We start from the raw sequence: 55,841 nt of genomic DNA, 5'->3' as shown, positions 1-55,841 counted from the left end.
CATTGCTCTGGAGCTGCTGGCGATAGTCGGCGGGCAGCACGGCTTCTATCTTGGCCAGCGCACTGCTGGCCGATGCACTCAAGGCTTCGTCACCGTGGGCGACGACCCAACGCGACCCCAGCACCAGTGCATCCAGCTCCTCTTCACTGAACATCAATGGCGGCAGCATGAAGCCGGGACGCAGCACATAGCCGATCCCTGGTTCACCCTCGATATGGGCACCTTGCGCCTGCAGGGTGGCGATATCCCGATAGAGGGTGCGCAGGCTGATACCAAGCTGGCTGGCCAGTTCTGTGCCAGTGATGGCGTAAAGGTGGCCGCGCAGCAGCTGGAGCAGGGCCAGCAGGCGTTCGGAACGGGACATGGGATGACTCCTCGGGATTTCTGGTTAGCCTGCCATAGCGGAGTGAGCGGGTATAGAGGATGTCATCAGACATTGTTGCCACGAAAAGAGCGTCGCCACTCGCTAGGGGAGATGGCAAAGCGGGCGCGGAAGTGATTGCGCAGGGAGGTGGCACTCTTGAAGCCGACCAGCTCGGCGATGCGATCGATGGAATGACCGCTCACTTCCAGTAACTCCTGACTGCGCCTGAGCCGCTCCGCCAGCAGCCATCCACCCACTGAAAGGCCGGTTGCCTGATGAAAACGGCGGGTAAAGGTGCGTCGGCTCATCAGGGTATGGGCCGCCAGAGAGTCCAGGGTATGAGGCTCGGCCAGATGGGCACGCAGGTGATCGAGCAACTGGTTCATCCGGACATCGCGGGTGGAGGCGGGCACCGGCTGTTCGATAAACTGGGCTTGGCCCCCTTCCCGGTGAGGCGGGATCACCAGCCGCCGCGCCACCTTGTTGGCGATGGCCGAGCCGTGGTACTGGCGCACCAGATAGAGGCAGCAGTCCAGCCCGGCGGCAGTGCCTGCCGAGGTGACCAGCCCATCGTCATCCACATAGAGGGCGTTGGTATCGAGCTGCACGCAGGGAAAGCGGTGGCAGAAATCCTGCTCATACTCCCAGTGGGTCGATGCCTTGTGACCATTGAGTAACCCGGCGTATGCGAGCACATAGGTGCCAAGACAGAGCCCGACCAGTCGGGCGCCTCTGGCTCTGGCGGCAATCAGGGCATCGAGCAACGCAGCGGGTGGCCGTGCTGCCGGGTCGTGCCAGAAGGGGATAACGATGATCTCCGCCTTGGCCAGCACCTCCAGCCCATGGGGCGCCTGAATGGTGAAGCCTTGCGCCGAGTGTGCGTGGCGGTTGCCATCACCGCAGCAGATCTTGAGCTCGAACAGCGGCTGGCCCGGCAGGATATCGCCGAAGATGAGGCAGGGAACGGCGCAGTGAAAAGGGCTGAAGTGATCGAAGGTCACCACGGCAACGATCGGGGTGGGCATTATGTTGGCTCCTCTCTGCGCGCAGACCTCTCATCATAAGCGTTCGGCAGTGAAAGCCGAAGGGCCATGCGCGCTGTTCGGCATGGCCCAGTTAGTTACAGCGAGAGAGCCTCGCCATCTTCTGGCACCCGTACCCGATCCGTCATGCCCCGTACCGCCAGATAGTCGCGCAGCTCCTGGCGTGACAGCACGGCGTGGTTGACCGCCTCCATATGGCTGGCGATCAGCGTGGCTTGCGGTGCGGCCTGATAAACGGCGGCGACATCCTCCTTGCCCATGATGATGGAACCGAGCCCGGGCACCTGTGCATCGCCGCAGTTGAGGATAATGACCTCGGGTTGATGCTGTTGCAGGGCTTGCTTGACCCGGGGATGCCAGATGGTATCACCGGCCAGATAGAGGCACTGTTCATCGGGGTGGGAGAAGACCACGCCGCACACTTCTCCCATGCGCTCGCCCAGTACCGCCATCAACTGGTCGCTGCCGTGCTGGCCACCGGTCTGTTGCAGGCGAATGCCGGCAAACTCGGGCTGGTCGTTCAGCAGCCGCACATCCTCAAAGCCACTGGCACGAATGGCATCGGCATCTTTCTGATGTTGCACCAAGAGCGGCAGATGTTTGGGGAGCAGGGCTCTGGCGGCGTCATCCCAGTGGTCGGGGTGGTCGTGAGTGACGATCACGGCGTCCACATCGACCAGCTCATCGAGCGGTAGCGGCAGCTCGACCAGCGGATTGCGCAGCTGGCTGTTGGCGGTGCCCTCAAAGCCGGGGAAGGCTCCCTTGGCCGAGAGCATGGGGTCGATCAGAAAGCGGGTGCCGGCATAGTCGAGCAGCAAGGTGGCGTTGCGAACCTGGGTAATCTTCATGGGATGGCTCCATGTTGGCTGGTGGATATGCAACCAATTATGGGGGGCGGAGCGAGTTGCCATCAGTGGCCCATGGGTCGATTATCATCACTATCGGGCCAACTGGTTGATGTTCTACAGGTCGGCGCGGCCATTTAAAAAATTTGAAAAAATCCCCTTGAAAGGAAAAAGTGAGCCCCTATATAGGTAACAAGGCCGGAACGCTCGACAGAGGTTTCGACCAGGCGCCCGTCCATTAGGAGGGCAAATAATACGTTATCGCTCACAAGAGGGTAATATTATGCGTTCTATCGACTTTTCTCCGCTCTATCGTTCTGCCATCGGTTTCGATCGTCTGGCCAATCTCATCGAATCTGCAGCCAGCAATGGCAATGCCGGTTATCCCCCCTACAACATCGAGCAGCTGGGTGACAACGACTACCGCATCAGCATGGCGGTGGCGGGCTTTACCCAGGAAGAGCTGGAGCTGAGCTTCCAGGAAAATCTGTTGACGGTGAAGGGCAACAAGCAGGCCGACACCGGGCGCAACTATCTCTATCAGGGGATCGCCGAACGTGGTTTCGAGCGCCGCTTCCAGCTGGCCGACTATGTGCGGGTGAAAGGGGCCGACCTGAAAAACGGCTTGCTGCACATCGAGCTGGTGCGTGAGGTGCCCGAGGCGATGAAGCCGCGCAAGATCGAGATCAACGGCTGATAGCCTGAATTCACTGAAATTTTAAAATTTCCCGGGTGCCGATAACGGGCCTGTGGAGAGTTGAACCTGTTGCTTATTAGAAGGATAGGATTATGCGTAACCTCGATTTTTCTCATCTCTATTCCAACGCCGTCGGCTTCGAGCGGATGGCCCGTGAGCTGGAAGGTCTGTTCGAGCAGAAGACCGCAGCTTACCCCCCGTACAACATTGAAAAGCGCGATCAGGATGGCTATCGCATCACGGTCGCCGTAGCTGGCTTCGAGCGCGAAGAGCTGGAGCTGGAGACCGAAAACGGCACCCTCAAGGTGAAGGGGCGCAAAGGAGCTGCTGCCGGTGAGCGTCAGTTCCTCCATCAGGGGATTGCCGAGCGCGACTTCGAGCTCGCCTTCAAGCTGAGCCAACACGTGGAAGTGCAGGGTGCCAAGCTGGAGCATGGTCTGCTAACCATCGATCTGGCTCGCGAGCTGCCGGAGGCGCTCAAGCCCCGTGCCATCCCCATCGGCAAACCCGAGCAGCTGGCGTTGCCCGGTTAAGCAAACCGGATCGCGATAAACAACAAAGGCCTGCATCTGCAGGCCTTTGTTGTTTTTGTATCGCTGGGTTGGATTAACCAGCGTAGAGGGTGTTGATCTCGTCCGCCAGAATGGCGATGCCGCGGCGAACCAGCTCCTCGCTTTGGGAGTAGTTGAGGCGGATGCACTCCTGGCTGTGGCGCCACTCTGGGTCGTCGATGCCGGGGAAGAAGTAGTGACCCGGCACGATCAGCAGGTTTTTCGCCTTCAGTCGCTCATAGAGCTCCTGACAGTGGATCGGCAAGCCTTCAAACCAGAGCCAGAGGAAGAGGGCCCCTTCCGGTTTATGAATGTGGAAGCGCGGGTCGGGGATCGCTTCGCGCAGCAGCTGCACCGCCAGCTCCGCCTTTTGCTGATAGAAGGGCTTCACCACCTGTTCGCTGAGGGCGATGATATCGCCGCTCTCGATCATCGGGATGGTGATGGCGGGCCCCAGACTGCCCGGCGCCAGATTGATGATGCCGCTCAGGTTGGTGATGGCCTGGATGATCTTCTCGTCGGCGATGACGATGCCGCAGCGGGTGCCTGGCAGGCCGAGCTTGGAGAGGCTCATGCAGAGGATGGTGTTGGCGTTCCAGAATGGCTTGGCTTCGCTGAAGATGATGCCCGGGAAGGGGACGCCGTAGGCGTTGTCGATCAGCAGCGGAATCCCCTTGTCGCGGGCAATCTGATCGAGGTGTTCGATCTCTTCGTCGGTCAGCACATTGCCGGTGGGGTTGGTTGGGCGGGAGACGCAGATCACCCCGATGTCGTCACCTACCTGCAGGCTCTCGAAATCCACGTGGTATTTGAACTGGCCATCGGGCAGCTTCTCGATGGTGGGCTTGTAGGCCACGAAGTAGTCGTCGGCCAGCGCCGAGTCGGCATAGCCGATGTATTCGGGGGCAAGCGGGAACAGCACCTTCTTCTTGCGGCCATCGGCAAATTCGCCGGCCAGCAGGTTAAACAGGTAGAAGAAGGCATTCTGGCTGCCGTTGGTCAGGGCGATATTGCGGGCCGAGATATCCCATCCCAGCTCCTTGCTGAGCAGGGCGGCCAGCGCTTTGGTGAACCTGTCTTTGCCTTGCGGGCCGTCGTAGTTGGCCATCGCTTTGACCAGCTCGCCGTTGTCGAGCAGGCTCTTGGCCTCGGCCTGAAAGCGTTCCAGCATGGCGGGGATCGGGGCCGGATTGCCGCCACCCAGCATGATGGCGTCCGGATTGGTCAGCCCCTGATTGAGGTCATCCATGAGTTGGGTAATACCGGCGTGGCGAGTGAACTTCTCGCCGAACAAGGAAAATTCCATTCAGTGACAGATCCAGATTTGAGTTACGGGGATGTAGCACCATAGCTCAGTTTAAAAGCGGGTGTCGATCAAAAAGATGGGACCGTTCCACGTGGAACATGGTGCAAAAATCAAGCGTGGTTAAAAGCACCAACTGTTGGTTTAAAAATGACCGTGCGGGATGCATTTTGCGACTCAATTTGGTATCGATATATAGTTAATTTAAACAAAATCATAATGTTATGAATTGCGTGAGGATTGGCACAACTATTGGAATAGCTATCTGGTCATCTCAACCATACCGGAGCAAGCCAGATGAAAAGCCTGATCGCTACCCTGATTGTGAGTGTCCTGAGCCTGAACGTGATGGCCAACGAAAACCCGCGGCCCGAGCTGGAGAGTGCCCAGCTGGAGCAAGATGTGCAGAGCGAGTTGCAACAGGCATCTCATGCCGTGGTGCAGGATGCGTTGCACAATCTCAAACCGCTGGCGCTGGATACCCTGGTGGTGGAGGCGAGTCAGGCTGTGGCGACTCACCCCGAGAGCTGAGATAGCGCAGGGGGGTCTGTCCCGTATGTTGTTTGAAGAAGCTGATGAAGGCACTGTCGCTGGAGAACTCCAGCGCAGCAGCAATCCGGCTGATGGGCTCGCTTTCTGCCAGCAGCTCCATTGCGCGCAACAGCCGCCACTGCTGACGCCACGCCTGATAGCTCATGCCGGTCTCCCGCATGAAGATGCGGCTAATGGTCTTGTCACTGGCACCCACCCGTTCGGCCAGCCGGTTGAGCCGATCGGGCAGGACATCCTCCCGCTTCAACTGCTGTAGCCAGTCGCCCAGTCTGGGATCCGTCGGCAGCGGCAACTGCCACGACTCCCGTGGCGCCAGCCTCAATTCTTCCATAAACAGAGCCACCGTCCGTTGTTGCTGCTCTTGCGGTTTGTCCCACGGCCAGAGCGCCATCCGTTCGATCAGTTCGTGCAGCAGCGGATTGACCGCCAGCACTTCGACCGTGCCGGGCAACTCGGGGTGCGGCTGGAAGTAGAGGGATCGGTAGGCGACGACACCGCGCATCAGTACCCGGTGGGCGGTGCCCGCTGGCAGCCAGGCGGCGCGGGTGGGTGGCAGCAGGCAGACCCGACCTTCCAGCTCCATGGTCATGCAGCCGGATTGAGCGAACAGCAGCTGATGGCGCTGATGCTGATGCCGGCCCGAGTCGTGCCAGCCGAGGGCGGAGGCGATGCCGATCACGCTGCCCGTCAGCTGGTCGGGGTTAAAAGGGTGATCGGGAAGAATAAAGGCCATATGTCCGATTTTTGATGTTTATAGTCTTGCTTATTGTAATCAGACAAATGGCATCTCTCTAGAATGGCGACCTCTTGTGAAGGAGGTTTGTCATGAACAACAAGTTGCCACCGCTCTGGCTGGTGGTGGGATTGATGATGTTTCCCCAAATTGTGGAGACCATCTACAGCCCGGTCCTGACCCACATCGCTACCGAGTTTCAGGTGAGCGAAGGGCAGGCATCCCAGACCCTGTCGGTCTATTTTCTGGCGTTTGCGGTGGGCGTGGTCTGCTGGGGGCGGCTCTGCGATCTGATCGGGCGCCGTCCCGCCATGTTGGCCGGGTTGCTCACCTATGGCGTAGGCACCCTGCTGGCGCTGCTGGCTAATCAGTTTGAGACCCTGCTGCAGGCCCGGATCATCTCGGCCTTTGGCGCTGCAGTGGGTTCCGTGGTGACCCAGACCATGCTGCGTGACAGCTATCAGGGCAGCGATCTGGCGCGGGTCTTCTCGGTGATGGGCATTGCGCTCTCACTCAGTCCGGTGCTGGGGCTGCTCAGTGGCGGTCAGCTGGCGAGCGGGTTCGGCTATCTCGGGGTGTTCAGCGGTCTGCTGGTACTGGCAGTAGGTTTGCTTCTGGTTACCTGTTGGCAACTGCCGGAAACCCGTCCGGCCACCATCCGGCAAATCGCACTCTGGCCGCTGGCGTGCCGGATGATGAAGGATGGCGGGCTCTGGCGCAGTGCCATGCTGGTCGCCTTGTTCAACACCATGCTGTTTGGTTACTACAGTCTGGCGCCGTTCCTGTTTGCCGGATTGGGATTGAGCACTGGCGAGTTTGGTTATTCGGGGATCTTGCTGGCGCTGGCGACCCTGCTTGGCAGCCTGCTCAACAAGCATCTGCTGGGGAGGGGGTGGCTGCCGTCCTCTCTGGTCAGACTGGCTTGTGCTCTGGCGCTGGTCGCCGGGCTGCTGGTCTGGGCGAGTCAGTCCAGCCTCTGGTTCCTGTTGCCCATGATGGGTGTGGTGGTGGCCTTCGGGCTGGCTATCCCCAATGTGCTGAGTCAGGCGCTGCTGGCCTATCGCGAAGTAGCGGGCAGCGCTGGCGCCCTGTTCGGGCTTGGCTACTACCTGCTGCTCAGTCTGGGGTTGGCGGTGGCGGCCGGATTGCAGGATCTCGGCCTGTTGCTGAGTGGCTGCGGTCTGCTGGCGCTGATTTGCAGCGGGCGTCGTTCCACGTGAAACGTCAGTTGCCGATAAAGCGGTAGCCGATACCGGATTCGGTCTCGATAAGCGTCGGTTGCTGGGGGTTATCCCCCAGCTTTTTGCGCAGGCTGGCGATGACGATGCGCAGGTAGTGGGTGTCCTCCTTGTGGCTCGGCCCCCAGATGTCGTTGAGTAGCTGGGTCTGCATCACCAGCTTGCCGGGGTGGCACACCAGCGCCTGCAACAGGGCGAACTCCTTGCGGGAGAGAGGGATCTCCTCGTCTTTCATGGTTACCTTGTGGCTGCTGATATCGAGCGTCAGGCCGCATTGGGGGAAGTGGCGCCGTTCGCCACTGCTGACACCAGCCCGCTGGCGCAAGAGCACGCGAATGCGGGCCATCATCTCGCCGATGCCGAACGGCTTGCTCATGTAGTCGTTGGCTCCGGCATCCAGCAAGCGCACCTTCTCCTGCTCCGAATCGCGGGCCGACAGCACCAGCACCGGATTGGGGTGGTGTTCGCGAATGGCCTGCAACACCTGAATGCCATCGCCATCCGGCAGACCGAGATCGAGGATCACCAGATCGGGGTTGAGGTGGCGATACTGCTCCAGCCCTTCATTGACCCCCACCGCCTCACTCACCTGATGCCCCTCGGCAATCAGGCTGATCCGCAGAAAGCGACGGATCGCCGCTTCATCATCTATGACCAGAATGTGCGCCATCAAACCTCCGGTGAATTGAGCTCGAGCGGCAGGGAGATGCGCATGCAGGTTCCGTTGCCATTGGGGCCGGAGAAGGCCCAAATCTTGCCGCCGTGGGCCTCTATCATAGCGCGGGAAATGGCGAGGCCAAGCCCGGTGCCACGGCTGCCGCAATCGCCCACCGGCTGGGTGTAGAAGAGGTTGAAGATCTTCTCCCGATCCGACTCGGCGATACCGACCCCGATATCTATGATATCGATGATGAGATCGGGCTCGGCCACCATCACCTTGAACTCGATGGGGGTGCCAGCCGGCGAGTAGCGGGAGGCGTTGTCGAGGATGTTGACCAGCACCTGTTCGATCAGGGCGCCATGGACATAGAGCTGGGGCACATGCTGATCGAAATGGACCAGCAGCTTGTGCTGGCGCCAGGAGGAGTCGAGCCGCTTGCGGGCGCTCTCCACCAGATCTGCCAGATCGACCCAGTCTCGTTTCAGCTGGAAGTCGGGGGAGCCGATGCGGGTCATATCCAGCAGATTCTGCACATAGCTGTGGAGGCGGCGCGCCTCCTCCTGCACCGAGTGGAGCAGTTCGTCACGGTCTTCGGCGGGGATCCGGTCACCATATTCCAGCAGGGTGCTGCCGGCACCCATGATGGTGGCCAGCGGCGTTTTCAAATCGTGGGAGACCGAGGAGAGCAGGGCCGCGCGCATCCGGTCGGTCTCCGCCTGTAGCTGGCTGTCGGCCAGCCGCTCGTTGAGGTCGATCCGCGCCAGCGCGGCGCGAATGTCGGTGAGCAGCGCCTGCAGCTGGTGTTCGGCAGAGGAGGAGAGCGGATTGGCCAGCGTTATGCCGATCACCAGATCGTCGCTGAGGTGGTGATACTGGGCCTCGGCAGCATTGAGGGTGGCGGTGTGGGCTCCGGCGCTCTGCTTCTGGGCCAGACACCAGTCGATGGCCGCCTTGTCGGTCTGGCCGGGCCTGTGCTTCTCGTTGCCGAGCCTGTCGTTGAACTCCTTGTCGATCACCACGGTCGGCTGGCCGAGCGCCAGCGAAATGGCCTGGGCACCTTGTCTCAAAACCTCCTCCGGGCTGCTGGCGGTGGCCAGCCCCTGACTGAGGGAGAGCAGGGCATTGCCCAACTGCTGGGTCTCGCGCAGACCGATCAGCTGTTGCCGCTGGCGGGAGGCGAGCCGTCCCGCCGTCATGCCGACGATAAGCAGCACAAACAGGGTGAGCAGGTCGCTGTGGTTGGCGACGCTCAGGGAGAAGTAGGGGGCGGTGAAGAGCAGATTGTGGGCGATAAAGCCCAGCACCGCCGCCAGCGTAGCGGGCACCAGACTGGTGGTGAGGGCGGTCGCCAGCACCCCCAGCACGAAGATGAGCGGCAACGCTGCGGGCGGCAGCCAGTAGGAGAGCCCCCATGCGGCGGCCGAGGTGATCCCCATGATCACCACTGCCAGCAGACTGTGGTGAATATCCTTCGGGGTCGGGACGCGCATTCCCACTTCGGGCTTCTGCTTCTCGGTATCGACCAGCGTGATTTCGAGCCCCTGCGCCTGCTTGAGCAGGTGTTGCACCAGCGAGCGGCGCCACGGCGCCTTGTGGGGTTTGCCGAGCAGCAACTGGGAGACCTGCTGCTGTTCGGCGGTCTCCAGCAGGGTGTTGGCGACCGCCGGACTGGAGAGGGTCAGCACCTTGGCACCGAGGTGGGAGGCGAGCGCCAGCGCCTGCTCCACATCGGCCGAGCGGCGGCCATTGCTGTCGACATGCACCACCAGCCACGGGAGCTGACGGCGCTGGGCAAAGCGGTGGCCGTAGCGCACCAGCGCCGAGCCGTGCAGGTCACCGAGGCAAACCATCAGCTTGCCCCGCAGCGGCAAGGTGCTCTTGCCTGCAGCCTGCCACTGCAGTTGCAGATCGCCCTCCACATGGCTGGCGGCGGTCTGCATCGCCAGCTCCCGCAATGCGGTGAGGTTGTTGAGGGAGAAGAAGGATTGCAGCGCCGCCTTGGCCTGATGGGGCACATAGACCTTGCCCTCCTTGAGGCGGCCGAGCAGCTCCTTGGGGGGCAGGTCGATCAGCACCAGACTGTCGGCTTCCAGCAGCACCTGATCGGGCAGGGTCTCTTTCACCCTGACCCCGGTCAGCTGCCACACCAGATCGTTGAGGCTCTCCAGATGCTGCACGTTGAGGGTGGTGTAGACGTCGATCCCGGCGTTGAGTAGCTCCTCCACATCCTGCCAGCGCTTCTCGTGGCGGCTGCCGGGGGCGTTGCTGTGGGCCAGCTCGTCCACCACGGCGATGGCCGGTTTGCGGGCGAGCAGGCCATCGAGATCCATCTCCTCCAGTCGCTGCTGGCGGTGCATGTGGATCTTGCGCGGCATGATGGCGAGCTTGTCGAGCAGAGCCAGGGTCTCCTGACGGCCATGGGTCTCCACCACGCCGATCAGAATGTCGACCCCCTCTTTGGCCTGCTCCCGCACCGCCTGCAGCATGGCGTAGGTCTTGCCCACGCCGGGAGCTGCCCCGAGAAACACCTTCAGCTTGCCCTTGTGCTCCTGTTCCAGGCTCGCCAGCAGGGCGTCGGCCCTTACCTCATCACGCATCACCATGCTCCTGCATCAGACTCGTCAGCAGGGCATCAGCGCTTGCTACATCAGCCATTGTTATCCCTATCGAGCCAACTGCCCGTTGCGAAAATCGAGGTCATCACCAAACCGGAATGGGCACCATCAGGCGCCCTTTTGATGATCCAGTTGTAGATTCAGCTGGAGAATGTTGACCACCTGCGGGCCAAGGATACCAGCTTGTGTGGCCGACTTGACCTGCTCCGTCAGTTGGGCGGGATCCAGTCCACGTTCTTTGGCGACGCGGTCGACCTGAGCCAGCACCGCATCCAGCGGCAGGTGGGGATCGAGGCCGGAGGCGGAGCGGGTCAGCATGGCGGGGGAGCGGGTTCCAGGCTGTGCCTTGGCGGCCTGTTCGGCAAACTCTGCCCGCAGCGGTGAGCTCATCCCCAGATTGCTGGCGCTGCCGCCTATGGTGTTGAAATCGCTGGCGGAGGGACGGGGATGGAAGTAGTCAGCCCGCTCGAATCTCTGCCCCAGCAGGGCGCTACCGATGAGTTGCTGTTTGCTGTCGGTCAGCTGGCTGCCGTTGGCCTGCCAGGGGAACAGCAGTTGGGCCAGCCCGGTCACCGCCAGCGGATAACCCACTCCCAGCAGCAGGGTCAGGGTCAACAGGGTTCTGATTGCTATCATGATTCTCTTGCTCCAAAAGGATGGCTGGGGATGCGGGTCTGACCCGCATCCCGGTTATGTCGTTACACCAGACCCAGGCCGGTAATGACCAGATCGATCAGCTTGATGCCGATAAACGGCACCAGCAGGCCGCCGACACCGTAGATCAGCAGGTTGCGGCGCAGCAGGCTGGCGGCCGAGCCTTTCAGGTCGACACCACGCAGTGCCAGCGGCACCAGCGCCACAATGATCAGGGCGTTGAAGATGATGGCCGACAGGATGGCGCTCTGCGGGCTGCCCAGCTGCATCAGGTTCAGTGCCCCCAGTTGCGGGTAGGCGGCGATGAACAGGGCTGGCAGGATGGCAAAGTACTTGGCGACGTCGTTGGCGATGGAGAAGGTGGTCAGGGCGCCACGGGTCACCAGCAGCTGTTTGCCGACCAGCACCACGTCCAGCAGCTTGGTTGGGTTGGAGTCGAGATCCACCAGATTGCCCGCCTCCTTGGCGGCCTGGGTACCCTCGTTCATGGCCAGCCCCACATCAGCCTGTGCCAGTGCCGGTGCATCGTTGGCACCGTCGCCGCACATGGCAACCAGACGACCATCAGCCTGCTCCTGCCGGATATAGGCCAGCTTCTTCTCCGGTGTCGCTTCGGCGATGAAGTCATCCACCCCGGCTTCGGCGGCGATGGCGGCGGCGGTTTTCGGGTTGTCGCCGGTGATCATCACGGTGCGGATCCCCATGTGGCGCAGGATCTGGAAGCGAGCCTTGATACCGGGCTTGATGATGTCCTTGAGGTAGACCACCCCCAGCAGTTTCTCCTGCGTGCAGACCAGCAGCGGAGTCCCACCCTGACGGGCGATGCTATCGACTGACTTGAGCACCAGCTCCGGCACCACCTTGCGGTCGAGGCTGAGGTAGTTCAACACGGCATCCACCGCACCCTTGCGATATTGATGACCGTTGCGATCCAGTCCGCTCAGGCGGGTTTCGGCGCTGAAGGGGATCACCTTGTCGCTCTCCAGCTGGCTCGGCTTGGCCATGCTCTTGCTGGCCAGAGTCAGGATGGATTTGCCCTCCGGGGTGTTGTCACCCAGCGAGGCCAGCATGGCCGCTTGTGCCAGCAGGGCCGGGTCGACACCCGGTGCCGGGATCAACTCGTCGGCCATCCGGTTACCGAAGGTGATGGTGCCGGTCTTGTCCAACAACAGGGTGCGCACGTCACCGGCCGCTTCCACGGCACGGCCAGACTTGGCGATGACGTTCAGCTTCACCAGTCGATCCATACCGGCAATGCCGATGGCGGAGAGCAGGCCGCCAATGGTGGTCGGGATCAGGGTAATGAAGAGAGCGATCAGGTAGAGACGCGGGACCTGGGTGCCGTTGTAGTCGAGGAACCAGGGCAGGGTGGCGACCACCAACAGGAAGATCAGAGTCAGGCCCACCAGCAGGGCGTCCAGCGCCATCTCGTTGGGGGTCTTCTGGCGCTTGGCCCCTTCCACCAGTGCGATCATCCGATCCAGCGTGCTCTCGCCCGGATTGTTGCTGACGCGCACCCAGATCTCGTCGGAGACGACCGTCGTGTTGCCGGTCACGCCGCTGCGGTCGGTGCCCGACTCGCGGATGACGGGGGCGGATTCGCCGGTGATGGCGGCCTCGTTGACCGAGGCGATACCGGCGATCACTTCACCGTCGGCCGGGATCATCTCGCCGCTGCGTACCAGCACCAGGTCCCCCTTCATCAGGCTGGTGGCGGGTACCCACTCGCCCTGACCATCTTTGGCATTCGCCACCCGACGGGCCTTGAGCTGGCTCATGCCCGCTTTCAGGCTGTCGGCGCGGGCCTTGCCGCGCCCCTCGGCCAGGGTTTCCGCGAAGTTGGCAAACCAGAGGGTCAGCCAGAGCCAGGCGGTCAGCTGCCAGGCCAGTGAGGGAGCAACGCCGGAGAAAGGCTGCCCCAGCAGGGACTCCATGGTCGCCATGACTGCGGCCAGCCAGAGGGTGAACAGGATGGGGCTGCCAAACAGCGCCTTGGGATTGAAGCGATAGAGGGCCTCAACCATTGCCTGGATGATCTGTGATTTCTGTTTTTTGCCCTTCACCAACATGGTGTCGGTGCTCATTGCAGTGGACTTGCTCATTGGAAAGCTCCCAGCATCAGATAGTTGGCGATTGGCATCCGGATGGTGATCGACAGGGTCAGGTTCATCAGAGTGCTCCTCCGATCAGACTCAGATGTTCGGCCACCGGGCCCAGTGCCAGCACCGGCAGGAAGGAGAGGCCACCTATCAGCAGGACGGTGATGATCAGCAGGGTAACGAACAGCGGGCCGCTGATGGGGAAGTCCCCTTCGCTCGTCTCCTGACGGGGCGCACGGGCCAGCTGACCGGCGATGGCCAGTACCGGAATGATGTAGCCGAAGCGACCGAGCAGCATGGCCAGACCGATGGCGATGCACTGCCAGTTGTCACCGGCGGCAAAACCGGCGAAGGCGGAGCCGTTGTTGCCGGCAGCCGAGGCGTAGGCATAGATGAGGCGTGACAGACCGTGCGGGCCATCATGGCCGATGATGGTGCTGGCATCCGGCATCAGCAGGGTGACACCACCGATCACCAAAACACCCACCGGCATGACCAGCATGCTGGCAACCACCCACTTCATCTCGGTGATACCGAGCCGTTTGCCCAGATAGGTCGGGGTGCGACCCACCATCAGACCGCACAGGAACACGGTCAGCAGAACGAACAGCATCATGCCGTAGATACCGGAGCCGACCCCGCCGAAGATGACCTCACCCAGCAGCATGTTGATCATGCCCACCATGCCGCCGAGCGGAGTAAAGCTGTCGTGCATGGCGTTGACGGCACCGTTGGAGGCGGCAGTAGTCGCCACTTCCCAGATGCTGGAGAGCACAGGGCCGAAGCGGCTCTCCTTGCCTTCCCAGTTGCCAGTCATGTTGCTGGCGTCAGTAGTGAGCTGGGCGAGGGCGGGATCCGGTTTCAGCTCCTGGGAGAGGGAGACGAAGAGCCCCAGCACCAGCATGAGGGTCATGGCACCGAGAATGGCGCGACTGTGGGCCATGTCCTTCACATAGCGGCCCAGAGTAAAGACCATGGCTGCGGCGATGGTGAGCAGGGCGACCATCTCCAGCCAGTTGGAGAGGGCGGTCGGGTTCTCGAACGGGTGGGCGGAGTTGATGCCGAAGAAGCCACCGCCGTTGGAGCCGAGCTGCTTGATGGCAATTTGCGAAGCAGCCGGGCCGAGGGGCAGCAGCTGCTCCTGACCTTCCACACCGTGGAACGGCAGATAGGCGGAGAGGCTTTGCGGCACCCCTTGCCATACCAGCACCAGCGCCATGATCAGCGCGATGGGCAGCAGCACATAGAGGCAGAAACGCACCAGATCCTGCCAGAAGTTGCCAAGGTTGATGGTCTGCTGACGAGCGATACCGCGGAACAGGGCAATGGCGACGGCGGCGCCCGTCCCTGCGGAGACGAAGTTCTGGGTGGTCAGGCCTACCATCTGGCTGAAGTAGGAGAGGCTGGCCTCACCGGAATAGGCTTGCCAGTTGGTGTTGGTCATAAAGCTGACCGCGGTGTTGAATGCCAGTTGCCAGCTCAGACCAGGCAGTTGTTGCGGGTTGAGGGGCAGCAACCCCTGCGCCATCAGGATCAGGAACAGCAGACCGAAACCGGCGCCGTTGAAGGCCAGCAGGCTGAGGGCGTAGGACTTCCAGTCCTGCTCCCGTCCATCGGTGCCACAGCAAGCCAGTGTGGCGCGCTCGACCGGTGCCAGCCAGCGGATTTTGCCTTCAAATACCCGGTAGATGTAGTTGCCCAGCAGCGGTGCCGGTAGCAGAACCAGCAGCACGAAGGCCACCGGATAGATTATTTCTTGCCACATGTTCTAGTTCCTCACTCGTGGTCACGGTGCGTCAGGGCACGCATTGGATTGCTCACGAGGCTCGGCAGTTTGCTGGCCACCGGGTAGATAATTTCTTGCTGCATATAGGTAGTCCCTCACTCGTGACTGCGCGTTAGTGCGCGCATCAGATAGGCCATCAAGGCGAGGACGAGCAGCAGATATAGCCAATTCATATCGACTCCATTGAGATAATTAGCTGCGAGAGCCGATGTAAGACCATATCGACTCTGTTGGTGTCATTGACGCTGAAAAGGGTATGTAAAACAGGCGTAAAGGCGCCATAAAGCGCCATGTGGCAGGCGTAAAATCGGCGTAAAGAACGACGGATTTGCGAGAGAAATGGCGAGGAGGGATCAAAAAACCCGGCCTGAGCCGGGTTTGGATGAAGGGATTACATGGCTGTAGAAGCCGGCTGCTCGTGACAGGCCAACTTCAAACGTACCTATCGCATTGTCACGAACTCTTCTGCACTGGTCGGATGGATCGCCACGCAGTTGTCGAAGTCCGCCTTGGTGGCTCCCATCTTCATGGCGACGCCGAAACCTTGCAGGATCTCGTCCATCGCAAAGCCGATGCCATGCAGACCGACCACCTTCTCTTCCGGGCCGACGCAGACCAGCTTCATCCGGGTGGGCTGGCGATGCTGGGTCAGTGCCGAGTACATGGCGGTGAACTGGCTGCGGTAGACCTTCACCTGGTCCTCGCCATATTGGGCGATGGCTTCAGGTTCGGTCAGGCCTATGGTGCCGATGGGCGGGTGGCTGAACACCACGGTCGGCACCAGATCGTAGTTGAGGTGCTCGTTCGGCTTGTTGTTGAACAGCCGTTCGGAGAGGCGACGGCCCGCAGCGACGGCCACCGGGGTGAGCTGGATGCGACCCGTGTTGTCACCCACTGCATAGATGTTGGCGACGGAAGTGTTCTGGAACTTGTCGGTCGGGATAAAGCCCTTCTCGTCCAGCGTGATGCCAGCGGCAGCCAGATTGAGGTTGTCGGTAGCCGGTACCCGGCCGATGGCCCAGATCAGGCAGTCGACGGTGAGATGGCGGCCATCTTCCAGTTGCAGGGTCAGGCTGTTGTCAGCGTTCTTGAGCACGGCTTTGGGAATGGCGTGGGTGTGCAGCTTGGGCCCTTCCTGCGCCATGATTTCGACCAGTGTCTCGTGGATCATGGGGTCGAAGTTGCGCAGCGGCGCGTGCTTGCGCACCACCAGATGGGTCTCTGAGCCGAGCGCTTGCATCACCCCTGCGATCTCGACCGCGATGTAGCCCGCACCCACCACAGCAACCCGCTTGGGTTGGCTTTGCAGGTCAAAGAAACCGTCGGAGTCGATACCCAGCTCGGCACCCGGGATCGCCGGAATTTCCGGGCGGCCACCGGTAGCGATCAGGATATGATCGGCGGTGTAGTGCTCGCCATTGACCTCGATGGTGTTGCTGCTGACGAAGCGGGCGAAGCCCTTGATGACGGTGATCTGGTTCTTGCCCAGCACGTTCTGATAGGACTGGTGAATGCGGCCGATGTAGGCCTGGCGGGACTCGACCAGCTTGGCCCAGTTGAAGTGGTTGAGGGTGGTGTCAAAGCCGTAGTCGGCGCCATATTTCAGGGCATCGGCGATCTGGCCGGCATACCACATGGCCTTCTTCGGTACGCAGCCTACGTTGACGCAGGTTCCACCCAACTCTTTGGCTTCAATCAGGGCAACTTTCTTACCGTACATGGCAGCCCGGTTGGCAGAAGCAATACCGCCGCTGCCGCCGCCGATGGCGATATAGTCAAAATGCTGTGCCATTGCGAGGTTCTCCGCTCATTAAGAATGCAATCACAGCATGATGGGGATAAAGCGGCTGGCTCACAAGAGCCAGCGCTCAGTTATGTTGGATCGGCAGGCGAATATGGAACTGGGCGCCCTGGCCCGGTTCGCTGGCACAGCTGATACGGCCTTTCAGCAGTTGCACCACCAGGTTGTAGATGATGTGTGTGCCCAGACCGCTGCCGCCCTGACCCCGCTTGGAGGTGACGAAGGGATCGAAGATGCGCGGCAAGATTTCTGGCGGGATGCCGCGGCCGTTGTCCGAATAGTCGATAAACAGCTCTTCTCCCTGCTGTTCCACCTTGATGGTGATCTTCTTCGGTTTGTCCCAGCTGTCGAACCCGTGGTTGATGGAGTTGAGGATCAGGTTCGAGTAGATCTGGGTAAAACTGCCCGGGAAGGAGAAGATCGACAGCTTGGGATCGCACTGAATATCCACTTCGCACTGGCTCTTCTTCAGTTTGTGGCCAAGCGAGACCACCACCTGATGGAGGTTGTCGGCGAGGCTGAAGTTGTAGCGTGCTTCCGATGACTGGTCGACAGCCACCTGTTTGAAGCTGGCGATCAGCTCGGAGGCGCGCCGCAGGTTGCTCTGCAGCAGCTGCATCGACTCGTCGAGGTTGACGGTGAACTCGTTGAGATAGGAGCGCGACAGCTGCTTGGAGTCGATATGGGACTTGAAGTCGGCGACCCGCTCCTGCAGGTAGGAGGAGGCGGTCACGCTGATGCCGATCGGAGTGTTGATCTCGTGTGCCACCCCGGCCACCAACGAGCCGAGGGAGGCCATCTTCTCCGACTCCACCAGGGTTTGCTGGGCCTGCTTCAGGTCGTCGTACGCCTTGCCCAGCTGGTTGTTGGCTTCGCTCAGGCTGCGGGTACGCTCCACCACCTTGCCTTCCAGCTGTTCGTTGAGCTGGATAATCTCCCGCTCGACCTTTTTCAGCTGGGTGATGTCGTAGCCGAAGCCGATCTGGTACTTGAGGTTGGGACCATCGTAGAAGGGGACGAAGGTCCATTGCAGTACCAGCTCATGGGCCTGTTGGTCATGCATGATGACCTCTTTGTCGGCCAGTGAACCTTCCGCCGCCAGAATATCGTTCAGCTCTTCCCGTTGCGCCGGGCTGACAAATAGATCCAGCCAGTTGTGCTGCAACAGCTCCTGCTGGTGGTAGCCGGTCAGCAGTATGGCTGCCGGGTTGATGCTGGCGATGGTCAAATCCGGTTCCATGCAGCAGATGACCATGTTGGCGGAGTTGATCAGGGTGGCGGAGAAGTCCCGCTCCTTTTGCAGTTGTTCGACCGCCTGATGGCGAGCAACCAGCTCGTCACGCAGTCGGGTACGCATCTGGTTGAGGGTGGAGACCAGGGTATCCAGCTCATCGGGTTTCTTGCGTGGCTGCGGGCGGCCTTCTAGCTCCAGCGCCATGTCGAGCCGATCGAGGTTGAACTTCTGGGCGTAGTTGGCGATGCGGTTGATGTGCCTGACCACCAGATAGTAAATGATGATCAGGATGCAAAATGAGACCACCAGGGTCTTGATGGTCTGGCTGACCATGATCAGCACCGATTTTTCGATGAGGCGCTGGTAGATCTGCTCGAGAGAGGCGGCAACGAACAGCTTGCCGACGATTTCACCCTGATAGGTGAGGTTGAATTCGCGGGAGATATCATAGCTTTCCCGCTCGACCCCCTGGGTCAGCAGCGGGACTTCGGAGTTGCCGAGCATCTCCTTGACCATCACGAACTGCATGTTGGGCAGGTTCATGATCCCTTCAATTTGCACTTTGACCTGCTCTTCATCCAGGTTCCACAAGCTGGCGGCGATGGGTTGCAGGAACGAGGCCTCGATCTGGCCGATGCTGTCTTCGATGACGGCGACATCCTTGCGGTAATCCCAGGCGAGTTGCAGCGCCGTAATGATCATTGCCAATACGGTACTGCACACCAGAATGTAGGAGAGCAGGCGATATGAGAGCCCGTTGCGGCCTACGGCCCTGGCGGTCTTGGTGAAGAGTCCTGACATGGCGTCCTTGCGGTCTGGATGTGGTGTTTTTTAGTTTAACTGCTTCATGCACTTATGTCGTCTTTCCTGCGAAGCATAAAAAAGGCCCCGATACGGGGCCTTCGCATGTGATTGATGATTAATGTCCGCCGTTTGCTTTGGGCGGAATGGTTTCATCGAATACCGGCAAGGGTTTGTGCTCGGAAGCCAGATAGGTGTATATCACCGGCAGCACAAACAGGGTGAACAGGGTACCGATGGCAAGACCTGCCACGATGACGATACCGATACTGAAACGCTGTGCCGCACCGGCGCCTGCGGCGTAGAGCAGCGGGATCAGACCGGCAATCATGGCGGCCGTGGTCATCAGGATCGGACGCAGACGCACCTTGGCGGCCTGCATCACGGCTTCCATTCGGTTCATGCCGCGCAGCAGCTGCTCTTCCTTAGCTACTTCACAGATCAGGATACCGTGCTTGGTAATCAGACCCACCAGGGTGATGAGGCCCACCTGGGAGTAGATGTTCATGGTCGCCATACCCCATGCAAGGGCAATCAAGGCCCCGCTGATGGCGAGCGGTACAGAGACCATGATGACCAGCGGGTCACGCACCGACTCGAACTGGATTGCCAGCACCAGGAAGATGATGGCCAGAGCCAGCGCGAAGGTGGCATAGAGCGCATTGCCTTCGGTGACGAACTGACGGGCTTCACCCATGAAGTCGTAACGATAGCCTTGCGGCAGCTTCTCGTCAGCGGTGGTCTGGAACCAGTTGATCGCATCACCCATGGCCACGCCCGGAGCCGGAACGGCGCCAATGGTGGCGGAGTTCAGCTGGTTGAAGTGGGGCAGGGCACGGGGCTCGCCAACCACTTCAATGCTGATCAGGCTGCCGAGCGGGATCGACTTGCCATCTGCGGCCCGCACGTAGTAGCCCTTGATGGACTCCGGATTGAGACGGTATTTGCGCTCGACCTGCGGGATCACCTCGTAGGAGCGGCCATCCAGGTCGATACGGTTGACGTAACCGTCCGCCATCATGGTGCCCATGGTGATACCGATATCCTGCATGGTGATGCCGTAGGCACCCGCCTTGTCCTTGTCGATGCGGATCTTCATGGTGGCGGAGTCGTAGTTCAGATCGAGATCCGAATAGACGAACTGACCGTTACTCTGCGCCGCTGCCAGAATTTCACCGGCCACCAGGAACAGGCTTTCGAAGCTGTTCGGGGTGGTGATGACGAACTGGATCGGCAGACCACTCGATGCGCCCGGCAGCTCCGGGAACTGGAAGGTGGTGATGGCCATACCCGGGATGTCTTTCACCAGATTGGCGACCCGATCCAGCACCTCTTTCTGGCTAGCTTCACGCTGACTCCAGGGCACCATGGAGGCGATACCGAACGCCTGGTTGGCGTTGAACACCCCCGAGAAGACCTGGGAGAAGGCGATCTCGGGCTGGTCGTCTAGGATCTTGTTCACATCTGCCATGGTGTTTTCGATGTAGTCCAGGTTGGCGTTGGACGGTGCGGTACCCAGCACGGCCATTACCCCCTTGTCCTCTGATGGTGCCAGTTCGCTCGGGATGAACTTGAACAGCAGCGGCAGGCTGGCGAAGACGATGACGGCGAACACCACGATGACGGGGCGCTTTTTCATCACGGCGTGCAGCATGCTGTCGTAGCGATCGGTCATCCGCTCCAGCAGGTGGTGGACTGTGCTCTCGAATTTGCCCGGTTGTTCGTTGGCCTTGAGCATCTTGGAACACATCATCGGTGACAGAGTCAGGGCGATGATGCCCGAGACGAACACGGCGCCAGCCAGCGTCAGGGCAAACTCCTTGAACAGAGAGCCGGTGATGCCCCCCATCAGGGCGATAGGCGCGTATACCGCCGCCAAGGTGACCGTCATGGCGATAACCGGCACCGCAATTTCACGGGTACCGATAATGGCGGCCCGGAACGGTTCTTCCCCCTCCTTGATATGGCGGTCGACGTTCTCCAGCACCACGATGGCGTCATCCACCACCAGACCGATCGCCAGCACCATCGCCAGCAGGGTCATCAGGTTTATCGAGAAGCCGAACATATCCATCATCATCACCACGCCGATAAGACTGAGCGGAATGGTGATGATCGGGATGATGACCGCGCGGAACGAACCGAGGAACAGGGTGATGACCACCAGAACGATGGCGGCTGCCTCCAGGATGGTCTTGATAACCTCGTGGATGGACTCGTTGATCGCCACTGTTGAGTCATACATCACGTTGAGACGCATGGTGCTCGGCATATTGCGCTCAAGGCTCGGCAGCAACGCCAGCACATCGTGGGCGATGTTGATGGGGTTGGCTGTCGGCGCGGCGTTGACCGCCATGACCACTGCTTCGCGGCCGTTGGCGCTGGCGCGATAGATGTCGTGGCTCTTCTCGAGGGTCACCTTGGCAATGTCGGAAAGGCGGATCACCTTGCCGTCACGGGTAGCAACCACCAGACGCTTCAGCTCGTCGACATCCTTGACCTGGGTCTCGGCGTTGCCGTTGAACAGGGTGAAGTAACCGGTCGCCTGACCTGTCGCGGACTGATAGTTGTTGCTGTTGAGCACCGTCATCACGTCACTGGCAGTCAGGTTGAAGGCCGCCATCTTGGCCGGATCCAGCCATACCCGCAGGGCAAACTCGACACCGCCGTAGAGGTCAACCTTGGAGACCCCGCCCACGGTAAAGAGCTGCGGCTTGATAACCCGCTCCAGATAGTCGGTGATCTGGCTGGAGTTGAGCTCCGGGCTGGTAAAACCGAGGTAGAGCACCGCTGTGGTTGAACCGGTGGAGGAGGTGACCGAGGGGTCTTCCGCCTCTTTCGGCAACTGGGATCGCACCGAGTTCACCTTCGCCAGGATGTCGGACAGCGCGGCGTTGGGGTCGGTGTTGAGCTTCATGTACGCAGTGATGGTGGAGCTACCCAGCTGGCTGGAGGAGGTCATGAAGTCGATGTTGTCGGCTTGCGCGACTGCCTGTTCCAGCGGCTGGGTGATGAACCCCTGGATCAGATCAGAACTGGCGCCATAGTAGCCAGTGCTGACGGTGATCACCGTGTTGGTCACCTCGGGGTATTCCCGTACCTGCATCTTGAAGATGGCCTGAAAGCCCAGCAAGGCGATCAGGAAGCTGAGCGAGATCGCCAGCACAGGCCGTTTTATAAATATGTCAGTAAATCGCATCGCAGATCTCCGCGCTTACAGCATCGGGGTTTGTGCCGGAACGGCCAGGGCATCGTTCTCGACCACATGCACCTTGGTGTCGTTGCTCAGGCGAACCTGACCCGACAGTACGATCTGGTCACCGGCCTGGATGCCGGAGAGCACATGCACATCGTTGCCACGGCGCTCACCCGCCTTGACCACAACCTGCTTGGCTCGCAGCACTTTCACCTTGTTACCCTCTTTGTCGGTCTCTTCGCCCTCTTTGAGCACGTAGACGTTCTGACCATAAAGGGTGAAGGAGATAGCGGTTTGCGGGATCACGATCTGATCTTTCACCGTCGGCAGAATGATGCTGGCGCGGGCGAACATACCGGAACGCAGCTGACCGTCGTTGTTCGGAATGTCTGCTTGTACCTGGATCAGGCCGCTCTGGAAGTTGACCGCAGGCTCGATGGCGGTGATATGACCGTCAAACTGGGTTTGCGGATAGGCATCCACATTGATCTTGATGGTCTGGCCCAGCTTGATTTTGGAGATATCGGTCTGGGGCACGGTGAAGCGCAGGCGCATCACGCTGGTATCTTCCAGGCGCACGATATCTGTGCCCGGCTGCAGATACTGACCGAGGAACACATTGCGCAGGCCGACCACGCCGCTAAAGGGCGCACGGACTTCACGGCGGGCAATGGTCGCCTTCAGACTCTCGATATCCGCTTCCAGCGAGCGATAGGCCGCTTCCGCCTCATCCAGCTGCTCTTTGGAGATGGAGCTGGTCTTGTAGAGGTTCTGGAAACGATCGAACTTGGCTTTTGCCGCCGGCAGCTTGGCCTGGGAGGCCCGCAAATTGGCCCGCTCCACGGTGGAGTCCAGGCTCAGCAGCAGCTGGTCAGCCTTGACCGGTTTGCCCGACTCGAAGGTGATGGCGTCAATGGTACCTGCCAGTTCGGTGGAGAGGGTCACCCCCTGATTCGGCTCGATGAAGCCGATCGCTTCGATGGTCGGTACCCAATCCTGCGCCTTGGTCACCATGGCGGTGACAGGGAACTCGGGCTCCGGCCGGTTGGCCATATATTGGGCAATCATCTTCTGTTTGAACAAATTGAAGCCGATGACGCTGCCAAACAAGGCGATCGCTATCAGCAACATAATGGCCATCCACTTTTTCATGAACAGGCTCCTGAGGTGGAAAGATTGGGGGATAAAATGGCATTCCAGCTGGCCCGGATCGCGGTTTCCAACTGCGATTCGGTCAGCGTGATGTTGTGCACCCTGCACTGCAGGGCCAGATGCATGACACTGTCCAGACTCAACACCTGGAGTGCACGTATCGGTAAATCAATAAACAATCCTTGTTCAACGCCCTGTTCAAAAAATCGGTCCAGAGGCTCCCAGGCGGCCAGAATGACAGGATTGGTCTCCAATTCTGCCCCTAGCGGAGAGCTCTCGTACTGCAATTTGCACCGGATAGCGTTGGGTTCGTTAACAAAAATGGCATGAATATTGAGCCATAATTGGCGAAATTGTTGAAATGAAACTTTATCGATTGCTACATCGGCCATGACCATGGGCACACACTGCAAGATAGTGTGCTGGTGCAGTTGCCGGATCAGATCATCCTTGTCGCCGAAGTAGCGATAGATGGTGCCGGTGGCAACATTGGCCTTCTTGGCGACTTCCGCAATCGACAGACCATGAAAACCCCGTTCACCCAGCACCTCATGGGCCGCGTTGAAGATGCTCTCTTTTTTATCCAGAATCATCAGTGTGACTTTCGATTGAATGAACGTTCATTCATTCTAGATGGGCATCAAATCAAGTCAAGGCAGCAAGGCGATTTGCGACAGCGATCTGCCCCTTTTCGGCTGGCAGCAGGGGAATAGTGGAAGAAAAGTGCGCAATGTGCTTGAAAAAACAACGAACAGTGCTTCGGTGACAGAAAAGTGTAGACAAACCAGCAACCATCATTAATAATGCGCCCCGTTCGACAGCGTAGCGCCCGTAGCTCAGCTGGATAGAGCGCTGCCCTCCGGAGGCAGAGGTCACAGGTTCGAATCCTGTCGGGCGCACCATCAAAAGTGCGTCGGTTAAACGGGCGTTGTTGTGGAACGAAAACAGCTGTGGTGGCTGTAGCTCAGTTGGTAGAGTCCCGGATTGTGATTCCGGTTGTCGTGGGTTCGAGCCCCATCAGCCACCCCATTTTACAGCTTGTCAGGTACGCGAAGGTGGCGGAATTGGTAGACGCGCTAGCTTCAGGTGTTAGTGCCCCCCGGGTGTGAGGGTTCGAGTCCCTCTCTTCGCACCATACTTGCTGTATGACGAGGATGACCATCAGGTCGTCTTTGTTTTTTTGAAGTAAACTATTTTGAAAGAAATAGCCTCGGTGATTAGCGCAGTCCGGTAGCGCATCTGGTTTGGGACCAGAGGGTCAAAGGTTCGAATCCTTTATCACCGACCACATTTAGAAAAACCTCGCTTCGGCGGGGTTTTTTGCTTTCCGGCCTCCGCCGTGCCAGTACTCTCTCCCTGTTACGTCTGTTTACACTCTATTTGGGCAGCGCGCCCCGCCTTTCGGTTATGCTTCAGCCTCGAGTCACTGACAACCGGATGTCATCGGCCCATTTCAGGCATTTTTCCATGAATGACAAAATTTCCTTTGCTTGCTCTCCCGCCCTGCTGGCTGCCTTGCTGCTGGGTGGCTGTACCATCAAGCCGCCATCCACCGATGTGATGATGGGCTCCATTGCATCACAACCGCAGGAGGAGCGCTCTCTCTCCCCCTTGCTGACCAGCGGTGATTTTTGCGTTGCGGTGTCCCAGCAGAAGGTGTTGGCACAACCTTGCAGCGGAAAAGACGATCAACTGTTCGAGTGGGATCTGGGTGAGTTGCGCCTGCAGGATCTCTGTTTGCAAGCCAAAAACGACAGCGAAGTGATGCTGGCACCCTGTGACGGTCAGGCGCAGTGGGAGTGGCAGAAAGACAGGCTGTTCAACAGCAAGGTCTCCCGCTGCCTCGATGTGGCCGGGCGACGCCATACCCCCGGCACGCCGCTGCGGCTGGCTGAATGCTACGGCGGGGCGAACCAGAGCTTCAGCTGGCAGCGGCCCAATCCCTGGCTGGAGACCCTGAAAAAACAAAGCCTCACATGGTGAGGCTTTGCTGACTCGAATGTCGGGATTGAAGAGGATCAGGCTGCGCTGACGCTCTCCAGCTCGAACAGCTTCTCCAGATAGACGGCGACGCCATCTTCATCGGAGGTGAGGGTCTGCTCATACTCTGGCAGCGCCATTTTCAGGCGGTCATGGGCGTTGCCCATAACGATGCCGCGTCCCACCATGGTCAACATCTCGAAGTCGTTCATGCCATCGCCGAAGGCGATCGCCTCCGACATATCGAACCCGTTCTGCTCCAGCACGGCACGCACCGCATTGCCCTTATGCACCCCGGCGTGCATCACTTCGAGGCAGTCCGGCAATGAGAAGGTGACGTTGAGCTGGTCGCCATAGCGCTGGTTGAGGTGTGCCTCGATCTTCAGCAGCTTCTCGTGGTCGCCGATGTAGAACACCTTGTTGATCTGCTCTTTCGGTTCCTGTTTCAGGTCATCGACCAGACGGTAGGTGAACCCTGACTCGTCGTGGAACTGCAGCAGCCAGGGCAGCTCCTCTTCCACCACCCAGTCATCACCCTGATAGACATTGAGGTGGATAGAGGGGTCGCGCTCCAGCGCAATCAGTTCGGCGGCGATCTCAGTCGGCAGCGGCTGGTTGAAAATCAGCTGGTCCTGTTTGTCATGGACCACGGCGCCATTGGAAGTAATGAGGTAGATGTCCATCCCCAGCGCATCGCGGAAGCTGCGTACGTCAACGTGATGACGGCCGGTGGCGACCACGAATTTCACACCTTGTTCTACCAGGCGGTGCAGGGTATCCCGGGTACGGGGAGAGATCTGGTGCTGCTTGTTGAGCAGAGTGCCATCGAGATCGGATACAACTACCTTGAACATCATTACCTCGGCATCGATTGAAAACAGGGGCAGTTTACCTTAGCCCACACTGTCACCCCATTTATTTAGGGTTACAAAAAATAGCCAGCTCAGAAGCGGGCGAAAAAGTCGACCATCGCGGTCAGGGCGGGCTGGCGCTTGTCATCGGATTCGATAAACAGCTCGTGCCAGGCACCCTCGATGCGCAGTGGTTTGCCCCCTTCGCACTTGGCAATGGTGCAGAAGCGATCCTGTGCGGCATTGTCCACCACGCTGTCGTTGCCAGCCTGCAGCACCAGCAGCGGGGTTTTGATGGCGCCCGCATCGGCGATGGCGGCATCGGCACCTGTGATCCCCTGATAAATCCAGTGGGCGGTCGCGCCACCCAGCTTGATCTGCGGGTGCTGTTCGTAGATTTGGCGGAAGGCTTGATAGCGGGGCTGGCTGTGAGTCAGTTCGTTATCGGTAAAACCGTGATCCTGATAGGCTCCCTGACCGGGGCCGTAGGGAGGCTCACCAATCCAACCGCCGACCGTGCCTATGGTGCTCGCCAATCCCTTGGCCAGCCACTTGGGCAGACCGCCGAGATTGATGCCCAGCATGGGGGAGGAGAGTACGGCTGCTTTGATATCATCGGGCCAGCGTTCCAGATAGCGGGCCGAGATGGCGCCGCCCATGGAGTGGGCCAGCAGGAACAGCTTGGCAGGTTGGTCCGCCATGATGATATGGTCGTGAAATTGCTTGAGATCGACCACATAATCGTCGAACTGGTCGACATATCCCTTCTGCGGGTCATTTAGCATCCGGCCAGACATCCCCTGACCGCGATGGTCGATAAGGTAGAGGCTGTAGCCCTGACGCCAGAGATCCCACGCCAGCTCCTGATACTTGAGGTAGCTCTCGACCCGGCCATTGACGATTAGGATGGCACGCTCGACCTTGGCTTGCCGTAGCGCAGCATAGCGGATGGTCACCCCGTCCTTGCCCTTGAACTCCCCTTCAACCGCATGTTGGCGCCAGAAGTCGGGCAGGGTTTGCTGGTAGAGGCTGGGTACATCGGTTTCGCTGGTGAGCTGATAGGTATTGGTCACGGCAAGGGCTCCGGCAGAAAACAGGGTCAGGGCCAACAGGGAAAGAGAGAGGGGTTTCATCAGGCACACTCCTGTTGCCAATGGTGATAAAGGGCGGCGATATCCCCCGAGCAAAGTAGCGCCATGCTGGCTTGCAAGCGGGGCAGGGGCCAGTCCCACCACTGCATCTCTTGCAGCATGGCGATCTGCTCATCGCTGAAGCGGCGGCGGATCGGTTGGGCCGGGTTGCCGCCGACTATGGTGTAAGGGGCCACATCTTTGGTCACCACGGCGCGGGTGGCGATGACGGCGCCATCACCTATGGTGATGCCGGGCATGATCATCACTTCCGAGCCGATCCAGACATCGTTGCCAATCCGGGTGTCCCCCTTGCGCAGAAAGCCGCTGCGGGCCCCTTCGCCAAAGGTGTCGGGGTTGAACGGGAAGGTGGAGACCCAATCCAGCCGGTGGCCCTGATTGCCTGCCAGCATGAAGGTGGCGCCCGAGCCGATGGAGCAGAATTTGCCGATGATCAGCCGATCCACCTCGCCCCAGAGGCCGCTCTCCCAGGTGTCGCGGGTCGAGCCATCGCCGAGCAGGTAACGGACGCAGTGATCCTCGAACGGCTTGCCGTGGTAGTAGCCGGAGTAGTAGCTGTAGTCGCCGGCCTCTATGTTCGGGTTGGTCAGGTGATCCCGGATGATTTGCGATTCCAGCCAGCTGCCAAAAGGGTTCTCCATCACTCCTCCTGCGGATCGTCCTGCTCGCTCTGCTGCGCCCACCCTTTGCGGGTCAGCTGCATCCGTTGCCACCACTCTTCGTCCGCCAGAATTTCACCGGCCGGGCCGAGCTGGGGGTAGGGCATCTCTTTCTCTTTGCAGAGCTGGGCATAGATAGGATAACCCCCCTCGAACAGGATGCTGTTCTGCTCCTCCAGTGTGAGCGGGCAGCCGCGCTGATAGCAACCTGCCAGCTCGCGCTGGCGCTGCGCCTCGTAGAGGATGGCGGCGGCAGCCACCGAGACGTTGAGGGATTGCACCATGCCCACCATGGGGATGACGATATGGTGGTCGGCCAGCGCCAGCGCCTCTTCACCGATGCCGTGTTTCTCCTGACCCACCAGAATGGCGGTCGGTTTGGTGTAGTCGATAGCGCGAAAATCGACGGAGCTGTCGGAGAGGTGGGTTGCCAGGATCTGCATGCCTGAAGCTTTCAGCTCGGCAACGGCTGTGCCGATATCCGGGTGCAGTTTTACATCCACCCAGTTCTGGCTGCCGCGGGCGGTGCCCTTGCGCTTGTGGATCCAGGTTTTGGGCCAGACGGCGTGTACCCGGTGGATGCCGATGGCATCGGCGGTACGCACGATAGCGGCCAGATTGTGAGGTTTGTGGACCTCTTCCATACAGACGGTCAAATCGAGCTGACGCTGGGCCAGCATGTCGGTGATGCGCTTGAAGCGTTCGGGGGTCATGACTTGTCTCTATAAAAGCAGCAGGCGGCTTGCGCCGCCTGTGTTCAGTTCTTCTGTCGGCTCACCTTGAGCACGTTGGGCATCACGCGGATCTTGCGCATGATGTTGGCCAGGTGGATGCGGCTCTTGGTGGTGATGAGCAGGCTGACCTGATAGACCCGGCCATCCTTCTCTTCGGTGCTGATGGCGTGAATATTGGCGCCGGTGGCGGCAATCACGTTGGCCAGCTCGGCCAGCGCACCCTGATGGTTGACGATCTCGATACTGATGCCGGTGCGGAACTCCTGTTCCTGCTCCTTGTCCACTTCCCACTGCACCGGAAGGTACTTGTCCGGCTCCTTGCTGTAGCCCTTGATGTTGCGACAGGCTTCCTGGTGGATCACCAGACCCTTGCCCGGGCTGATGTGGGCGATAATGGCATCCCCCGGGATCGGACGGCAGCAGTTGGCGAAGGTGACCAGCATGCCGTCGGCACCCTTGATCGGCATCTTCTTGCTGCTGGTTTTGGGCTGCTCTTCCGGCGGCAGTTCATCCCCCAGCATGCGGCGCGCCACCATGACGCTCATGGCGTTGCCGAGGCCCACATCGGCCAGCAGCCCCTGCAGATTTTCGTGCTTGGTATCAGCCAGCACCTGCTTGATGCGTGGCTCGGGGATGTCTTCGATATTCTTGGCGCCCAGCGCATGGTTGAGCAGGCGGCGACCCAGCACCACCGACTCTTCGGTGCGCAGGTTCTTGAGGAACTGGCGGATCTTGGAGCGTGCCTTGGTGGTCACCACGAAGTTGAGCCAGGCCGCGTTGGGGCGAGCCCCCGGTGCCGTGATGATCTCCACCGTCTGACCCGAGTGCAGCGGGCTGCTGAGCGGATAGGGGTGGCGGTCGACCCGCGAACCGACACAGGCGTGGCCGATGTCGGTGTGCACCGTGTAGGCGAAGTCCACCGGCGTGGCGCCAGCGGGCAGCTCCATGATGCGCCCTTCGGGGGTAAATACGTAGATTTCGTCGGGGAAGAGGTCGGTCTTGACCCCTTCGATAAATTCAAAGGAGCTGCCGGCGCTCTGCTGCAATTCCAGCAGGCTCTGCATCCAGCGCTGGGCTCGGATCTGGGCAGTGGTGCCCGAGCTGTCGCCATCCTGCTTGTAGGCCCAGTGGGCGGCAACCCCTTTGTCGGCCATCTGATCCATGAACTCGGTGCGGATCTGTACCTCGACCGGCACTCCGTGCGGCCCCACCAGCGAGGTGTGCAGCGACTGGTAGCCGTTGGTCTTGGGGATGGCGATGTAATCCTTGAAGCGGCCGGGGCGCGGCTTGTAGAGGCTGTGCATCTGTCCCAGCACCCGGTAACAGGTATCTATGTCCTTCACCTTGACCCGAAAGGCGTAGATATCCATTACCTCATGAAATTGCAGCTCTTTTTTCTCCATCTTGTTGTAGATGGAGAAAAGATTCTTCTCGCGGCCACTGACCTGATGCTCGATCCCCGCCTCCTTCAGGCGACCGCTGATTTCGCTCTGGATGGAGTCGATGATCTCGCGGCGATTGCCACGGGCGCGGCGCACCGATTCGCGCAACACGCGGGATCGCATGGGGTAGAGCGCCTCGAAGCCAAGCTCTTCCAGCTCGTTCTTCATGGTGTGAATACCGAGGCGGTTAGCGATGGGAGCGAAGATTTCGAGGGTTTCCCGGGCGATGCGGCGGCGTTTGTCAGGGCGCAGGGAGCCCAGGGTGCGCATGTTGTGGGTGCGGTCGGCCAGCTTGATCAGAATGACCCGGATATCCTGGGTCATCGCCATCACCATCTTGCGGAAGTTCTCGGCCTGCGCCTCTTTGCGATCGCGAAACTTCAGCTTGTCGAGCTTGGAGACCCCGGCCACCAGTTCTGCAACCGCATTGCCGAATTGTTCGGCCAGATCGGCCTTGGTGACAGAGGTGTCTTCGATGACGTCGTGCAGCACGGCGGCCATCAGGGTTTCATGATCGAGGCGCATGTCACCCAGGATCCGGGCAACGGCAACAGGGTGGGTGATGTAGGGTTCGCCACTGGAACGCATCTGGCCCTGGTGGGCATCACGGGCCACCACATAGGCTTGCTTGAGCTTCTCAACCTGCTCTGGCGGCAGGTAGGAACTGGCTATTTCTTTAAGGTTTTCAAATAAATACAAGACAGTCCCCGCAGCGGTAAAACGGCAATTCGTGGAATTGAGGGTATAGCCCTGAGTTTGCGAGGTTTTCGAGCGGTTGTAAATGGGGATGAACAGTCGGCACCCGGGCGGGTGCCAACCGGAGGAATAACTTAACCGCGGCCTTCGGCGATGGCAGCAACGGCAGCCAGCTCGGCGGCTTCCTGCTCTTGCTGTTCGTAGCGGTCCTGGGTGTCCATCACTTGATTGTTCACCAGACCCAGCTCGATCTCACGCAGGGCGATCACAGTCGGCTTGTCGTTCTCTTCGTCGACCAGGGGATCTTTGCCTTGTACCGCGATTTGACGAGCGCGGCGCGCGGCGACCAGCACCAGGTCAAAACGGTTACCTACCTGTTTTACAGCATCTTCTACAGTAACGCGTGCCATGCAGGACTCCAGTGTTTGGGCTTTCTGTATTTAGAAAAGCAGTGTTTAAAAATGACGCAAAAGTTTACTTGTTTTTGGCTTACTCTGCCAGTAGCTGTTGCAGCAAGTTTTTTTGAGCCTGTTGCTGGTGACGCATCTCCAGCCGTTGGCACTCAATAATGGACCTGAGCTGGAACAGCGCCTGCTCGAAGTCTTCATTGATAATGACATAGTCATACTCGTCGTAGTGCACCATTTCGGCAATGGCTTTCGCCATTCGGCCGGCAATCACTTCGGCGCTGTCCTGACCGCGCCCAATCAGGCGGCGTTCCAGCTCTTCGCGGCTGGGGGGCAGGATGAAAATGGATTTGGTCGGCATCTGCTCGCGGATCTGGCGGGCACCTTGCCAGTCGATGTCGAGGAATACGTCGATCCCCTTGGCCAGACAGGCTTCGATGGCGGCGCGTGAGGTGCCGTAGTAGTTGCCGAACACTTCGGCCCACTCCAGAAAATCACCGCGTTCGATCAGTGCCTTGAACTCTTCCACCTGAACGAAGTGGTAGTGTACGCCGTGCTCTTCGCCAGGACGGGTGGCGCGAGTGGTGTGGGAAACCGACAGCTGCATTTTGCCAGCTTGATTGTGGTTGGTCAGCAAGGCATTGAGCAGGCTGGATTTACCCGCGCCGCTCGGAGAAGAGATGATATAGAGAGTGCCTTGTTGCGCCATATTATTACCTTTAATCGAAACCGCTGTTTTGGTTGTAGCAGAGACCGCCGTCTTGTGCCCGAAAGGGAGACAGCCAAACGCAAAACGCGGAAAATTCTTGAATCAGGAGGATGTAAAGGCGGCGAATTTTACCAGAATGCGGCGAATAAAAAAACGGCCGGAATCATATTCCAGCCGATCAAAGTATTCGTAGCTTGCTGCGGGAGCGTAACCCACATCAGCCTGCATTGTGCCTTTGGCTGAGGGCAGAGGCTATCAGGTTATCCCTGCCTGATGGCTCGGAATTCCCGAGGTGCCCTGTCACTACGGCAGCTGACGATCTGCACAGAGCCGATCGAACGCGGCGGTCACCTGCTCGCTGGTGATTTTTCGCATGGCCTCTGGATCCTTGAGGCGGGTGCGCCAGCTCAATTCGGCCAGCGGCTTGCCGGTCTCCTGCTCGACCAGCTCCTGATAGACGCTGACCACGTAGTCGCGGCACAGATATGGGCCGGTGCGAGCGGGATTGTGATGGGCATAGAGGCCGATCACCGGCGTGCCCACTATGGTGGCCATATGGGTGGGGCCGGTATCGGGGGCCAGTACCAGACTCGCCTCGCCAATCAGCGCCAGCAGCTGCTTGAGGTTGGTCTGCCCCACCAGATCGACCGGCTTGCTCTGGCTTAAGCGCTGGATCTCGGCAGCCAGATCCCGCTCCAGCTTGGCCGGCCCGCCACAGAGATACACTTGAAAGCCCTTGTTGGCGGCGTGATCCGCCAGCGCAGCATAGCCTGCGGCCGTCCAGTTCTTGAAGGCCTTGCTGGCGGCAGCGCAGATCAGCAGGGTCGGTTTACCGCCAATCTTCTCCTTTGCCCACGCCTGATGTTCGGCGCTGATGGGCAGTTGCCAGTCCGGGGTCAGATCCTTGATGCCGAGCTCTTTGGCGAAAGCGAGGAAACCGTCCAGCACATGGGGGGAGGCAGGCGAAGGCACCTTGTGGTTGGTGAACAGCCACTGGCCGTCGTTGGCCCGCTCCTTGTCGAAGCCGAGTTTGATGTTCGCCCGGATGCCGAGAGTGGCAATACTGGCGCGCATGGCCGCCTGCAGGTGGAGCAGTGCATCGAATTGGCGCCCCTTGAGGGTCTGCCAGAGATCGCGATAGCCGCGCCACCCCTTGCTCTTGTCGAAGGGGATCACCTCGACCCCGGGCAGATCGGCAAACAGGGTTGCCTCGATTTTGCCGGTGATCCAGGTGATACGGGTCTGTGGCCACTCCCGCTGGATGACGCGCACCAGCGCCAGTGCGTGGCAGCAATCCCCGATGGCGGAGAGCCGCAGGATGCAGATGGAGGAGGGGGGCGTTTGAAATAGCGGCATGTTGTGGCGCACGGCTGGCAAAAAGGGTGGATGGCATTATGCAAACTCCCCTCTGGATTGTAAAATTGCGCACAATCGTCAGCCGGGATAGGCCGGGCCCTGCGCCATGACCTGTTTCTGCACGTCGTTGATTAAAGGCCACTATTGCGGGCATGCCAGAGCGGCAGCCTCATCGCCAATTGAAAAATTGCGATCCATGACCCACCGAGCGGGATCTCCACGATGCGAGTACAGACCGAACACAACCAGATCTGCTGGTATGCCGAAGGGGCCTTTCGCGACCCCTCTCCCCAGTTATTCGATCCTGCCTGGTGGCAGAACAACCGTCAGGTGGTGGGAACCTCCATCGGGCGGGGGGTGACCTGGTTCGTCAAGGATGAGTCCCGCCATCTGGTGCTGCGCCACTACTATCGCGGCGGCATGGTGGGCAAGGTGGTGCGGGATCGCTTCTGGTTCGAAGGGGTCGAGTCGAGCCGTGCCATGGCCGAATACACCCTGCTGGCCAAGCTGTGCGAGCTGGGGCTACCGGTGCCGCGTCCGTTTGGTGCCCGCATGGTCAAACAGGGCCCATTCTATCGTGCCGATATCCTGATTGAGCGAATTCGCGGTGCCAAGGATATGGTGGCACTGCTCAAGCAGGGGCCGGTGGCGACCGAGGTGTGGCACAAGATCGGTCAGACGGTGCGCCAGCTGCACGATGCCGGGGTCTATCACGCCGATCTCAACAGCCACAACCTGCTGCTCGATAAAGAGGGCAAGGTGTGGGTGATCGATTTTGACAAGGGGGCGATCCGCTCCCCCGGCGAATGGCAGAAGGCCAATCTGGAACGCTTGCTCCGTTCATTCAATAAAGAGTCTCAACTGCACACCAGTTTCCACTTCGTACCGGAGAACTGGCAGACCTTGATGAACGGGTATCAGGGAAAAGCGCTCTGACCCTGTTGCTCGGCGTGAACGCCAATGTTACTTATTGAGCAGGTATTCAGATCCTGTTTCGAGGCGCCCCATGGAAATGCTCAAGACACCTTTGGTCGATGTGACTGCCCGGCTTGATCCGGGTCTGCTGTCTGATGCCATGGCGCTGCTGGAGGCGGGGATCTGGAGCTGGTCAGCCCAACATGGACTGCAGCGTGATCCCTCCTGCCTGCGCCTGTTGGGATTGGGAGAGTGCTGGCCGGATGATCTCGGCTGGCTGGATCGGGTGCATCCCGACGATGTTGCCCGGCTGGAAGATGCCCTGCTCGCCTGCCAGAGCGGCCGCAGCAGCGGTCTGCGCCTCGAATACCGCATTCTGCATCATCACGGTCACTACATCCGGCTGGAAGAGCGGATGCGTCGTGATGAGCGGGGTTATCTGCTGGGGGTAGTCCGTCACCTCGATCCCGCTGCCGTGCTGGTGGAGGAGCGACATGGCACCGATCCGCTGACCGGACTGGAGAGCCGTGGCCGTTTCGAGCAACTGCTTGAAGAGCGGCTGGCGACCGAGAGCGGCACTTTCAGTCTGCTGCAGTTTTCGGTCGATCACATGGCCAAAATCCAGCAGTTGTTTGGCGAAGCGGCTTGCGACGCCATGCTGGCCAAGCTGGCGCGTATCGTGCGCCACGAGCTGCGGCGGGAAGATCCCTTCGCCCGCTGGGATGAGGACGGTTTTATCCTGATGCTCTCCCAGACCGAGCGGATGAGTGCGCTGGAGATCGCCGAGCGGCTGCGCCTCGAGATTGCCGATGCCAGCCTGCTGTCACAGCGGCCGGTCACCGTCAGCATCGGGCTGGTGCAGAGTCAGGCTGGCGAGCAGCTCGATCATCTGCTGGCCCGGCTGGCTAGCTGTCACAGTCAGGCCAGACGGGAGCACAACACCGTCGTCGGCTGAGTGTGGTCAGGGTTGGCCGCGCTTGTCACGCTGGCAGACCCAGAGCGAGGCCAGCATCAGCAGGCCGCCGATGGTCAGCCGGGTCAGGTCGGTATCCTTGCCCCAGAGCAGCAGATTGACCAGCAAGCCGGCCGGAATGAGCGCATTGTTCATGATGGCCAGCACCCCGCTGGTGACCAGCGTCGCCCCCTTGTTCCAGAGGAAGTAGCCGAGGCCGGAGGCACCCACCCCCAGCCAGAGGAGAATGCCCCACTGCAACCCTGACGTTGGGTATTGCGGCTTGCCCAGCAGCCACCAGGCGGGCAGTGCGATCACCAGCGCTCCCAGATAGAAGCAGCCGAACACCGCCAGTTGCGGCGGTTGCTCCGCCTCCCGTGCCAGCAGTACCTTGTAGCCCACTTGACCCAGGGCGAAACAGAGGTTGGCCCCCTGCACCACCATAAATCCCAGCACATAGCTTTCGGTCAGGCCGTCGAAGCGGATGACGGCAGCCCCGAGCACCGCCAGCAGGGCACCCCACAGATAAACAGGCTTGAAGCGGCGCTCCAGCAGATCGTGGAGCAGGGTGACGTAGATGGGGGTGAAGATGGTAAAGACCAGCACTTCCGGCACTGTCAGCAGCAGGAAGGAGTGGTAGTAGAAGAGATACATGATGCCGAGCTGGATGGCGCCCAGCGCCATCAGCTTGGCCGCCAGATCGGGGCGCAGCCAGCGGCGGCGCAGGAAGGGCAGAAACACCAGACTGGCGAGGGCGATTCGGGTCAGCACCGAGAAGTAGGCATCCACCTGACCGGCGAGGTAGACCCCGATCAGGCTGAAGGAGAATGACCAGAGCAGGGTGACCCCTATCAAGTAGTTCATGTGTTTGATTTATCGTCAGTTGTCAATTTTAAGGGGGCTATGATGGCCGAGATGGAAGCGGCAATCCAGCGTTTATGGGCGCGATTGCCACAGGTCGGAGCATTTTCCTTTACCGCCAGCAATGGCGAGGGGTCGGCGACCGACTGGAATGGTCGGGGCGAGGGGCGTGTGCAGGTGACCGATCATCAGGGTGGCTGGCTGTTTAACGAGCAGGGCCGTTACATCACGCCTCATGGCAGGGAACTCGCCATGCACAACCGCTTCTGGTGGCAACGCAGCGAGCGGGGGATCCGCCTTTCTCACCTGCGTTATGAAGCGCCGGTTGAACTGTTCGAGCTGCTGCCGCAGGGGGATGGCCGCTGGCTGACCGCCGAGCCCCATCTGTGCGGGGCGGATCACTACAGCGCCGAGTTGACCGAGATAGACGGCGGTTTTCTACTGAGCTGGCAGATCACCGGGCCGCGCAAGAACGAGCGACTCAGCTATCGCTATCTGATCTAACGCTGGCTGGCAGGCATAAAAAAACCGGCGCAGAGCGCCGGTAGCGGGGGACAAATCGGAGGTTTTTTAAAACAGTCCCAAAACAGGAGAGATAGACTCTCGTCACACATTCAGAGATGGACTTCAGGCATTCAGGGCATAGCTCAGCATAGCTTGCAGCTTGCTATCGAAGAACCAGGGCAGCAGTACCATCAGCAGGCCCAGGATCCCGGCCAGTCGCTGGCGATACTGCCAGCCGGCAATCAGTACCAGACCACCGCACAGTGTGGTCAGGATGCCTGACATAGGGAGACCTCGCGCTGCATGCGACGCTGCTGCGCCCACTGGTTCATGGCGACCGAGCCGAGGATCAGGGCCAGAGCAACACCTGTGGTGGGGTGGATCTGCTCGCCGAGGAACAGGGCACCCAGCATCACACCGAACAGCGGCACCAGATAGTTGCTGAAGGAGGCGAACGTCGGGCCGGCCTTCTGGATCAGCGCCATGTAGAGGAAGTAGACCAGACCGGTACAGAGGGTACCCAGCACGGTAATCGCGCTCAGGGCCTGGGTGCTCGGCAGGGTCAGGCTGCCGAGGTCAACCATGAATGGGGCGACCAGCAGCAACTGGATTGCCGAGGAGATCAGGATATTGCGGGCGACCACGACCGGATGGTCCTTGGCGAAGCGCTTGATCATCAGCAGGCCGATGGCGAAGCAGCTGGCACCCAGCAGGATGGCCATGGCACCGAGCAGACCGGCGTTCATGCCCTGGGAGAGTTTCGGCCAGAACAGGGTGAGCACACCGGCAAAGCCGATGATCACGGAAAGCAGACCGGTTTTGGTGATTCTTTCACCAGAAATAAACAGCGGTGCAGCCAGAATAGTCACAAATGGGATACAACCCATGACCACGGCGGCGATGGCGCTATCCACATACTGTTGGCCCCAGGCGACCATGATGAAGGGGATGGTGGCATCCAGCAGGGCGATCAGCATATAGGTGCGCCACGGGGTGTGCTCACTCTTGAGCCGCATGAACAGGCAGAGCAGACCCAGGGTCAGGCTGCCGCACAGGGCACGACCGGCAGCCACCAGAATGGGGGGCAACTCGGCAACGGCCTGGTGCATGAAAATGAACTGGGAACCCCACAGCAGGCCAATGGCCAGCAATAACAGATAGCTACGCATTTGAATCTCCGATGTATTAAGCCAGCGCATTCTAGGCAATCTGTTACTATGGTAAAAATGAATTGTTGGCATTTAACTATGGCTAATATCGATGGATAGCTCGCTCGCCCGTCTCGACCTCAACCTGCTCGCCGTATTCGACATGCTGATGCAGGAGCGCAATGTCACCCGTGCCGCCGAACGGCTGCATCTCTCCCAATCCACCGTCAGTCACGCCTTGGGGCGGCTGCGAGTGGCGCTGGATGATCCGCTGTTCGTGATGAGTCGGCGCGAGATGATGCCGACCGAGCGAGCCAAGGCGCTGGCCGGTCCGGTGCGGCAGGCGCTGGCGATGCTGGAGCAGGGATTGCGGCAGGCCAAGGGGTTTGATCCCGCTACCGCACGGCGGATTTTCCGTATCGCCACCCCGGGCTCGGTGGAGCACGGGCTGGTGCCGGTGCTGGTGGAGAGGCTCCATCGGCAGGCCCCTCACTGTCGGCTTGAGGTGTGCGAGCTGGCCGACAGCGACTACGAGCGGGAGCTTGAGAAGGGGGAGCTGGATCTGGTGATCGGTTTCGCCGGGGCGAATCATCTCTCACCCCGCTTATGGCGGGAGGAGTGGTTCAACAACCCGCTGGTCTGCCTGTCGCCGCTTGGCAGCGAATTGCCCGATGTGCTGACTCCGGTCGAGTTGGTGAGCCGTCCCCACATCCACACCTCCAGCTGGGGTCACAGTCAGGCGATGGTGGAGCTCTGGCTGGCTCGCTTCGGGGTGGAGCGGGAGTTGGGCGTGCGGTTGCCGAGCTTTATGGCGGTGCCGCCGCTGATGGCGACCGGTCGCTATCTGGTGGTGGTGCCCGAGATGATCGGGCGCCACTTTTGCCGCTACTACCCGCTGCGGATGCACCAGCTCGACCCCGCCATCCCCATCGTCTACCTGATGGCGGGGCACCCGCTGACCGCCCATGACGAGGCGATCGGCTGGTTCAAGAGCCTGCTGCACCAGCTGGTGTTCGACCTCTACGGCGACGATGCACTCGGGACTCCCGCTCAGCGGATGCTGGCGAAGTAGTCGAGCCCCATGGCGCTTTTCACCTCCGCCAATACCTCATCTGTGATGATGCGGGCCTGCTCGGTGCCCTGATAGAGCAGCTCCAGCAGCCTCTTCTTGTCGGCGATGGCTGCGGCACGGCGCTCCCGCATCGGGGCGAGCAGGGTTTGCAGGCAGTCATTGAGCACCTGTTTGCAGCGCATGTCCCCCAGTCCGCCTCGTCGGTAGTGGGCCTTCATCTCGGCGACCAGCGCCTTGTCGGGGTGAAAAGCATCGAGATAGGCGAACACCGTATTTCCCTCCACCTGGCCCGGATCGCTCACCTTGAGGTGGTTGGGGTCGGTATACATGGCAAACACCGCCTGTTTGACCTCTTCCGCCGACATGCCGAGTTCTATGGTGTTGCCGAGGGATTTTGACATCTTGGCCTTGCCGTCGATGCCGGGCAGGCGGCCGGTGTCGCTCAGGATCGGCTGGCACTCGGTCAGCACCTCTTTGCCTACCAGAGAGTTGAAGCGGCGGACGATCTCGTTGGTCTGCTCCAGCATCGGCAGCTGATCTTCCCCGACCGGCACATGACTGGCGCGAAAGGCGGTGATGTCGGCGGCCTGACTGACTGGATAAACCAGAAAACCGGCCGGCAGCGTGCGTTCGAACCCTTTTTGCTGGATCTCCGCCTTGACGGTGGGGTTGCGCTCCAGCCGGGCGACGCTGACCAGATTGAGGTAGTAGCAGGTGAGCTCGGCGAGGGCGGGCAGGGCGCTCTGCAGGCAGAAGGTGGTCTTGGCTGGGTCGAGGCCGACCGCCAGATAGTCGGCCATCACCTCCAGCACGTTGTCTGTCACCTTGGCCGGGTTGTGGCCGTTGTCGGTCAGCGCCTGCAAGTCGGCGATCATCACGAACTGGCGGTAATGGTGCTGGGCTTCGACGCGCTGGCGCAGGGAGCCGACATAGTGGCCGATATGCAGTTTGCCGGTGGGACGATCGCCAGTCAGGATTACAGGGTTGTGCATGTCACTCTCTCCAGTTGGGTGAGCCGGGAGGCGACAAAGGGATAAAAACAGTTGACCGCCTCTCGGCGGTCACGGTGTTTTCTTTGGGAAATTTACAATAGAAACGCGGTGCCGCCTGTTTAGGAGCAGCACCACCAGTAGTTGTGATTGAATGCGGTCATATTCATAGCAAATCAAACTACGCCGGTTTCATTACTTCTGCAAGGGGACGACCAGCAGATCGCAGGGCACCGTATTCATCAGCTGACGGGCGCTGGAGGTGAGCAGGCTCCAGAAGCTCTGGCGATGGCCGCACACCAGCAGGTCGATCTCGTACTCCTTGACTGCCTGATTGACCCGCTCGCTCAGATCGCCGCAGATCACCAGCTTCTTCTCGATGGGACAGTCCACCGAGGCCAGAAATGCCTCCAGCTTCTCTTTCGCTTCGGCGATCACCTGATCCTGCACGTTGTCGATGTCGATATCGATCATCTCGGTGTAGAGATCCTTGAGGTCCACATCGACATGGATAACCGACAGCTTGGCGCCGTTGGAGCGGGCTCTGTCCACCGCCTTGTCTATCACCTTGCGGTTGTCTTCAGAGAGGTCGATCGCAGCCAGAATATGCTTGTAATAGGTTGTTCCACTCATGGGGGTTCTCCTTACCGATCCTTCAGCCCACTATACCAATCTCTGCTGAAACTAAAATGGTGCCTCAGGCACAGTTTTGGGATTTAAATGAGTTTAATGACGTGTGACACAGGGTCAGCCACTCAGTTATTAACCACTATTTGCCTATAAATTAAACAGGAGTTTGACGCCGGTCACACCCCTCGGCTTGCCGATCTGGGGGGAGAGGCATAGGATGGGCCCGTGCTTCGCAATGAACACAAAACAACAAAAAGCATCTGAATACCGCTTTGGGGAGCCACGTGCTCCCTTTTGTTTATCCGCCTCATTTCCCGCTGCTTTTCTGACTGATAGCGATCCGGCATCAAGTTAATCTCCTTCGATTTGGTTATGCTGTAGCCAGTTTCTTTGGAGGCCTTCCCATGATCATTCATCCCCATATTCAAGGTTGTGTTGCCCGCAACTGTCACCCCATCGGCTGCCGCGCCGCCGTGCAGCAGCAGATTGAACGCATCAAGACAGCGGGCCCGTTCAACGGCCCCAAGCGGGTGCTGGTGCTGGGTGCCTCCTCCGGGTTTGGGCTGGCGTCGCGCATTGCGCTCGCCTTCGGGGCTGGTGCCGACACCATCGGCATCTCCTTCGAGCGTGGCCCTTCCGACAAAGGATTGGGCAGCGCCGGTTGGTACAACAACATCTGGTTTCGCAAGGAGGCGGAGCAGGAGGGGCGTATCGCCATCAACCTGATCGGTGATGCCTTCTCCGACGGCATGCGCCATCAGGCCATCGACACCATCCGCCAGCAGCTGGGGCAGGTGGATCTGGTGATCTATTCGCTGGCGAGCGGTATCCGGGTGCTGCCAGATGGCACGCAGGTGCGTTCGGTGCTCAAGACTACCGGCCAGCCGTTCAGCGGCTGGGGGCTGGATCTGGAGCGCGATACCCTGGTGCAGCAGTCGCTGGCACCTGCCACGCCGGAGGAGATCCGCGACACCGTCACCGTGATGGGGGGCGAGGATTGGCAGCTCTGGATGCAGGCGTTGCAGCAGGCCGATTGTCTCGCTCCCGGCGCGCAGACCGTCGCCTACTCCTACATCGGCCCCGAATCCACCTATCCCCTCTATCGGGATGGCACCATCGGTTATGCCAAGGAGCATCTGCATGCCACCGCCGAGACCATCAACCTGCAGCTGGCCGAGATTGGCGGCCACGCCTGGGTATCGGTCTGCAAGGCGCTGGTGACCAAGGCGAGCGCCTATATTCCGGTGTTGCCGGTTTATCTGGGCCTGCTGATGGGGGTGATGAAGGAGCGCGGTGTACACGAGGGCTGTATCGAGCAGATGCAGCGGCTGTTTGCCGCCAAGATGTACGGGGCCAATGGGGTGGTGGCCGATGGCAACCGGCTGATCCGGATGGATGAGCACGAGCTGGACCCGGCCATTCAGGCCGCCGTTTCGGCGCTCTGGCCCAAGGTGACGCCGGAGAATTTCCACGGGCTGGGGGACTTTGCCGGGCTGCGGCAGGATTTCATGCAGCTCAACGGCTTCGAGCTGCCGGGCGTCGATTATGCTGCGCCGGTGGATGTCGCCTCCCTTGGGGAGCTGACCCCCTGAGCTGAAAGAAACGGGATCTCCCTCTCGTTGGCGGGTTGATTCGCGGCGGGAGTGTGGCGACAATCGATACCAAATCACTGAGGAGAAACAAGATGCTGGCCCAAGCCATGATCGAGAAGTTGAACGAGCAGATTAACCTGGAGTTCTACTCCTCCAATCTCTATCTGCAGATGAGCGCCTGGTGCGAAGACAAGGGCTTTGAAGGGGCGGCGACCTTCCTGCGTCAGCACGCGGTCGAGGAGCGCCAGCATATGGAGCGTCTGTTCACCTATGTGAGCGAGACCGGCGCCATGCCCAAGCTGGGTGCCATCGATGCCCCTCCCCACGAGTTCAAGTCGCTGGGCGACGTGTTCCGTACCACCCTGGAGCACGAGTACCACATCACCAAGTGTATCAATGGTTTGGCCCACGTAGCCTTCACCACTCAGGACTACTCCACTTTCAACTTCCTGCAGTGGTATGTGGCCGAGCAGCATGAAGAGGAGAAGCTGTTCAAGAGCATCGTGGACCGTCTGGGTCTGGTGGGTGAAGATGGCAAAGGCCTCTACTTCATCGACAAGGAGCTGGCCGAACTGGCCAAAGGCGCCCCGGCCAGCATCATGGACAGCAACGCCTGATAGTCGTGGACACTTAGTGTTCAGCCAGTACAATAACGGCCCTTTTAAGGGCCGTTATTTATTCTGGTGGGCAGCCACTATGGTTGTGTTCCGTCAGAGGTAATCTCGGTTCTGGCCAGGTGCCGTTTCTATTTTGATAAGTGAGTGATGATGAAGCAGGTCGATGTGGTGGTGATCGGGGCCGGTGCGGCCGGATTGATGTGTGCGGCGCAGGCGGGCTACCGTGGCCGCTCCGTGCTGGTGCTCGACAACGCCAAGAAGCCGGGCCGCAAGATCCTCATCAGTGGCGGTGGCCGCTGCAACTTCACCAACCATCAGGCGGGTGCTCACGCCTACCTGTCGGAGAATCCCCACTTCAGCAAGTCGGCGCTGGCCCGCTACACCCAGCAGGACTTTATCGATCTGGTGGACCGCCACGGGGTCAACTATCACGAGCGCACCCTGGGGCAGCTGTTTTGTCTCGAGAGTGCCAAGGATATCGTCGATGTGTTGCTCACCGAGTGTGACTGGGCCGGGGTGACCCTGCAGTTCCAGACCGAAATTCTCACCGTCAGCAAACAGGACGAAGGGTTTGTGTTGACGACCAGCAAGGGGGAGATCGGCTGTCACTCGCTGGTGGTGGCGACCGGCGGTCTCTCCATGCCCAAGCTGGGGGCGACCCCTTATGGCTTCAAGCTGGCGGAGCAGTTCGGCCTCAAGGTGCTGCCGACCCGCGCCGGACTGGTGCCCTTTACCCTCCATCAGGCCGAGAAAGAGGCGTTCGCCGATCTGGCGGGCATCAGCCTGCCGGTGGCGGTGACCGCCGAGGATGGTACCCGCTTCAAGGAGGCGATGCTGTTCACCCATCGCGGCCTCTCCGGCCCCGTCATCCTGCAGATCTCCTCCTACTGGCATGCGGGTGAGAAGATCCACATCAACCTGCTGCCGGAGCTGGATATTCCGGCCGCCCTGCGTGAGTGGGCGCAGGCTCACCCGGCGCAGGAGCTGAAAACCGTGCTGGGGCGCGAGCTGCCAAAGCGCTTCGTCGACAAGCTGGTGGAGCTGGGTCAGCTGGTCAGCAAGCCGATGCGCCAGTACAACGAGCGGGAACTTGAGGCGATCGCCAACCTGCTGGGTGACTGGCAGATCCTGCCCAACGGCACCGAGGGGTATCGCACCGCCGAAGTGACCCTGGGCGGCGTCGATACCAACGAGCTCTCCTCCAAGACCATGGAGGCGCGCAAGGTGCCCGGCCTCTACTTCATCGGTGAAGTGGTGGACGTGACCGGCTGGCTCGGTGGCTACAACTTCCAGTGGGCCTGGTCTTCCGGTTGGGTGGCCGGTCAGTACTGTTGATGTCACAGGGGCTGGTTTATCCGGCCCCGATTTATTGGTCAGGGTTAGGGTGATCGGTCGGGTTGCCGCAAGGGGGCGCAGATGCTTGAGAATCAGATGATGTTGTTGGCGGTGTTCGAACGGGCGGCGCTGATGCTGATGACCCTCTTCTTCCTGACCCGCACCCGGCCGTTCCAGCGGCTGTTCCAGAAGCGGGATCACACCCCCGCAGAGCTGGTGCTGGTGGCCTCCATCTTTGGCCTGTTTGCGGTGTTCAGTACCTACACCGGCATTCCGGTAGAGGGGGCGCTGATCAATGTGCGGATCATTGCCATTATCTCCGGCGGCATTCTGTTCGGCCCCTGGGTCGGCATTCCGGCCGGGGTCATCTCCGGCCTGCACCGCTATCTCATCGACATGGATGGTCACACTTCCATCCCTTGCCTTATCGCCAGCATCATCGCCGGCCTGCTCGCCACCTGGCTGCACCTGCGCTGCCGCAAGTCGCGGCTCTGGCTCTACGGCATTCTGGCGGGGATGCTCTGCGAAGGGCTGACCATGCTGCTGATCTGGCTGCTGACCGAGCCCCACGAAGTCGGGGTGGAGATCGTTAACCATATCGCCTATCCGATGATCGCCGGGGCGCTCTGCATCGGTCTCATCATCAAGCTGGTGCAGGATCTGGATGACGAGAAGGAGCTGATTGCCGCCAAGCAGGCCAAGCTGGCGCTGGATATCGCCAACAAGACGCTGCCCTTCTTCCAGAACATCGACCGCCACTCCCTGAGTCAGGTCTGCGCCATCATTCGCAGCGAGATCAGTGCCGACGCGGTGGCCATTACCGACACCCGTGACGTGCTGGCTTATGTCGGGGTGGGCAAGGACTATTACGAGCTGGATGAGCACCACGCCATCAGCGGCATGACCCAGCAGGCGGTGCTGCTCGACCAGATCATCATCAACAACGATTTGCGCCAGTATCACCTCTCCGATTTCCACTCGGTCATCATTATTCCGCTGCGGGAAAACGGCGCGGTGAGCGGCACCCTCAAGATCTACTACCGTCGTACCCACAGCATCACCAGCTCCCTGCGGGAGATGGCGGTGGGCCTCTCCCAGCTCATCTCCACCCAGATGGAGGTGTCGCGCATCGAGCAACTCAAGGAGATGACCCGCAAGGCGGAGTTCACCGCCCTGCAGAGCAAGATCAATCCGCACTTCCTGTTCAACGCCCTCAACGCCATCTCATCCTTGATCCGCATTCGCCCCCAGCAGGCGCGCCAGCTCATTGCCAATCTGGCGGATTACCTGCGCTACAACCTCAACAAGGGGGATGAACTGATCGACATTCAGGAGGAGCTGCAGCAGGTGCGCGATTACGTGGCCATCGAGCAGGCCCGCTTCGGCGACAAGCTGGAGGTGGTGTTCGAGGTGGACGACGTGCACATTCAGGTGCCGAGCCTGCTGTTGCAGCCGCTGGTGGAAAACGCCATCCTGCACGGCATCCAGCCCCGCAGCGCGCCGGGCCGGGTCACCATCGAGGTAAAACAGCTGGCGGGTGGCATCCGGGTATCGGTGCGGGACACCGGTTACGGCATCAGTCAGGCGGTGATCGACGGGGTGGCTGCCGGGCGGGTGGAGAGCCGCAGCATCGGCCTGATGAACGTGCATCAGCGGGTCAAGCTGCTCTATGGCGACGGCCTGCACCTCAAGCGGCTGGAGCCGGGTACCGAGGTGAGTTTCTATCTGCCGGATCAGGAGTCGATGCCATGCTGAGTGCCATCATGGTTGAGGATAAGTGTGTGCCGCGAGAGGTGTTGTCATGCTGAACGCCATTATTGTCGAAGATGAGTATCTGGCCCGCGAGGAGCTGATCTATCTGGTGAATCAGCACAGCCAGATCGAGATAGTGGCGAGCTTCGAAGATGGGCTGGAGGCGTTCAAATACCTGCAGGATCACGAGGTGGACGTGGTGTTTCTGGATATCCAGATCCCCTCCATCGACGGCCTGCTGCTGGCCAAGAACCTGCACAAGTCGAGCCATCCGCCCCACATCGTCTTCGTCACCGCCTACAAGGAGTTTGCGGTGGAGGCGTTCGAGCTGGAGGCGTTCGACTACATCCTCAAACCCTACAACGAGCCGCGCCTCATCAATCTGCTGCAAAAGCTCGAGCATGCGGGCAAGTCGCAGCCAGCCTCCACGGGGGAGGCGAGCGGTGAGGGGAGCAGCCCGCACAATCGCACCGTCAATCTGGTGAAGGGGGAGCGCATCATCGTCACCCCCTGCGAGCAGATCTACTACGCGGAAGCCGACGAGAAGCTCACTTATGTCTACACCCGCGATGATCGCTACGTGATGACCATGACCATCAGCGAGTTTGTCAGCCGCCTGCCTGCCGAGGGGTTCTTTCGCTGCCACCGCTCCTACTGCGTCAACATCAACAAGATCCGCGAAATTGTCCCCTGGTTTAACAGCACCTATCTCATCCGGCTCCATGATCTGCCGTTCGAGGTGCCGGTCAGTCGCAGCAACATCAAGGCATTCCGTCAGCTGATGCGGCTCTGATTGTCATTCATTCCCGCCGATCTGCATTTCATGCCTTAATCGATCGGCGCGAGCTGCGTCTTGCCTATAGTGGCCTCAATTTCCTTAAGGCCATCGACCGAGACGCATCATGACCAAAGAGATGAACCGCACCCGGTACCTGACACTGATCGGTACCATCATCACCCAGTTTGCACTGGGTTCTGTCTATACCTGGAGCCTGTTCAACGCCCAGCTCTCCGACAAGCTGGACGAGCCGGTGAGTCAGGTCGCTTTCGCCTTCGGCCTGCTCAGCCTCTCGCTGGCGGTCGCCTCCTCCATGGCGGGCAAGCTGCAGGAGCGGTTCGGGGTGCGTAACGTGACCCTGGGCGCTGGCGTGCTGCTCGGCATCGGTTTCTTCCTCACCGCCCACGCCAGCAATCTGGCGATGCTCTACCTCTGCGCGGGCATTCTGGTCGGTTTTGCCGACGGTACCGGCTACCTGATGACCCTCTCCAACTGCGTGAAGTGGTTCCCGGAGCGCAAGGGGCTCATCTCCGCCTGCTCCATCGGTGCCTATGGTCTCGGCAGTCTCGGTTTCAAATATATCAACCTGCTGCTGCTCTCCAGCTCCGGCCTTGAGACCACCTTCCAGCTGTGGGGGCTGATCGCCATGTCCATGGTGCTGGTGGGCGGCATGCTGATGAAGGATGCGCCCAAGCAGGCCGCTTCCGTGCAGCAGAGCGAAAGCCGTGACTTCACTCTGGCCGAGGCGATGCGCAAGCCGCAGTACTGGATGCTGGCGCTGATGTTCCTCACCGCCTGCATGAGCGGCCTCTACGTCATCGGCGTGGCCAAGGATATCGGCGAGAAGATGGTGGGTCTGCCTGCAGTGGTGGCTGCCAATGCCGTCGCCATCATCGCCATGGCCAACCTGGGTGGCCGTCTGGTGCTGGGGATCCTCTCCGACAAGATGTCCCGCATCCGGGTCATCACCATCGCCCAGCTGATTACCCTGGCGGGCATGGCGCTGCTGCTGTTTGTACCGCTCAATGCCAACCTGTTCTTTGTGGCGGTCGCCTGTGTGGCGTTCAGCTTCGGCGGCACCATCACCGTCTACCCCTCGCTGGTGAGCGACTTCTTCGGTCTCAACAACCTGACCAAGAACTACGGCGTCATCTATCTGGGCTTTGGTCTAGGCAGCATCATCGGCTCTATTGTGGCCTCCCTGTTTGGCGGCTTTATGGCGACCTTCCACCTGATCCTGGTATTGCTGGTGGTGGCGCTGGTGCTCTCCCTCACCATTCGCCTGCCGGCACCGGTAGCGGTGGAGCGGGCCTGATAAGTCTCCCTGCCATAGCAAGCAAAAACAGAGACCCGGGCCATGCCCGGGTCTTTGCATTTCCGATGGTCGATCAGCGCGGCGCTAGCCCCAGCAGCTGGCGGGCCTTGCAGCAGGTTTCCTCCACCGTTGACCAGTCGTCACCGGTTACCGTGATATGGCCCATCTTGCGGCCGGGGCGGGGTTCGCCCTTGCCGTAGAGGTGCAGATGCAGGCCGGGCAGCGCCAGCAGGGCGGCCCAGTCTGGCGTGCCGTTTTGCCAGAGATCCCCCAGCAGGTTGATTAACAGGGCGGGGCGCACGGCGATCTGCTCCGGCAGCGGCAGATCGCACAAGGCCCGCACCTGCAACTCGAACTGGCTGCATGCAGCGTTGTCGAGGCTGGGGTGACCCGAGTTGTGGGGACGGGGCGCCAGCTCGTTGACCAATAGCCTCCCCTCCACCAAGAAGAACTCCACCGTCAGCACCCCGACGTAATCGAGGGTCGCGATCAGCCGCTCGGCTATTGCTTTGGCTTCGCTCTCCAGCGCCGGCACATTGGCCGGGGAGCTGGTCTGATCGAGGATGCCGCCGCTGTGCCAGTTCTGCACCAGTGGCTGGGCGCTGATGGCGCCGCTCGGACTGCGGGCCAGGGTCAGGGCGAATTCCCCCTCCAGTGCCAGCCGTTGTTCCAGCACGCAGGGCACGCCACTGGCTGCCAGTGCCGTCGCCAGCTCATCCAGGTCGCTCACTTGCCACTGCCCCTTGCCGTCGTACCCTTCGCGGGCCGTTTTGAGAATGGCGGGCAAGAGTTCGCTGGCCTGTGCGGGGATGGGCGCTTCCGGCAGTAGCGCCAGATAGGGGGCAACCGGGATGTTGGCCCTGCGCAGCAAGGCTTTCTCCTCGCAGCGATCCTGACAGACCCGCACCGCGCTGGCGGCCGGGCGCACCGGCTTTTGTTTTTCGAGCAGGGCGAGGGTGGCGGCGGGCACGTTCTCGAATTCGCAGCTGATGGCCTCGCAGCGGCTGGCCAGCTCGTACAGGGTGGTCTGGTCGTCATAGGGGGCGACAATATGGTGATCTGCGGCGGCACCGGCGATGCTGGCCGGATCGGGATCCAGCACCACCACCTTGTAGCCGAGGCGGTGGGCGGCCATCACGAAGTAGCGGCCAAGCTGGCCGCCCCCCAGCATGCCGAGGGTTGCGGGTGGCAGGATCATGTCGGCTCCTCCAGCGTGAGGGCAAGCACCCGGTCGCGCTCGTGGGTGCGGAAGTCGTCGAGCTGCTGCCGGTAACGGGGGGCGTCGTCATCCCGGGGGACCGAGAGCAGGGAGACCGCGAACAGGGCGGCGTTGGCAGCCCCCGCCTCGCCGATGGCGAAGGTGGCGACCGGCACCCCCTTGGGCATCTGCACGATGGAGAGCAGGGAGTCCATCCCCTTGAGATGACGGGAGGGGATGGGCACCCCCAGCACCGGAAGAGTGGTCTTGGCGGCGACCATGCCCGGCAGATGGGCAGCGCCACCGGCCCCGGCGATGATGGCGCGCAGGCCGCGCTCGCGGGCAGTGGCGGCATACTCGAACAGCAGATCCGGGGTGCGATGGGCCGAGACTACCTGCGCCTCGTAAGGCACGCCGTGCTCCTTGAGGATGCGGGCGGCAGCCTGCAGCACTGGCCAGTCGGAGTCGGAGCCCATTACCAGGCCGATCAGGGGATGTGTGTTCATTTTCTCTGAATCCTTGATGTTAAACGTTTGCTTTTAGTGAACAAAAAGAGCCGGCAAGCCGGCTCAGAATTTCTCGGGGCGCACGATTTCGACCGGTTGCAGAAAGGCGATCATGGCGTAGTCGGGGTAGTAGCGACTCTGCAGGTGGGCCAGCAGCCGCTCCGCCTGCTCCCGACTGCAGATCGCCTCCAGCCGGATGTTGCCGCTCTCGCTCCAGCTGGCGTTGCGTTCGCCATGATCCCCCCGGCCGCGGGCATCTGTGATGGTGTAGCCGCGCAGCCCCTCGCGGGTGAGGGTGCGCAGCAGGGTAGGCTCCAGATTGGCTTCGGTGATGATGGTCAGCAGGGTGCGGGTCTCGGTCTGCATGTGGCTACTCCGTGAAGTGGCGGGCCCAGCTGTGGTAGAGCGGGATCCCCAACATGATGTTGAACGGGAAGGTGACCCCCAGCACGGCGCTGAGGGACAGCCCCGGGTTGGCCTGAGGCACGGCGATGCGCATGGTGGCCGGCACGGCAATATAGGAGGCGCTCGCCGCCAGGGTGGCCAGCAGGGTCAGGCCGCCGAGGGAGAGGCCCATCAGCTGGCCAGCCGCCAGCCCCAGTCCCGCTGAAGCGAGCGGCATCAACAGGGCGAAGCCGAGCAGGAACAGGCCGTGGCGGCGCAGATCCTGACACTGACGGGCGACGATCAGGCCCATCTCCAGCAGGAACAGCGCCAGCGCCCCCTTGAACAGGTCGACAAACAGCGGTTTGAGCGGGGCAATTCCGTCCGGCCCGGCCAGATAGCCGATGGCCATGCCGCCCAGCAGCAGGGTCACCCCTTTGCCGAGGAAGGTCTCGTGGGCCAGCATGCGCCAGCGGGTCTCGCGGCTGATGCCGCGGGCCAGCACTATGCCCACCAGAATGGCGGGGATCTCCATCACCGCCAGGAAGATGGAGAGCTGGGATTCAAAGCTGATGCCCCGTTCGGTGAGCCAGTTCACTCCGACCGCGAAGGTAGCGACGCTGACCGAGCCGTAGTGGGCGGCGGTGGCGGCGGCATCGACCCGGTTCATCTTGAGGCGCAGCACGGCAAAGCCGAGCAGGGTCTGCACCACGCCGAGCAGGATCACCAGCGCCAGTTGTGGCAGCAGAGGTTGCAGGGATTGCTGGGCCAAACCGACGCCGCCCTTGAGGCCGATGGCCAGCAGCAGAAAGAGAGAGAGGGTGTCGTAGAGGGCAGGAGGCAGTTTGAGCTCGGAGCGCACCAGACCGGCCAGCAGACCAAACAGAAAGAAGAGTACAACAACGTCCAGCATGATGGTTCGCAGGGCAGTTCAGATAATGGTTGCATGCTAGAGCCCGCAATGTTTCGATAAAATCAGATTCTCGCTGATGGTTGTTCGGTAAAAACTGATAGGGAACGGCATGCTCAACTACAAACAGCTCTACTACTTCTGGCATGTGGCGCGCAGCGGCAGCGTGACGCAGGCCGCCGAACAGCTGCATCTCACGCCGCAGACCATCAGCGGTCAGGTGGCCGAGCTGGAGCAGTCCCTCGGGGTGGCGCTGTTCAACCGGGTGGGGCGGCGTCTGGTGCTGACCGCCGCCGGACGGCAGGCGCAGGAGCAGGCTGGGGCCATTTTCTCGCTCGGCGCCGAGCTGGAGCACACCCTGCGCCACGCCAGTCAGGAGCTGACCATGCAGGTGGGGATCGCCGATTCGGTACCCCGCACCCTGGCGTTCGAGCTGCTGGCCCCCGCCATGGCGCTGGCGACCCCGCTGCGGCTGGTGTGCCACGAGGAGCGGGCCGAGCAGCTGTTCAGCGAGCTGGCCCGCCACAAACTGGATATGGTGCTGATCGATCGCCCGCTCCCTCCCGACAGCGGCGTGCGCGGCTACAACCACGAGCTGGGGCGCAGCCCGCTGGCGCTGTTTGCCAGCCCCGAGCTGGCGGCGCGGGCGCGGGATGGCTTTCCCGCATCGCTGGAGGGGTTGCCGCTGCTGATCCCCGGAGAGAAGTCTGCCACTCACGATCGGCTGCTGGAGTGGTATCGCCAGCAGGGCATTCATCCCCATCTGGTGGGGCAGTTTGATGACTCCACCCTGATGAAGTCGTTCGGCAAGGCGGGGATGGGGATCTTCCCGGCGCCGCTGGCGATGGCTGACGAGATTGGTCGCCTCTACGGAGTGGAGCGGATTGCGACCCTCACCGACGTTACCCTCTCTTATTATCTGGTCTCGGCAGGGCGCCATCTTTCCCATCCCGGGGTGCAGGCGGTGATGGAGGGGGCCCAACAGAGGCTGGCGGTGCTGGCTGGCAATAAATAGAAATCTGGATGGCTATACATCCAGCTTTGCTCTGCCTATAATCCTCCCGCTTTGGCGCATCATGCTTAATAGGGAATCCGGTGAGAATCCGGAGCTGGCGCGCAGCGGTAAGGGGGAACGAAGCGACATCAGGGCACTGCCGTCAGGCGGGAAGCCGTCGCCGTAGGCTATCAGCCCCCGAGCCCGAAGACCTGCCAGAGTTCGTATTTCGGGCCGAGAGAAACCGGCCACGAAGTAGATACTTACGCGAACTTAAGGATCTCTCATGTCGAAGAAATTTCTGGCGGCTGCCCTGTTGCCGACGGCGGCGTTTGCCCAGCAGCTGACCATTCCCGTCAATCCCACCATGGTGGTGACCGCTACCCGCGTCGCCCAACCTGCCTCCAGCGTGCTTGCCCCGGTCAATGTGGTGACCCGGGACGAGATCGATCGCCTGCAAGCCCAGACCGTGACCGATGTGGTCAAGACCCTGCCCGGTGTGGAAGTGGTCAGCAATGGCGGCCGAGGCCAGCTCAGCTCGCTGCGGGTGCGTGGTGGCACCTCTTCCCAGACGCTGGTGCTGGTGGATGGGGTGCGCAGTGCCTCCCTGACCGCCGGGATGACCGAACTGAACAATCTGCCAATCAATCAGGTGGAGCGCATTGAATACATTCGTGGCCCACGCGCCACCATTTATGGTTCTGATGCCATCGGCGGGGTGATCAACATCATTACCCGTCCCGACAAGGGGACAAATCAGCACAAGTTCAATATCGGTGTTGGTTCCCATCAACAGCGTCAGGCCGCTTTCAGTAGTGCCAGCCAGGTAGGTGAGGCGGGTCAGCTCAAGGTGGCTGGCGGTTTTGATGATGAAGAGGGTTACAACGTACACCCCTTGCCCGGCATCAACGATGGTGACCGTCACGGGCATCAGGGCTACAACGCCATGCTGGACTACCAGCAGGCGCTCGGCAGCAATTGGGATCTGTTCGGTACAACCCGCTGGTTCCGCAATGTCGCCCAGTACGACCGCTCTTCTGCGGCTTCCGCCTGGGGGCCTGCCACCCGTCAGCGCAACGAGACCTGGACTGAAAACCAGAGCTATCAGCTGGGGTCGCGCTATCACGATGATCGCTATCTGAGTGAGTTGCGTGGCGCCTTCTCCAAACAGGATGCGTACGACTATCAGGACAACAGTGGCCGCGATCAGGCCAATACCCGGACCTACACCCGCCAGTACAGCCTGAACTGGGTCAACAGCTTGAAATTGAACGAGAGCTGGACGTTGGGAGGCGGGGCCGATTGGCAGAGTGATCGACTGGATGATCGCTCCCGCTCATCCGGCTCCACGTATCCGGCCGACGCCAAAGAGCGCGACAACACCGGCCTCTATGCCCTTGCCCAGTACGACAACCAAACCTGGCAGGCCGAGCTGAGTGGCCGTAGCGATGACAATGAGCAGTTTGGCCGCCACAACACCTGGCAGACCGGCGCAGGCTGGCGTTTTGTGGAGGATTACCGCCTGAGTGCCCGCTACGGCACCGGTTTCCGTGCCCCCTCCTTTAATGACCTCTACTATCCGGGTTCTGGCAATCCCAACCTTAAGCCGGAAGAGTCGAAGAGCAGTGAGCTGATGCTGGATGGTCAAACCGCGGGTGTCGAGTGGCGCATGACCGGTTATCGCAACGACTTCGAACAGATGATCCAGTGGGCACCCAACAGTCAGGGTATGTGGACACCACAGAACGTTGGCAAGGCGCGGATCGAAGGGATCGAGCTGGAAGGGGAGTTTGATACCGGCTGGTTGAGTCATCGGGTCTCTGCCGAATACAAGGATCCCAAAGACAGGGTGACCGACAAGCAGTTGCAGCTGATCTCCCGCAAAGGGGCCAAGTGGGTAACTCAGGCGCAGTGGCAGCAGTTTGATGGTTCTTTGAGCTGGATCTATCAGGGTGAGCGCTATGGCGATGTGGCCAACACCACCAAACTGGGTGGCTACAGCGTGTGGAATCTGGCTGTCGGCTACAAGGTAACCCCGGCGCTCAAGGTATCTGGCAAGATCAACAACCTGCTGGATAAGGAGTATCAAAGCGCGGTGGGCTATCCGGCCGATGAGCGCGCTTACTACGTGACGATGGATTACGCCCTGTAAATAGCGTCCTCTTGATGGGAAAAACCGAGGCCCTGCCATTGGCAGGGCCTTTTCTATTGGCGGCAGGCGGGAGTATGATCGCCGCCTTGCACCAAAGGGGAGCTCAAGTGGCCAATATTCTCGTGTTTGATTCCGGTATGGGTGGCCTGACCATCTACCGGGAGATCCGCCGCGTTCTGCCGGCACACAACTATTTCTACTGCTTCGACAACGCCAACTTCCCCTATGGTGAATTGAGCGAGCCCGCCCTGATTGCTGCCTGCACCCGATTGGTGACCACCATGGTGGCCCGTCATCATATCGATCTGGTGGTGATTGCCTGCAACACTGCCAGCACCATAGCGCTGCCGGCCCTGCGTGAGGCACTGGATATTCCCGTGGTGGGGGTGGTGCCAGCCATCAAGCCCGCCGCTGCACAGACTCGCAACGGTTGTATCGGTCTGCTTGCTACGCCGGGCACCGTCAGCCGCGACTATACCCATGAACTGATCGCCCAGTTTGCTCCCGGCAAGCAGGTGCTGCTCAAGGGCACCACCGAGCTGGTCATAGAAGCCGAACACAAGCTGGCGGGCCTGCCGGTCAATATGGCGCTACTGCGCGAGGTATTGGCCGATTGGCTGGAGGGGGAAGAAAAGCCGGATACGCTGGTGCTTGGTTGCACTCACTTCCCGCTACTCAATGAAGAGATTGGGCAACTGATGCCGCAATGTCAGCTTATTGACTCGGGCAGTGCCGTTGCCAAACGGGTGGCCTGGTTGCTGAACAATGGCGGGCATGCCATCGTGCAGCCTGTACATATAGAAGAGGTAATTGCCAGGGCTTACTGTACCCGGCTGGATGGGGAGGCCCAAAAACTGACAGCCCCCTTGCAAGCATGGGGGCTGTCATCACTGGAAGAGGTGAAGTACTGACGAGCGGTTAGGCGTCAGTTTCGCTACCTTCTCTTTCCTCTTTATCACGTTTGTCATTCGCTTCACGCACCTTGAGGGTGCGCTGCTGATACTCTTTGTCATTCAAAGCGGCAATCGCCTTGGCGGCATCGGCGGCGGGCATCTCCACGAAACCGAAACCTCTGCGCTTGCCGGTTGCCTTGTCCTTCATCAACCGCACGGAAATGACCTGGCCCTGTTCGGCAAACAACTCGCGCACTGCGATCTCATTGGCGCGATAGGGCAGGTTGCCTACATATAAGGTGCAAGTCTCCTGATTGGCGATCGACTCGGCGACATTAGCCGAGGTTCGCTTCAGGAACAGCGGTACCACGAAACCGCCGATGGCCAGACCTGCTGCAAAAATCACTTCCGCTTTCAAAGAGAACTGCAGGGCCTGGGCAACCAGGTAGCCAACCACTGCCAATACCAGAGCAAGGATTGCAGCCTGCATATATACGGGAAACTTGGATAAATTCATCTTAAAAGACCTTTTGTAAATGAAAGCAAAAAAGGTGCAACACTATATTCACCTCCATGGTAACCAGCTTTCCTGATTGGCGCTACCATGGACCACTCGGGAGAGGTTATCGGCTCCAGTATGGCATTCCCAAGGTCACTGAAGGCGACATAAATGACGCTAAAATGGGAGTGAAATAACCGGATTGTGGATAACATTGTATATATACACTGAACAAGCTGTTTCTAATTGAATAATTTGAAATTTTCGTGATTTTCTTCAAAAAAAGTCTTGTCATCGCAGCGCTGCTCCCTATAATGCGCCCCTACCAGCACGGCGGAACACGCCAACCTGATGAGCCAGCTTCCTTGTGAAGCGGGCGCCGAAAGAAAAGCGAAAACAACCGCTTGACTTTCGAAGTGAGGGGTGTAATATGCGCCTCCTCAACGCGACAAGCGTGACGCTCTTTAACAATTTGAATCAAGCAATCTGTGTGGGCACTCACAGCATCGAACATCAAAAACAATTTTTGATTTTC

At 60.2% G+C, this 55,841-nt stretch carries 52 protein-coding genes, 4 tRNA genes and 1 riboswitch (1 of these 57 running past the window's edge); of the genes, 22 read left to right on the top strand and 34 right to left on the bottom strand.

Features of this window, described 5'->3' with window-relative positions; genetic code table 11:
- From OKC42_RS18455 to OKC42_RS18445, 3 genes are all read right to left on the bottom strand, one after another.
- Positions 1-364, bottom strand: the 5' portion of a protein-coding gene (locus OKC42_RS18455; protein WP_270820554.1) for a helix-turn-helix transcriptional regulator. Its footprint begins 341 nt before the window's first position; the window shows 364 of its 705 coding nt (coding positions 1-364); the start codon lies at positions 362-364; its stop codon lies beyond the left edge, outside the window.
- 65 nt (positions 365-429) lie between these two features.
- Positions 430-1,389 (bottom strand): helix-turn-helix domain-containing protein, encoded by a 960-nt coding sequence (locus OKC42_RS18450; protein ID WP_270820553.1) that lies wholly within the window; start codon positions 1,387-1,389, stop codon positions 430-432.
- Positions 1,390-1,484: 95 nt separating this feature from the next.
- Positions 1,485-2,255: an MBL fold metallo-hydrolase gene (locus tag OKC42_RS18445; RefSeq protein ID WP_270820550.1), complete on the bottom strand. Its 771-nt coding sequence runs from the start codon at positions 2,253-2,255 to the stop codon at positions 1,485-1,487.
- Between the two features lie 280 nt (positions 2,256-2,535).
- Between OKC42_RS18445 and OKC42_RS18440 the strand changes: the two genes are divergently transcribed.
- Together OKC42_RS18440 and OKC42_RS18435 are read left to right on the top strand one after the other, a co-directional pair.
- On the top strand, positions 2,536-2,949 hold the full coding sequence (locus tag OKC42_RS18440) for an Hsp20 family protein (protein WP_005339298.1): 414 nt from the start codon (positions 2,536-2,538) through the stop codon (positions 2,947-2,949).
- Positions 2,950-3,041: 92 nt separating this feature from the next.
- Complete coding sequence (locus OKC42_RS18435; protein ID WP_005339297.1) at positions 3,042-3,482, top strand: Hsp20 family protein; 441 nt, start codon at positions 3,042-3,044, stop codon at positions 3,480-3,482.
- Positions 3,483-3,555: 73 nt separating this feature from the next.
- On the opposite strand, the gene OKC42_RS18430 is transcribed toward OKC42_RS18435, so the two are convergent.
- Positions 3,556-4,806, bottom strand: coding sequence for a valine--pyruvate transaminase (locus OKC42_RS18430; RefSeq protein WP_058056554.1), 1,251 nt, complete (start codon positions 4,804-4,806; stop codon positions 3,556-3,558).
- A 294-nt stretch (positions 4,807-5,100) separates the two neighbouring features.
- Here OKC42_RS18430 and OKC42_RS18425 point away from each other — a divergent pair, with 294 nt between their 5' ends.
- Positions 5,101-5,334, top strand: a complete 234-nt coding sequence (locus tag OKC42_RS18425) for a hypothetical protein (protein WP_021230450.1) — start codon at positions 5,101-5,103, stop codon at positions 5,332-5,334.
- Here OKC42_RS18425 and OKC42_RS18420 read toward each other — a convergent pair.
- Complete coding sequence (locus OKC42_RS18420) at positions 5,264-6,088, bottom strand: AraC family transcriptional regulator (RefSeq protein WP_270820549.1); 825 nt, start codon at positions 6,086-6,088, stop codon at positions 5,264-5,266. The genes OKC42_RS18425 and OKC42_RS18420 overlap by 71 nt on opposite strands.
- A 92-nt stretch (positions 6,089-6,180) precedes the next feature.
- On the opposite strand from OKC42_RS18420, the gene OKC42_RS18415 reads away from it, so the two are divergent.
- Positions 6,181-7,308 (top strand): multidrug effflux MFS transporter, encoded by a 1,128-nt coding sequence (locus OKC42_RS18415; protein ID WP_270820546.1) that lies wholly within the window; start codon positions 6,181-6,183, stop codon positions 7,306-7,308.
- Positions 7,309-7,312: 4 nt separating this feature from the next.
- On the opposite strand, the gene OKC42_RS18410 is transcribed toward OKC42_RS18415, so the two are convergent.
- The 10 genes from OKC42_RS18410 to OKC42_RS18365 all read right to left on the bottom strand — a co-directional run bounded on the left by OKC42_RS18410 (position 7,313) and on the right by OKC42_RS18365 (position 23,918).
- Positions 7,313-7,996: a response regulator gene (locus tag OKC42_RS18410; protein WP_033138525.1), complete on the bottom strand. Its 684-nt coding sequence runs from the start codon at positions 7,994-7,996 to the stop codon at positions 7,313-7,315.
- Positions 7,996-10,584: a sensor histidine kinase gene (locus tag OKC42_RS18405; protein ID WP_270820544.1), complete on the bottom strand. Its 2,589-nt coding sequence runs from the start codon at positions 10,582-10,584 to the stop codon at positions 7,996-7,998. The genes OKC42_RS18410 and OKC42_RS18405 overlap by 1 nt, the downstream gene beginning before the upstream one ends.
- 126 nt (positions 10,585-10,710) lie before the next feature.
- Positions 10,711-11,238, bottom strand: a complete 528-nt coding sequence (locus OKC42_RS18400; RefSeq protein WP_270820543.1) for a potassium-transporting ATPase subunit C — start codon at positions 11,236-11,238, stop codon at positions 10,711-10,713.
- Between the two features lie 62 nt (positions 11,239-11,300).
- Complete coding sequence (gene kdpB, locus OKC42_RS18395; protein ID WP_270820542.1) at positions 11,301-13,358, bottom strand: potassium-transporting ATPase subunit KdpB; 2,058 nt, start codon at positions 13,356-13,358, stop codon at positions 11,301-11,303.
- Positions 13,359-13,425: 67 nt separating this feature from the next.
- Positions 13,426-15,120, bottom strand: coding sequence for a potassium-transporting ATPase subunit KdpA (gene kdpA, locus OKC42_RS18390; protein WP_100652169.1), 1,695 nt, complete (start codon positions 15,118-15,120; stop codon positions 13,426-13,428).
- A 463-nt stretch (positions 15,121-15,583) separates the two neighbouring features.
- Entirely contained in the window at positions 15,584-16,933 is a 1,350-nt protein-coding gene (gene gorA / locus OKC42_RS18385; protein ID WP_270820541.1) for a glutathione-disulfide reductase, read from the bottom strand.
- Between the two features lie 76 nt (positions 16,934-17,009).
- The gene (locus OKC42_RS18380; protein WP_043820745.1) at positions 17,010-18,977 is read right to left on the bottom strand and encodes an ATP-binding protein; all 1,968 of its coding nucleotides are present in this window, start codon (positions 18,975-18,977) and stop codon (positions 17,010-17,012) included.
- A 118-nt stretch (positions 18,978-19,095) separates the two neighbouring features.
- Positions 19,096-22,176, bottom strand: coding sequence for a multidrug efflux RND transporter permease subunit (locus OKC42_RS18375; RefSeq protein ID WP_005355755.1), 3,081 nt, complete (start codon positions 22,174-22,176; stop codon positions 19,096-19,098).
- A 15-nt stretch (positions 22,177-22,191) separates the two neighbouring features.
- On the bottom strand, positions 22,192-23,325 hold the full coding sequence (locus tag OKC42_RS18370; protein ID WP_005355753.1) for an efflux RND transporter periplasmic adaptor subunit: 1,134 nt from the start codon (positions 23,323-23,325) through the stop codon (positions 22,192-22,194).
- On the bottom strand, positions 23,322-23,918 hold the full coding sequence (locus tag OKC42_RS18365) for a TetR/AcrR family transcriptional regulator (protein ID WP_005339267.1): 597 nt from the start codon (positions 23,916-23,918) through the stop codon (positions 23,322-23,324). The genes OKC42_RS18370 and OKC42_RS18365 overlap by 4 nt, the downstream gene beginning before the upstream one ends.
- A 232-nt stretch (positions 23,919-24,150) precedes the next feature.
- On the opposite strand from OKC42_RS18365, the gene OKC42_RS18360 reads away from it, so the two are divergent.
- The 5 genes from OKC42_RS18360 (at position 24,151) to OKC42_RS18340 (ending at position 25,308) form a co-directional block, all read left to right on the top strand.
- Positions 24,151-24,227 (top strand) — tRNA-Arg (locus OKC42_RS18360).
- A 51-nt stretch (positions 24,228-24,278) separates the two neighbouring features.
- A tRNA-His gene (locus OKC42_RS18355) sits at positions 24,279-24,354 on the top strand.
- 20 nt (positions 24,355-24,374) lie between these two features.
- Positions 24,375-24,460, top strand: a tRNA-Leu gene (locus OKC42_RS18350).
- Between the two features lie 76 nt (positions 24,461-24,536).
- Positions 24,537-24,613, top strand: a tRNA-Pro gene (locus OKC42_RS18345).
- A gap of 179 nt (positions 24,614-24,792) precedes the next feature.
- Entirely contained in the window at positions 24,793-25,308 is a 516-nt protein-coding gene (locus tag OKC42_RS18340) for a ricin-type beta-trefoil lectin domain protein (RefSeq protein ID WP_064339092.1), read from the top strand.
- 35 nt (positions 25,309-25,343) lie between these two features.
- Here OKC42_RS18340 and OKC42_RS18335 read toward each other — a convergent pair whose 3' ends face one another.
- From OKC42_RS18335 to OKC42_RS18300, 8 genes are all read right to left on the bottom strand, one after another.
- Positions 25,344-26,159, bottom strand: coding sequence for a Cof-type HAD-IIB family hydrolase (locus OKC42_RS18335; RefSeq protein WP_005339262.1), 816 nt, complete (start codon positions 26,157-26,159; stop codon positions 25,344-25,346).
- Positions 26,160-26,248: 89 nt separating this feature from the next.
- Positions 26,249-27,289: an alpha/beta fold hydrolase gene (locus OKC42_RS18330; RefSeq protein ID WP_179902879.1), complete on the bottom strand. Its 1,041-nt coding sequence runs from the start codon at positions 27,287-27,289 to the stop codon at positions 26,249-26,251.
- Positions 27,289-27,948, bottom strand: a complete 660-nt coding sequence (locus OKC42_RS18325) for a CatB-related O-acetyltransferase (RefSeq protein ID WP_179902880.1) — start codon at positions 27,946-27,948, stop codon at positions 27,289-27,291. The genes OKC42_RS18330 and OKC42_RS18325 overlap by 1 nt, the downstream gene beginning before the upstream one ends.
- The gene (trmH, locus tag OKC42_RS18320; RefSeq protein ID WP_021230464.1) at positions 27,948-28,679 is read right to left on the bottom strand and encodes a tRNA (guanosine(18)-2'-O)-methyltransferase TrmH; all 732 of its coding nucleotides are present in this window, start codon (positions 28,677-28,679) and stop codon (positions 27,948-27,950) included. The genes OKC42_RS18325 and trmH overlap by 1 nt, the downstream gene beginning before the upstream one ends.
- 44 nt (positions 28,680-28,723) lie before the next feature.
- A complete protein-coding gene (gene spoT, locus OKC42_RS18315) occupies positions 28,724-30,841 on the bottom strand; it encodes a bifunctional GTP diphosphokinase/guanosine-3',5'-bis pyrophosphate 3'-pyrophosphohydrolase (protein ID WP_005339255.1) in 2,118 nt (705 codons plus the stop codon).
- A gap of 131 nt (positions 30,842-30,972) precedes the next feature.
- Complete coding sequence (rpoZ, locus tag OKC42_RS18310) at positions 30,973-31,248, bottom strand: DNA-directed RNA polymerase subunit omega (RefSeq protein WP_005307060.1); 276 nt, start codon at positions 31,246-31,248, stop codon at positions 30,973-30,975.
- A 79-nt stretch (positions 31,249-31,327) separates the two neighbouring features.
- Positions 31,328-31,954, bottom strand: coding sequence for a guanylate kinase (gene gmk / locus OKC42_RS18305; protein WP_005339253.1), 627 nt, complete (start codon positions 31,952-31,954; stop codon positions 31,328-31,330).
- A 303-nt stretch (positions 31,955-32,257) separates the two neighbouring features.
- Positions 32,258-33,310 (bottom strand): glycosyltransferase family 9 protein, encoded by a 1,053-nt coding sequence (locus OKC42_RS18300; protein WP_270820537.1) that lies wholly within the window; start codon positions 33,308-33,310, stop codon positions 32,258-32,260.
- A gap of 222 nt (positions 33,311-33,532) precedes the next feature.
- On the opposite strand from OKC42_RS18300, the gene OKC42_RS18295 reads away from it, so the two are divergent.
- Both OKC42_RS18295 and OKC42_RS18290 read left to right on the top strand, forming a co-directional pair.
- Complete coding sequence (locus OKC42_RS18295; protein ID WP_005339249.1) at positions 33,533-34,246, top strand: 3-deoxy-D-manno-octulosonic acid kinase; 714 nt, start codon at positions 33,533-33,535, stop codon at positions 34,244-34,246.
- A gap of 70 nt (positions 34,247-34,316) precedes the next feature.
- Positions 34,317-35,180: a GGDEF domain-containing protein gene (locus OKC42_RS18290; RefSeq protein WP_040069586.1), complete on the top strand. Its 864-nt coding sequence runs from the start codon at positions 34,317-34,319 to the stop codon at positions 35,178-35,180.
- Positions 35,181-35,186: 6 nt separating this feature from the next.
- On the opposite strand, the gene OKC42_RS18285 is transcribed toward OKC42_RS18290, so the two are convergent.
- On the bottom strand, positions 35,187-36,041 hold the full coding sequence (locus OKC42_RS18285; RefSeq protein WP_139440370.1) for a carboxylate/amino acid/amine transporter: 855 nt from the start codon (positions 36,039-36,041) through the stop codon (positions 35,187-35,189).
- Positions 36,042-36,080: 39 nt separating this feature from the next.
- On the opposite strand from OKC42_RS18285, the gene OKC42_RS18280 reads away from it, so the two are divergent.
- On the top strand, positions 36,081-36,542 hold the full coding sequence (locus tag OKC42_RS18280) for a DUF6314 family protein (RefSeq protein WP_082182184.1): 462 nt from the start codon (positions 36,081-36,083) through the stop codon (positions 36,540-36,542).
- Between the two features lie 123 nt (positions 36,543-36,665).
- On the opposite strand, the gene OKC42_RS18275 is transcribed toward OKC42_RS18280, so the two are convergent.
- Positions 36,666-36,827, bottom strand: a complete 162-nt coding sequence (locus OKC42_RS18275; protein WP_005339236.1) for a hypothetical protein — start codon at positions 36,825-36,827, stop codon at positions 36,666-36,668.
- Positions 36,812-37,711, bottom strand: a complete 900-nt coding sequence (locus tag OKC42_RS18270) for a DMT family transporter (RefSeq protein ID WP_005357113.1) — start codon at positions 37,709-37,711, stop codon at positions 36,812-36,814. Before OKC42_RS18270 ends, OKC42_RS18275 begins: the two co-directional genes overlap by 16 nt.
- Before the next feature lie 91 nt (positions 37,712-37,802).
- On the opposite strand from OKC42_RS18270, the gene OKC42_RS18265 reads away from it, so the two are divergent.
- Positions 37,803-38,762 carry a LysR family transcriptional regulator gene (locus tag OKC42_RS18265; protein WP_005357110.1) on the top strand — a complete coding sequence of 320 codons (960 nt, stop codon included), beginning with the start codon at positions 37,803-37,805 and terminating at the stop codon, positions 38,760-38,762.
- On the opposite strand, the gene trpS is transcribed toward OKC42_RS18265, so the two are convergent.
- The gene (gene trpS, locus OKC42_RS18260) at positions 38,741-39,754 is read right to left on the bottom strand and encodes a tryptophan--tRNA ligase (RefSeq protein WP_270820535.1); all 1,014 of its coding nucleotides are present in this window, start codon (positions 39,752-39,754) and stop codon (positions 38,741-38,743) included. The genes OKC42_RS18265 and trpS overlap by 22 nt on opposite strands.
- Before the next feature lie 192 nt (positions 39,755-39,946).
- Entirely contained in the window at positions 39,947-40,384 is a 438-nt protein-coding gene (locus OKC42_RS18255; protein ID WP_270820533.1) for a universal stress protein, read from the bottom strand.
- Between the two features lie 401 nt (positions 40,385-40,785).
- On the opposite strand from OKC42_RS18255, the gene fabV reads away from it, so the two are divergent.
- The 6 genes from fabV (at position 40,786) to OKC42_RS18225 (ending at position 47,770) form a co-directional block, all read left to right on the top strand.
- Positions 40,786-41,973: an enoyl-ACP reductase FabV gene (gene fabV, locus OKC42_RS18250; RefSeq protein WP_270820532.1), complete on the top strand. Its 1,188-nt coding sequence runs from the start codon at positions 40,786-40,788 to the stop codon at positions 41,971-41,973.
- 92 nt (positions 41,974-42,065) lie between these two features.
- Positions 42,066-42,590: a non-heme ferritin gene (gene ftnA / locus OKC42_RS18245; protein WP_005339225.1), complete on the top strand. Its 525-nt coding sequence runs from the start codon at positions 42,066-42,068 to the stop codon at positions 42,588-42,590.
- 150 nt (positions 42,591-42,740) lie between these two features.
- The gene (locus OKC42_RS18240; RefSeq protein WP_080764968.1) at positions 42,741-43,925 is read left to right on the top strand and encodes an NAD(P)/FAD-dependent oxidoreductase; all 1,185 of its coding nucleotides are present in this window, start codon (positions 42,741-42,743) and stop codon (positions 43,923-43,925) included.
- Between the two features lie 81 nt (positions 43,926-44,006).
- Positions 44,007-45,680: a sensor histidine kinase gene (locus tag OKC42_RS18235; RefSeq protein ID WP_270820531.1), complete on the top strand. Its 1,674-nt coding sequence runs from the start codon at positions 44,007-44,009 to the stop codon at positions 45,678-45,680.
- Positions 45,681-45,726: 46 nt separating this feature from the next.
- Complete coding sequence (locus OKC42_RS18230) at positions 45,727-46,470, top strand: LytR/AlgR family response regulator transcription factor (RefSeq protein WP_270820530.1); 744 nt, start codon at positions 45,727-45,729, stop codon at positions 46,468-46,470.
- Between the two features lie 109 nt (positions 46,471-46,579).
- Positions 46,580-47,770: an L-lactate MFS transporter gene (locus OKC42_RS18225; RefSeq protein WP_040069602.1), complete on the top strand. Its 1,191-nt coding sequence runs from the start codon at positions 46,580-46,582 to the stop codon at positions 47,768-47,770.
- A 73-nt stretch (positions 47,771-47,843) separates the two neighbouring features.
- Here the strand turns inward: OKC42_RS18225 and OKC42_RS18220 are convergent, their stop codons facing one another.
- From OKC42_RS18220 to OKC42_RS18205, 4 genes are all read right to left on the bottom strand, one after another.
- Positions 47,844-48,968 (bottom strand): 5-(carboxyamino)imidazole ribonucleotide synthase, encoded by a 1,125-nt coding sequence (locus tag OKC42_RS18220; RefSeq protein ID WP_270820529.1) that lies wholly within the window; start codon positions 48,966-48,968, stop codon positions 47,844-47,846.
- Positions 48,965-49,474 carry a 5-(carboxyamino)imidazole ribonucleotide mutase gene (gene purE / locus OKC42_RS18215; RefSeq protein WP_270820527.1) on the bottom strand — a complete coding sequence of 170 codons (510 nt, stop codon included), beginning with the start codon at positions 49,472-49,474 and terminating at the stop codon, positions 48,965-48,967. The genes OKC42_RS18220 and purE overlap by 4 nt, the downstream gene beginning before the upstream one ends.
- A 63-nt stretch (positions 49,475-49,537) precedes the next feature.
- Entirely contained in the window at positions 49,538-49,840 is a 303-nt protein-coding gene (locus OKC42_RS18210) for a P-II family nitrogen regulator (protein ID WP_033138869.1), read from the bottom strand.
- A 4-nt stretch (positions 49,841-49,844) separates the two neighbouring features.
- A complete protein-coding gene (locus OKC42_RS18205; protein ID WP_005342109.1) occupies positions 49,845-50,771 on the bottom strand; it encodes a sodium-dependent bicarbonate transport family permease in 927 nt (308 codons plus the stop codon).
- 109 nt (positions 50,772-50,880) lie between these two features.
- Between OKC42_RS18205 and nhaR the strand changes: the two genes are divergently transcribed.
- The 3 genes from nhaR (at position 50,881) to murI (ending at position 54,825) form a co-directional block, all read left to right on the top strand.
- Positions 50,881-51,783: a transcriptional activator NhaR gene (nhaR, locus tag OKC42_RS18200; RefSeq protein WP_005355696.1), complete on the top strand. Its 903-nt coding sequence runs from the start codon at positions 50,881-50,883 to the stop codon at positions 51,781-51,783.
- A gap of 35 nt (positions 51,784-51,818) precedes the next feature.
- Positions 51,819-51,996: riboswitch (cobalamin riboswitch) on the top strand.
- A 52-nt stretch (positions 51,997-52,048) separates the two neighbouring features.
- Positions 52,049-53,914, top strand: coding sequence for a TonB-dependent receptor domain-containing protein (locus OKC42_RS18195; protein ID WP_270820524.1), 1,866 nt, complete (start codon positions 52,049-52,051; stop codon positions 53,912-53,914).
- A 107-nt stretch (positions 53,915-54,021) separates the two neighbouring features.
- On the top strand, positions 54,022-54,825 hold the full coding sequence (murI, locus tag OKC42_RS18190; RefSeq protein ID WP_270820523.1) for a glutamate racemase: 804 nt from the start codon (positions 54,022-54,024) through the stop codon (positions 54,823-54,825).
- 7 nt (positions 54,826-54,832) lie between these two features.
- On the opposite strand, the gene OKC42_RS18185 is transcribed toward murI, so the two are convergent.
- Together OKC42_RS18185 and OKC42_RS18180 are read right to left on the bottom strand one after the other, a co-directional pair.
- A complete protein-coding gene (locus OKC42_RS18185) occupies positions 54,833-55,324 on the bottom strand; it encodes an RNA recognition motif domain-containing protein (protein ID WP_064334977.1) in 492 nt (163 codons plus the stop codon).
- 304 nt (positions 55,325-55,628) lie between these two features.
- Positions 55,629-55,841, bottom strand: a 213-nt coding sequence (locus tag OKC42_RS18180; RefSeq protein WP_270820521.1) for a hypothetical protein, incomplete at its 5' end; no start/stop codon positions are given.

It is taken from the genome of Aeromonas sp. Y311-2 (genome assembly GCF_027706025.1).
Lineage (GTDB): Bacteria > Pseudomonadota > Gammaproteobacteria > Enterobacterales > Aeromonadaceae > Aeromonas > Aeromonas veronii.
This window is presented reverse-complemented; position numbering and strand designations above follow the sequence as displayed.

Excerpts from the sequence above, each read along its gene's own strand:
- ftnA (WP_005339225.1), top strand. The coding sequence starts at position 42,066 with ATGCTGGCCCAAGCCATGATCGAGAAGTTGAACGAGCAGATTAACCTG.
- OKC42_RS18255 (WP_270820533.1), bottom strand. The coding sequence starts at position 40,384 with ATGAGTGGAACAACCTATTACAAGCATATTCTGGCTGCGATCGACCTC.
- OKC42_RS18280 (WP_082182184.1), top strand. The coding sequence starts at position 36,081 with ATGATGGCCGAGATGGAAGCGGCAATCCAGCGTTTATGGGCGCGATTG.
- nhaR (WP_005355696.1), top strand. The coding sequence starts at position 50,881 with ATGCTCAACTACAAACAGCTCTACTACTTCTGGCATGTGGCGCGCAGC.
- OKC42_RS18415 (WP_270820546.1), top strand. The coding sequence starts at position 6,181 with ATGAACAACAAGTTGCCACCGCTCTGGCTGGTGGTGGGATTGATGATG.
- OKC42_RS18210 (WP_033138869.1), bottom strand. The coding sequence starts at position 49,840 with ATGCAGACCGAGACCCGCACCCTGCTGACCATCATCACCGAAGCCAAT.
- kdpB (WP_270820542.1), bottom strand. The coding sequence starts at position 13,358 with ATGAGCAAGTCCACTGCAATGAGCACCGACACCATGTTGGTGAAGGGC.
- gorA (WP_270820541.1), bottom strand. The coding sequence starts at position 16,933 with ATGGCACAGCATTTTGACTATATCGCCATCGGCGGCGGCAGCGGCGGT.
- OKC42_RS18275 (WP_005339236.1), bottom strand. The coding sequence starts at position 36,827 with ATGTCAGGCATCCTGACCACACTGTGCGGTGGTCTGGTACTGATTGCC.
- OKC42_RS18240 (WP_080764968.1), top strand. The coding sequence starts at position 42,741 with ATGAAGCAGGTCGATGTGGTGGTGATCGGGGCCGGTGCGGCCGGATTG.
- OKC42_RS18235 (WP_270820531.1), top strand. The coding sequence starts at position 44,007 with ATGCTTGAGAATCAGATGATGTTGTTGGCGGTGTTCGAACGGGCGGCG.
- gmk (WP_005339253.1), bottom strand. The coding sequence starts at position 31,954 with ATGGCGCAACAAGGCACTCTCTATATCATCTCTTCTCCGAGCGGCGCG.
- OKC42_RS18290 (WP_040069586.1), top strand. The coding sequence starts at position 34,317 with ATGGAAATGCTCAAGACACCTTTGGTCGATGTGACTGCCCGGCTTGAT.
- rpoZ (WP_005307060.1), bottom strand. The coding sequence starts at position 31,248 with ATGGCACGCGTTACTGTAGAAGATGCTGTAAAACAGGTAGGTAACCGT.
- OKC42_RS18230 (WP_270820530.1), top strand. The coding sequence starts at position 45,727 with ATGCTGAACGCCATTATTGTCGAAGATGAGTATCTGGCCCGCGAGGAG.
- OKC42_RS18300 (WP_270820537.1), bottom strand. The coding sequence starts at position 33,310 with ATGCCGCTATTTCAAACGCCCCCCTCCTCCATCTGCATCCTGCGGCTC.
- kdpA (WP_100652169.1), bottom strand. The coding sequence starts at position 15,120 with ATGTGGCAAGAAATAATCTATCCGGTGGCCTTCGTGCTGCTGGTTCTG.
- trpS (WP_270820535.1), bottom strand. The coding sequence starts at position 39,754 with ATGCACAACCCTGTAATCCTGACTGGCGATCGTCCCACCGGCAAACTG.
- OKC42_RS18450 (WP_270820553.1), bottom strand. The coding sequence starts at position 1,389 with ATGCCCACCCCGATCGTTGCCGTGGTGACCTTCGATCACTTCAGCCCT.
- OKC42_RS18400 (WP_270820543.1), bottom strand. The coding sequence starts at position 11,238 with ATGATAGCAATCAGAACCCTGTTGACCCTGACCCTGCTGCTGGGAGTG.
- OKC42_RS18410 (WP_033138525.1), bottom strand. The coding sequence starts at position 7,996 with ATGGCGCACATTCTGGTCATAGATGATGAAGCGGCGATCCGTCGCTTT.
- OKC42_RS18340 (WP_064339092.1), top strand. The coding sequence starts at position 24,793 with ATGAATGACAAAATTTCCTTTGCTTGCTCTCCCGCCCTGCTGGCTGCC.
- OKC42_RS18375 (WP_005355755.1), bottom strand. The coding sequence starts at position 22,176 with ATGCGATTTACTGACATATTTATAAAACGGCCTGTGCTGGCGATCTCG.
- OKC42_RS18195 (WP_270820524.1), top strand. The coding sequence starts at position 52,049 with ATGTCGAAGAAATTTCTGGCGGCTGCCCTGTTGCCGACGGCGGCGTTT.
- OKC42_RS18295 (WP_005339249.1), top strand. The coding sequence starts at position 33,533 with ATGCGAGTACAGACCGAACACAACCAGATCTGCTGGTATGCCGAAGGG.
- OKC42_RS18265 (WP_005357110.1), top strand. The coding sequence starts at position 37,803 with ATGGATAGCTCGCTCGCCCGTCTCGACCTCAACCTGCTCGCCGTATTC.
- OKC42_RS18370 (WP_005355753.1), bottom strand. The coding sequence starts at position 23,325 with ATGAAAAAGTGGATGGCCATTATGTTGCTGATAGCGATCGCCTTGTTT.
- OKC42_RS18285 (WP_139440370.1), bottom strand. The coding sequence starts at position 36,041 with ATGAACTACTTGATAGGGGTCACCCTGCTCTGGTCATTCTCCTTCAGC.
- OKC42_RS18365 (WP_005339267.1), bottom strand. The coding sequence starts at position 23,918 with ATGATTCTGGATAAAAAAGAGAGCATCTTCAACGCGGCCCATGAGGTG.
- OKC42_RS18220 (WP_270820529.1), bottom strand. The coding sequence starts at position 48,968 with ATGATCCTGCCACCCGCAACCCTCGGCATGCTGGGGGGCGGCCAGCTT.
- fabV (WP_270820532.1), top strand. The coding sequence starts at position 40,786 with ATGATCATTCATCCCCATATTCAAGGTTGTGTTGCCCGCAACTGTCAC.
- OKC42_RS18420 (WP_270820549.1), bottom strand. The coding sequence starts at position 6,088 with ATGGCCTTTATTCTTCCCGATCACCCTTTTAACCCCGACCAGCTGACG.
- OKC42_RS18325 (WP_179902880.1), bottom strand. The coding sequence starts at position 27,948 with ATGGAGAACCCTTTTGGCAGCTGGCTGGAATCGCAAATCATCCGGGAT.
- OKC42_RS18225 (WP_040069602.1), top strand. The coding sequence starts at position 46,580 with ATGACCAAAGAGATGAACCGCACCCGGTACCTGACACTGATCGGTACC.
- OKC42_RS18405 (WP_270820544.1), bottom strand. The coding sequence starts at position 10,584 with ATGCGTGATGAGGTAAGGGCCGACGCCCTGCTGGCGAGCCTGGAACAG.
- trmH (WP_021230464.1), bottom strand. The coding sequence starts at position 28,679 with ATGACCCCCGAACGCTTCAAGCGCATCACCGACATGCTGGCCCAGCGT.
- OKC42_RS18380 (WP_043820745.1), bottom strand. The coding sequence starts at position 18,977 with ATGTCAGGACTCTTCACCAAGACCGCCAGGGCCGTAGGCCGCAACGGG.
- OKC42_RS18435 (WP_005339297.1), top strand. The coding sequence starts at position 3,042 with ATGCGTAACCTCGATTTTTCTCATCTCTATTCCAACGCCGTCGGCTTC.
- OKC42_RS18425 (WP_021230450.1), top strand. The coding sequence starts at position 5,101 with ATGAAAAGCCTGATCGCTACCCTGATTGTGAGTGTCCTGAGCCTGAAC.
- OKC42_RS18330 (WP_179902879.1), bottom strand. The coding sequence starts at position 27,289 with ATGAAACCCCTCTCTCTTTCCCTGTTGGCCCTGACCCTGTTTTCTGCC.
- OKC42_RS18445 (WP_270820550.1), bottom strand. The coding sequence starts at position 2,255 with ATGAAGATTACCCAGGTTCGCAACGCCACCTTGCTGCTCGACTATGCC.
- OKC42_RS18335 (WP_005339262.1), bottom strand. The coding sequence starts at position 26,159 with ATGTTCAAGGTAGTTGTATCCGATCTCGATGGCACTCTGCTCAACAAG.
- OKC42_RS18205 (WP_005342109.1), bottom strand. The coding sequence starts at position 50,771 with ATGCTGGACGTTGTTGTACTCTTCTTTCTGTTTGGTCTGCTGGCCGGT.
- OKC42_RS18440 (WP_005339298.1), top strand. The coding sequence starts at position 2,536 with ATGCGTTCTATCGACTTTTCTCCGCTCTATCGTTCTGCCATCGGTTTC.
- OKC42_RS18430 (WP_058056554.1), bottom strand. The coding sequence starts at position 4,806 with ATGGAATTTTCCTTGTTCGGCGAGAAGTTCACTCGCCACGCCGGTATT.
- OKC42_RS18185 (WP_064334977.1), bottom strand. The coding sequence starts at position 55,324 with ATGAATTTATCCAAGTTTCCCGTATATATGCAGGCTGCAATCCTTGCT.
- purE (WP_270820527.1), bottom strand. The coding sequence starts at position 49,474 with ATGAACACACATCCCCTGATCGGCCTGGTAATGGGCTCCGACTCCGAC.
- OKC42_RS18270 (WP_005357113.1), bottom strand. The coding sequence starts at position 37,711 with ATGCGTAGCTATCTGTTATTGCTGGCCATTGGCCTGCTGTGGGGTTCC.